Annotated in this window: 51 protein-coding genes and 1 riboswitch (1 of these 52 only partly in view); of the genes, 25 read left to right on the top strand and 26 right to left on the bottom strand. The window is 67.0% G+C overall.

Features of this window, described 5'->3' with window-relative positions; translation table 11 throughout:
* Nucleotides 1-58 carry the start of a gluconokinase gene (locus tag BW39_RS12200; protein ID WP_012205587.1) on the bottom strand. It extends 530 nt beyond the left edge of the window, so the window shows 58 of its 588 coding nt (coding positions 1-58); it begins with the start codon at nucleotides 56-58; its stop codon lies beyond the left edge, outside the window.
* A gap of 156 nt (nucleotides 59-214) precedes the next feature.
* Between BW39_RS12200 and BW39_RS12195 the strand changes: the two genes are divergently transcribed.
* Nucleotides 215-1,309, top strand: coding sequence for a LacI family DNA-binding transcriptional regulator (locus tag BW39_RS12195; RefSeq protein ID WP_052155325.1), 1,095 nt, complete (start codon nucleotides 215-217; stop codon nucleotides 1,307-1,309).
* Between the two features lie 36 nt (nucleotides 1,310-1,345).
* Here the strand turns inward: BW39_RS12195 and BW39_RS12190 are convergent, their stop codons facing one another.
* The 5 genes from BW39_RS12190 to scpA all read right to left on the bottom strand — a co-directional run bounded on the left by BW39_RS12190 (nucleotide 1,346) and on the right by scpA (nucleotide 9,583).
* The gene (locus tag BW39_RS12190) at nucleotides 1,346-2,317 is read right to left on the bottom strand and encodes a chemotaxis protein (protein WP_012205585.1); all 972 of its coding nucleotides are present in this window, start codon (nucleotides 2,315-2,317) and stop codon (nucleotides 1,346-1,348) included.
* Nucleotides 2,318-2,469: 152 nt separating this feature from the next.
* Entirely contained in the window at nucleotides 2,470-4,518 is a 2,049-nt protein-coding gene (gene accC, locus BW39_RS12185; protein WP_043821971.1) for an acetyl-CoA carboxylase biotin carboxylase subunit, read from the bottom strand.
* A gap of 226 nt (nucleotides 4,519-4,744) precedes the next feature.
* A complete protein-coding gene (locus BW39_RS12180; RefSeq protein WP_043821969.1) occupies nucleotides 4,745-6,277 on the bottom strand; it encodes an acyl-CoA carboxylase subunit beta in 1,533 nt (510 codons plus the stop codon).
* A gap of 56 nt (nucleotides 6,278-6,333) precedes the next feature.
* On the bottom strand, nucleotides 6,334-7,380 hold the full coding sequence (meaB, locus tag BW39_RS12175) for a methylmalonyl Co-A mutase-associated GTPase MeaB (RefSeq protein WP_043821967.1): 1,047 nt from the start codon (nucleotides 7,378-7,380) through the stop codon (nucleotides 6,334-6,336).
* 25 nt (nucleotides 7,381-7,405) lie between these two features.
* Nucleotides 7,406-9,583, bottom strand: coding sequence for a methylmalonyl-CoA mutase (gene scpA / locus BW39_RS12170; RefSeq protein WP_043821965.1), 2,178 nt, complete (start codon nucleotides 9,581-9,583; stop codon nucleotides 7,406-7,408).
* Between the two features lie 114 nt (nucleotides 9,584-9,697).
* On the opposite strand from scpA, the gene BW39_RS12165 reads away from it, so the two are divergent.
* Nucleotides 9,698-10,333, top strand: a complete 636-nt coding sequence (locus BW39_RS12165) for a GntR family transcriptional regulator (RefSeq protein WP_012205578.1) — start codon at nucleotides 9,698-9,700, stop codon at nucleotides 10,331-10,333.
* Between the two features lie 275 nt (nucleotides 10,334-10,608).
* Entirely contained in the window at nucleotides 10,609-12,552 is a 1,944-nt protein-coding gene (locus BW39_RS12160; protein WP_043821963.1) for an AMP-dependent synthetase/ligase, read from the top strand.
* A 138-nt stretch (nucleotides 12,553-12,690) separates the two neighbouring features.
* On the opposite strand, the gene BW39_RS12155 is transcribed toward BW39_RS12160, so the two are convergent.
* From BW39_RS12155 to BW39_RS12140, 4 genes are all read right to left on the bottom strand, one after another.
* Nucleotides 12,691-14,292: a methyl-accepting chemotaxis protein gene (locus BW39_RS12155; protein ID WP_043821962.1), complete on the bottom strand. Its 1,602-nt coding sequence runs from the start codon at nucleotides 14,290-14,292 to the stop codon at nucleotides 12,691-12,693.
* Between the two features lie 281 nt (nucleotides 14,293-14,573).
* Entirely contained in the window at nucleotides 14,574-14,918 is a 345-nt protein-coding gene (locus BW39_RS12150) for a FlxA-like family protein (protein WP_043821960.1), read from the bottom strand.
* A gap of 63 nt (nucleotides 14,919-14,981) precedes the next feature.
* Nucleotides 14,982-15,278 (bottom strand): AzlD family protein, encoded by a 297-nt coding sequence (locus BW39_RS12145; RefSeq protein WP_043821959.1) that lies wholly within the window; start codon nucleotides 15,276-15,278, stop codon nucleotides 14,982-14,984.
* A 3-nt stretch (nucleotides 15,279-15,281) separates the two neighbouring features.
* Complete coding sequence (locus tag BW39_RS12140; RefSeq protein WP_016446045.1) at nucleotides 15,282-16,019, bottom strand: AzlC family ABC transporter permease; 738 nt, start codon at nucleotides 16,017-16,019, stop codon at nucleotides 15,282-15,284.
* 320 nt (nucleotides 16,020-16,339) lie between these two features.
* On the opposite strand from BW39_RS12140, the gene BW39_RS12135 reads away from it, so the two are divergent.
* The 9 genes from BW39_RS12135 to BW39_RS12090 all read left to right on the top strand — a co-directional run bounded on the left by BW39_RS12135 (nucleotide 16,340) and on the right by BW39_RS12090 (nucleotide 27,873).
* Nucleotides 16,340-16,654: a DUF4148 domain-containing protein gene (locus BW39_RS12135; protein WP_043821957.1), complete on the top strand. Its 315-nt coding sequence runs from the start codon at nucleotides 16,340-16,342 to the stop codon at nucleotides 16,652-16,654.
* Nucleotides 16,655-16,818: 164 nt separating this feature from the next.
* A complete protein-coding gene (locus BW39_RS12130; protein ID WP_043821956.1) occupies nucleotides 16,819-17,355 on the top strand; it encodes a MarR family winged helix-turn-helix transcriptional regulator in 537 nt (178 codons plus the stop codon).
* 70 nt (nucleotides 17,356-17,425) lie between these two features.
* The gene (locus tag BW39_RS12125; RefSeq protein ID WP_043821987.1) at nucleotides 17,426-18,901 is read left to right on the top strand and encodes an efflux transporter outer membrane subunit; all 1,476 of its coding nucleotides are present in this window, start codon (nucleotides 17,426-17,428) and stop codon (nucleotides 18,899-18,901) included.
* 132 nt (nucleotides 18,902-19,033) lie between these two features.
* Nucleotides 19,034-20,395, top strand: a complete 1,362-nt coding sequence (locus BW39_RS12120) for an HlyD family secretion protein (RefSeq protein ID WP_043821954.1) — start codon at nucleotides 19,034-19,036, stop codon at nucleotides 20,393-20,395.
* 45 nt (nucleotides 20,396-20,440) lie between these two features.
* A complete protein-coding gene (locus BW39_RS12115) occupies nucleotides 20,441-22,075 on the top strand; it encodes a DHA2 family efflux MFS transporter permease subunit (RefSeq protein ID WP_043821952.1) in 1,635 nt (544 codons plus the stop codon).
* Nucleotides 22,076-22,243: 168 nt separating this feature from the next.
* Nucleotides 22,244-23,335, top strand: a complete 1,092-nt coding sequence (locus tag BW39_RS12105; protein ID WP_043821950.1) for an MBL fold metallo-hydrolase — start codon at nucleotides 22,244-22,246, stop codon at nucleotides 23,333-23,335.
* An 82-nt stretch (nucleotides 23,336-23,417) separates the two neighbouring features.
* On the top strand, nucleotides 23,418-23,828 hold the full coding sequence (locus BW39_RS12100; protein WP_012205566.1) for a polyhydroxyalkanoate granule-associated phasin: 411 nt from the start codon (nucleotides 23,418-23,420) through the stop codon (nucleotides 23,826-23,828).
* Between the two features lie 265 nt (nucleotides 23,829-24,093).
* The gene (gene cycA / locus BW39_RS12095; RefSeq protein WP_043821949.1) at nucleotides 24,094-25,542 is read left to right on the top strand and encodes a D-serine/D-alanine/glycine transporter; all 1,449 of its coding nucleotides are present in this window, start codon (nucleotides 24,094-24,096) and stop codon (nucleotides 25,540-25,542) included.
* Between the two features lie 333 nt (nucleotides 25,543-25,875).
* Nucleotides 25,876-27,873 (top strand): TonB-dependent receptor domain-containing protein, encoded by a 1,998-nt coding sequence (locus tag BW39_RS12090; protein WP_043821947.1) that lies wholly within the window; start codon nucleotides 25,876-25,878, stop codon nucleotides 27,871-27,873.
* A 95-nt stretch (nucleotides 27,874-27,968) separates the two neighbouring features.
* Here the strand turns inward: BW39_RS12090 and BW39_RS12085 are convergent, their stop codons facing one another.
* Both BW39_RS12085 and BW39_RS12080 read right to left on the bottom strand, forming a co-directional pair.
* Nucleotides 27,969-28,454, bottom strand: a complete 486-nt coding sequence (locus BW39_RS12085; protein ID WP_034398539.1) for a rod shape-determining protein — start codon at nucleotides 28,452-28,454, stop codon at nucleotides 27,969-27,971.
* Nucleotides 28,455-28,463: 9 nt separating this feature from the next.
* Nucleotides 28,464-28,913 carry a winged helix-turn-helix transcriptional regulator gene (locus BW39_RS12080; RefSeq protein WP_043821945.1) on the bottom strand — a complete coding sequence of 150 codons (450 nt, stop codon included), beginning with the start codon at nucleotides 28,911-28,913 and terminating at the stop codon, nucleotides 28,464-28,466.
* 76 nt (nucleotides 28,914-28,989) lie between these two features.
* Between BW39_RS12080 and BW39_RS12075 the strand changes: the two genes are divergently transcribed.
* On the top strand, nucleotides 28,990-30,201 hold the full coding sequence (locus tag BW39_RS12075; RefSeq protein WP_043821944.1) for an MFS transporter: 1,212 nt from the start codon (nucleotides 28,990-28,992) through the stop codon (nucleotides 30,199-30,201).
* Here BW39_RS12075 and BW39_RS12070 read toward each other — a convergent pair.
* Complete coding sequence (locus BW39_RS12070; RefSeq protein ID WP_043821942.1) at nucleotides 30,198-30,965, bottom strand: AraC family transcriptional regulator; 768 nt, start codon at nucleotides 30,963-30,965, stop codon at nucleotides 30,198-30,200. The genes BW39_RS12075 and BW39_RS12070 overlap by 4 nt on opposite strands.
* A 128-nt stretch (nucleotides 30,966-31,093) precedes the next feature.
* On the opposite strand from BW39_RS12070, the gene BW39_RS12065 reads away from it, so the two are divergent.
* On the top strand, nucleotides 31,094-31,900 hold the full coding sequence (locus BW39_RS12065) for a sulfite exporter TauE/SafE family protein (protein WP_043821940.1): 807 nt from the start codon (nucleotides 31,094-31,096) through the stop codon (nucleotides 31,898-31,900).
* Nucleotides 31,901-31,909: 9 nt separating this feature from the next.
* Here the strand turns inward: BW39_RS12065 and BW39_RS12060 are convergent, their stop codons facing one another.
* A complete protein-coding gene (locus BW39_RS12060; protein WP_013802457.1) occupies nucleotides 31,910-32,101 on the bottom strand; it encodes a helix-turn-helix transcriptional regulator in 192 nt (63 codons plus the stop codon).
* A gap of 25 nt (nucleotides 32,102-32,126) precedes the next feature.
* The gene (locus BW39_RS12055; protein WP_012205557.1) at nucleotides 32,127-32,516 is read right to left on the bottom strand and encodes a hypothetical protein; all 390 of its coding nucleotides are present in this window, start codon (nucleotides 32,514-32,516) and stop codon (nucleotides 32,127-32,129) included.
* Between the two features lie 96 nt (nucleotides 32,517-32,612).
* Nucleotides 32,613-32,838, top strand: a riboswitch (cobalamin riboswitch).
* Nucleotides 32,839-32,908: 70 nt separating this feature from the next.
* Between BW39_RS12055 and BW39_RS12045 the strand changes: the two genes are divergently transcribed.
* Both BW39_RS12045 and BW39_RS12040 read left to right on the top strand, forming a co-directional pair.
* Nucleotides 32,909-34,822 (top strand): TonB-dependent receptor domain-containing protein, encoded by a 1,914-nt coding sequence (locus tag BW39_RS12045; RefSeq protein ID WP_043821939.1) that lies wholly within the window; start codon nucleotides 32,909-32,911, stop codon nucleotides 34,820-34,822.
* A gap of 5 nt (nucleotides 34,823-34,827) precedes the next feature.
* Nucleotides 34,828-35,772 carry an ABC transporter substrate-binding protein gene (locus tag BW39_RS12040; protein ID WP_043821937.1) on the top strand — a complete coding sequence of 315 codons (945 nt, stop codon included), beginning with the start codon at nucleotides 34,828-34,830 and terminating at the stop codon, nucleotides 35,770-35,772.
* A gap of 49 nt (nucleotides 35,773-35,821) precedes the next feature.
* Here BW39_RS12040 and BW39_RS12035 read toward each other — a convergent pair whose 3' ends face one another.
* On the bottom strand, nucleotides 35,822-36,142 hold the full coding sequence (locus BW39_RS12035; protein WP_012205554.1) for a heavy metal-binding domain-containing protein: 321 nt from the start codon (nucleotides 36,140-36,142) through the stop codon (nucleotides 35,822-35,824).
* A 480-nt stretch (nucleotides 36,143-36,622) separates the two neighbouring features.
* Between BW39_RS12035 and BW39_RS31970 the strand changes: the two genes are divergently transcribed.
* Nucleotides 36,623-37,093, top strand: a complete 471-nt coding sequence (locus BW39_RS31970) for a hypothetical protein (protein ID WP_235264201.1) — start codon at nucleotides 36,623-36,625, stop codon at nucleotides 37,091-37,093.
* A 241-nt stretch (nucleotides 37,094-37,334) separates the two neighbouring features.
* Nucleotides 37,335-37,676, top strand: a complete 342-nt coding sequence (locus BW39_RS12020) for an H-NS histone family protein (RefSeq protein WP_034393459.1) — start codon at nucleotides 37,335-37,337, stop codon at nucleotides 37,674-37,676.
* A gap of 215 nt (nucleotides 37,677-37,891) precedes the next feature.
* On the opposite strand, the gene BW39_RS12015 is transcribed toward BW39_RS12020, so the two are convergent.
* From BW39_RS12015 to BW39_RS12000, 4 genes are all read right to left on the bottom strand, one after another.
* On the bottom strand, nucleotides 37,892-38,260 hold the full coding sequence (locus BW39_RS12015; RefSeq protein WP_012205544.1) for an antibiotic biosynthesis monooxygenase family protein: 369 nt from the start codon (nucleotides 38,258-38,260) through the stop codon (nucleotides 37,892-37,894).
* A 96-nt stretch (nucleotides 38,261-38,356) separates the two neighbouring features.
* Nucleotides 38,357-39,061 carry a glutamine amidotransferase gene (locus tag BW39_RS12010; RefSeq protein ID WP_043821935.1) on the bottom strand — a complete coding sequence of 235 codons (705 nt, stop codon included), beginning with the start codon at nucleotides 39,059-39,061 and terminating at the stop codon, nucleotides 38,357-38,359.
* A 51-nt stretch (nucleotides 39,062-39,112) separates the two neighbouring features.
* On the bottom strand, nucleotides 39,113-40,192 hold the full coding sequence (locus BW39_RS12005) for a 2Fe-2S iron-sulfur cluster-binding protein (RefSeq protein ID WP_043821933.1): 1,080 nt from the start codon (nucleotides 40,190-40,192) through the stop codon (nucleotides 39,113-39,115).
* A complete protein-coding gene (locus BW39_RS12000) occupies nucleotides 40,189-41,151 on the bottom strand; it encodes an AurF N-oxygenase family protein (RefSeq protein WP_012205541.1) in 963 nt (320 codons plus the stop codon). The genes BW39_RS12005 and BW39_RS12000 overlap by 4 nt, the downstream gene beginning before the upstream one ends.
* Nucleotides 41,152-41,633: 482 nt before the next feature.
* Between BW39_RS12000 and BW39_RS11995 the strand changes: the two genes are divergently transcribed.
* The gene (locus BW39_RS11995) at nucleotides 41,634-42,914 is read left to right on the top strand and encodes a serine hydroxymethyltransferase (RefSeq protein ID WP_170962038.1); all 1,281 of its coding nucleotides are present in this window, start codon (nucleotides 41,634-41,636) and stop codon (nucleotides 42,912-42,914) included.
* Nucleotides 42,915-42,944: 30 nt separating this feature from the next.
* Here the strand turns inward: BW39_RS11995 and pdxR are convergent, their stop codons facing one another.
* Entirely contained in the window at nucleotides 42,945-44,459 is a 1,515-nt protein-coding gene (gene pdxR, locus BW39_RS11990) for a MocR-like pyridoxine biosynthesis transcription factor PdxR (RefSeq protein WP_043821931.1), read from the bottom strand.
* 191 nt (nucleotides 44,460-44,650) lie between these two features.
* On the opposite strand from pdxR, the gene BW39_RS11985 reads away from it, so the two are divergent.
* Genes BW39_RS11985 through glyA form a run of 4 tightly spaced genes read left to right on the top strand, consistent with a single transcriptional unit; the run spans nucleotide 44,651 to nucleotide 49,379 of the window.
* Complete coding sequence (locus tag BW39_RS11985) at nucleotides 44,651-45,907, top strand: benzoate/H(+) symporter BenE family transporter (RefSeq protein ID WP_043821930.1); 1,257 nt, start codon at nucleotides 44,651-44,653, stop codon at nucleotides 45,905-45,907.
* Nucleotides 45,908-45,911: 4 nt separating this feature from the next.
* Nucleotides 45,912-46,763 carry a YggS family pyridoxal phosphate-dependent enzyme gene (locus tag BW39_RS11980; RefSeq protein WP_043821929.1) on the top strand — a complete coding sequence of 284 codons (852 nt, stop codon included), beginning with the start codon at nucleotides 45,912-45,914 and terminating at the stop codon, nucleotides 46,761-46,763.
* A gap of 56 nt (nucleotides 46,764-46,819) precedes the next feature.
* Nucleotides 46,820-48,058 carry an aspartate aminotransferase family protein gene (locus BW39_RS11975; protein ID WP_081816191.1) on the top strand — a complete coding sequence of 413 codons (1,239 nt, stop codon included), beginning with the start codon at nucleotides 46,820-46,822 and terminating at the stop codon, nucleotides 48,056-48,058.
* 46 nt (nucleotides 48,059-48,104) lie between these two features.
* On the top strand, nucleotides 48,105-49,379 hold the full coding sequence (gene glyA / locus BW39_RS11970) for a serine hydroxymethyltransferase (RefSeq protein WP_043821928.1): 1,275 nt from the start codon (nucleotides 48,105-48,107) through the stop codon (nucleotides 49,377-49,379).
* Nucleotides 49,380-49,400: 21 nt separating this feature from the next.
* On the opposite strand, the gene BW39_RS11965 is transcribed toward glyA, so the two are convergent.
* The 5 genes from BW39_RS11965 to BW39_RS11945 all read right to left on the bottom strand — a co-directional run bounded on the left by BW39_RS11965 (nucleotide 49,401) and on the right by BW39_RS11945 (nucleotide 52,687).
* Nucleotides 49,401-50,459 carry a patatin-like phospholipase family protein gene (locus BW39_RS11965; RefSeq protein WP_043821927.1) on the bottom strand — a complete coding sequence of 353 codons (1,059 nt, stop codon included), beginning with the start codon at nucleotides 50,457-50,459 and terminating at the stop codon, nucleotides 49,401-49,403.
* A gap of 114 nt (nucleotides 50,460-50,573) precedes the next feature.
* Nucleotides 50,574-50,876, bottom strand: coding sequence for a HigA family addiction module antitoxin (locus BW39_RS11960; protein ID WP_013802474.1), 303 nt, complete (start codon nucleotides 50,874-50,876; stop codon nucleotides 50,574-50,576).
* Between the two features lie 12 nt (nucleotides 50,877-50,888).
* Nucleotides 50,889-51,167, bottom strand: coding sequence for a type II toxin-antitoxin system RelE/ParE family toxin (locus tag BW39_RS11955; protein ID WP_013802475.1), 279 nt, complete (start codon nucleotides 51,165-51,167; stop codon nucleotides 50,889-50,891).
* A gap of 66 nt (nucleotides 51,168-51,233) precedes the next feature.
* Complete coding sequence (locus tag BW39_RS11950; protein ID WP_013802476.1) at nucleotides 51,234-52,136, bottom strand: LysR family transcriptional regulator; 903 nt, start codon at nucleotides 52,134-52,136, stop codon at nucleotides 51,234-51,236.
* Between the two features lie 14 nt (nucleotides 52,137-52,150).
* Nucleotides 52,151-52,687, bottom strand: coding sequence for a MarR family winged helix-turn-helix transcriptional regulator (locus BW39_RS11945; RefSeq protein ID WP_013802477.1), 537 nt, complete (start codon nucleotides 52,685-52,687; stop codon nucleotides 52,151-52,153).
* A gap of 204 nt (nucleotides 52,688-52,891) precedes the next feature.
* On the opposite strand from BW39_RS11945, the gene BW39_RS11940 reads away from it, so the two are divergent.
* A complete protein-coding gene (locus BW39_RS11940; protein WP_043821926.1) occupies nucleotides 52,892-54,100 on the top strand; it encodes a 3-hydroxybenzoate 6-monooxygenase in 1,209 nt (402 codons plus the stop codon).
* Between the two features lie 16 nt (nucleotides 54,101-54,116).
* Complete coding sequence (locus BW39_RS11935) at nucleotides 54,117-55,154, top strand: cupin domain-containing protein (protein ID WP_043821925.1); 1,038 nt, start codon at nucleotides 54,117-54,119, stop codon at nucleotides 55,152-55,154.
* Nucleotides 55,155-55,218: the final 64 nt, after the last annotated feature.

The following is a 55,218-nucleotide window of genomic DNA, read 5'->3' as shown; positions in this document are numbered from 1 at the left end:
CCCGTGGGCGGGTGTCTGCGGGGGCGGCCTCGGTGGTTGTTGGGATAGCGCTATCCATGTTCTTGCAAAAATTGGCAGACCAGGGTCTGCCTTGGATTTCGTTGTGCTTCAGAGGCCTTCGTCCGGGTTTACACGCAGGAGCAAGGGCCTTCGAATGATTGGGATAGCGCTATCATAATCTTCAACCCTCCCGCCTCCGACCTAGGACATTCCCTTGGCCCGTCAGATTCCGCCTGCCTCCCCAGAATCGCCCTCCGCCGATGTTTCCGGCCCGCCCCTGCCCGCCACAGGCCGCGTCCGCTCCTCGCGGGCCAGCGGGCGCATCACGCTCAGCGATGTGGCACAGGCCGCTGGCGTCAGCCCCATGACGGTCTCGCGCGCCCTGCGCGGCGAGCGCCGCGTGGACCCGGCCCTGGTCGAGAAAATTCGCACGGCCGCCGCGCAGATGGGCTACGTGCCCGACCCCGCCGCTCGCGCCCTGGCCTCTCAGAAAAGCGCCCAGGTGCTGGTGCTGGTGCCCATGCTGTCCAACACCCTGTTCGTGGACCTGATCGAGGCGGTTCACAAGGTGCTGTTCTCTGCGGGCTACCACGCGCTGATCGGCGTGACCCACTACGACCGGGCCGAAGAAGAACAGCTGCTGCGCACCTACCTGCCCATGCGCCCGGCCGGCCTGCTGCTCACGGGTTTTGACCGCAGCCCCGCTGCGCGTGAACTGGTGCAGGCCAGCAAGGTCCCCTGCGTGCACCTGATGGAACTGGGCGGCGAGCCTGGTGCGCCCAGCGTGGGCTTTTCGCAGGCCGAGGCCGGAGCCGCCATCACGCGGCACTTGATGGAGCGCGGACACAGGCGCATTGCCTTTTGCGCAGGCCAGCTTGATGCCCGCGTGATGCAGCGCGCCGCGGGCTACCGCCATGCCCTGCAGGCGGCGGGCCTGCATGACCCCGCCCTGGAACTGCTCTGGCCCCGCCCCACGTCGATGGCGCTGGGCGCCGAGCTGCTGGACGCGGCCCTGCGCCTGGACCCTGCCGTCGATGCCCTGTTCTTCTGCAACGACGACATCGCCCAGGGGGCACTGCTGGAGGCTCTGCGCCGGGGGATACGCGTGCCCGAGCAGATCGCCATCGCAGGCTTCAACGACCTGCCCGGCAGCGACCAGATGGTGCCGCCGCTGACCACCATCCGCACGCCGCGCGGCCATATCGGCACCGAAGGTGCGCGCATGCTGCTGCAGCTGATGCGGGGCGAGGCCGTGGAGCCGCCCAGCGTGGATCTGGGCTACGAACTGGTGGTGCGGCAGAGCAGTTGAAGCGAAGAGGGCTTTGGGCGCCCTCCTCCGTGGCCATCAGCCCGGCAGCAGGCGGCGCAGGGTCTCGGCCAGATCCTCTGCCGCGAACTTGGCCACGTAGCCATCCGCGCCAACGCTGCGCACATGGTCTTCGTTGGCCGATCCGGACAGCGAGGAATGGATGAGCACGGGAATGGAATGGAAGCGCGCGTCCTGCTTGATGTGGCGGGTGAGCGTGAAGCCGTCCATCTCGGGCATCTCCAGGTCGGTCAGCACCAGGGCGACCTTGTCGGCCACCGTCAGACCCTCTGCCTGGGCGCTGTCGGCGATGGCGTTGAGGCGGTCCCAGGCCTCCTTGCCGGACTTGAGCATTTCATACGGTGCCTGCAGGACCTTGAGCTCCTTCTCGATCAGCGAGCGCGCCACGAAGGAATCATCGGCGGCCAGCACGATGGCGCCGGGCTTGAGCTTGAGCCTGGCGCCCACTTTTTCCGGCGTGATTTCCTGGGCGTCGGTGGGAGACACCAATTGCAGGATGGCCTCCACATCCAGCACCTGGGCCAGGCGTGAGTTGTCGGTGTCGCCATCCAGGCGGGCGATGCTGGTGACCAGCTTGCCGCCGGTGCCGCTGGCCTCGGCCGACAGCACCTGCTTCCAATCCAGGCGCACGATGTCCTCGACGGACTCCACCGCGAATGCCTGGGTGGTGCGCGCATATTCGGTGACCAGCATGATGTTCAGGCCGGTCTGGGGCTTGCAGCCCATGATGGCGGGAAGATTCAGCACCGGGATCACCTGCCCGCGCAGGTTTGCCACACCCAGCGAATGGGCCGTGCCCCCCGCGATGGGCGTGATGTGCGGCATGGCCACGATTTCGCGGACCTTGAACACATTGATCCCGAACAGCTCGGACTGGCCCAGGCCGGAGTCGCTGCCCAGCCGGAACAGCAGCAGCTCGAACTTGTTGTTGCTGGTGAGGTTGGTGCGCTCGTCGATCTCTCTTTGAGCTGCCTTGGAATTGAGGTTCATGCCGGTCCTGGAGAGTGACACATCTTTTTACAAATTCTAAAGCGAGCGCCTCGGATTTAGCAAAAATTTATTGCACCTGAGTCGGAACAGCAACGCCGGGCGGCCGGCGACATGCTTCATGCATGCCACCGCCCCGCCCCGCGGCGCAGGAATCACTCGAATTCCAGGATCACATCGTCCACGGCCAGCGAATCGCCCTTGGCTGCACTGATCTTGCCGACCACGCCGTCCTGCGAGGCGAACAGGATGTTCTCCATCTTCATGGCCTCGATCACCGCCAGCTTCTCGCCGGCCTGCACCTTCTGGCCCGGCTGCACGGCCACGTCCACCAGCAGGCCCGGCATGGGCGACAGCAGGAACCTGGACAGGTCCGGCGGCGCCTTGTAAGGCATGAGGCGGTGCAGTTCGCCGCCGCGTGGCGAGAGCACCAGGGCGTCGATCTGCGTGCCGTTGTGGATGACGCGCAGGGCCAGCGGGTTTCGGGCCGTGCCGCGCTCGACCTGGGCCGTGAAAGGCTTGCCGTTGCAGCTGCCCTGCACGCACATGGCACGCATGGGGGTTTCGCTGCGGAAGGTGTAGGGCTTGCCATCCACCGTGACGGTGCTGGCGCGGCTTTCGGCGTCGAAGTCCGAGACCTGCACGGCGCGGTACTGGTGCTGGCCTTCGGCGCCCAGCACGACCACGCAGTAGTCGGCCGAGACCTTGAGCTCGTGCCCCCGCATCTGGCCGCTGATGGTGGCGGCGCGCGCGCGGTAGCGGCGGTTCATGTGGCCGGCCAGGGCGACCAGGAAGTCCGGGTCGCTGTGGGGCACGTCCTCGGCGTGGAAGCCGTGGGAGTAGTGCTCGGCGATGAAGCCGGTGTTGAAGTCGCCGCTCTTGAACTTGGGATGGGCCAGCAGCGCAGCCTGGAACGGGATGTTGGAGCTGATGCCCCGGATCACGAAGGCATTGAGCGCCTCGCGCATCTTGGCGATGGCGTCGTTGCGGTCGCTGCCGTGCACGATGAGCTTGGCGATCATCGAGTCGTAGAACATGGGGATCTCGCCGCCCTCATAGACGCCCGTATCCACGCGCACGCCATGCAGGTGGCCGGTGTCGGCCTGCCACATGGTCTGCTCGGGCGGCGCAAAGCGCACCAGGCGGCCCGTGGAGGGCAGGAAGTTGCGGAACGGGTCCTCGGCGTTGATGCGGCACTCGATGGCCCAGCCATTGCGCTTGACGTCTTCCTGCGCGATGGCCAGCTTCTCGCCAGCGGCCACGCGGATCATCTGCTCGACCAGGTCCAGGCCGGTGATGCACTCGGTCACCGGGTGCTCCACCTGCAGGCGGGTGTTCATTTCCAGGAAGTAGAAATCCTGGTCCTTGCCGACCACGAATTCCACCGTGCCCGCGCTCTGGTAGCCCACGGCCTTGGCCAGGGCCACGGCCTGCTCTCCCATGGCGCGGCGCGTGGCGTCGCTGATGAAGGGGGACGGCGCCTCTTCGATCACCTTCTGGTGCCGGCGCTGGATGGAGCATTCGCGCTCGTTCAGGTAGATCACGTTGCCGTGGCCGTCGCCCAGCACCTGGATCTCGATGTGGCGCGGCTCCTGCACGAATTTCTCGATGAAGATGCGGTCGTCGCCGAAGCTGTTGCGTGCCTCGTTCTGGCAGCTGGCAAAGCCCTCGAAGGCTTCCTTGTCGTTGTAGGCCACGCGCAGGCCCTTGCCGCCGCCGCCGGCGCTGGCCTTGATCATCACGGGGTAGCCAATGCCCTTGGCGATTTCCACGGCGGCCTCGGGGCCGGCGATGGGATCGTTGTAGCCGGGGATGGTGCTCACGCCCGCCTTGTCGGCCAGCTTCTTGGAGGCGATCTTGTCGCCCATGGCCGCAATGGCCGCGTGCTTGGGGCCGATGAAGGTGATGCCCTCTTCTTCCACGCGCCGGGCGAAGGCCTCGTTCTCGGACAGGAAGCCGTAGCCCGGGTGCACGGCCTGGGCGCCGGTCTGCTTGCACGCGGCAATGATGCGGTCGGCCTGCAGGTAGGACTCGCGGCTGGGCGCGGCGCCGATGTGCACGGCCTCGTCGGCCAGCTTGACGTGGCGTGCCTCGCGGTCCGCATCGGAGTACACCGCCACGGTCTGTATGCCCATCTTGCGGGCGGTGGCGATGACGCGGCAGGCAATCTCGCCGCGGTTGGCAATCAGGATCTTCTTGAACATCTTCTTAGCCCATTCTTGGAACTAAATCATGGAAACCGGAGCTGTCGTCAGCTTCGCTGTCCCTGTTTTGCGCTTCGCCAGCACTGTCAGTAACCGGCGCGACCAAAGCGAGGGACACCGAGGAAGGGCCTAGGCCGGCCGCGCCGCCCCGCACCGAGGGTGTCGTCCCCCTCCCTCGCGAAGCGAGTTAGAGAGGGGGAAGCGGCGGAGCCGCTCAGGGGGTGCTTCACAAGGGAATGTTTCCATGCTTGCGCCACGGATTTTCCAGCTGCTTGTTCTTGAGCATCTGCAGCGAGCGGCAGATGCGCTTGCGCGTCTCATGCGGCTGGATCACATCGTCGATGAAGCCGCGCGCGCCTGCCACGAAGGGGTTGGCGAAGCGGGCCTTGTACTCGGCCTCGCGCGCTGCCAGCTTGACGGGGTCGTTCTTGTCCTCGCGGAAGATGATCTCCACGGCGCCCTTGGCGCCCATCACGGCGATCTCGGCATGGGGCCAGGCCAGGTTGACGTCGCCGCGCAGGTGCTTGGAGGCCATCACGTCATAGGCGCCGCCGTAGGCCTTGCGGGTGATGACGGTGATTTTCGGCACCGTGGCCTCGGCATAGGCGTACAGCAGCTTGGCGCCGTGCTTGATGATGCCGCCGTATTCCTGGCTGGTGCCGGGCATGAAGCCGGGCACGTCCACGAAGGTGACCACGGGGATGTTGAAGGCATCGCAGAAACGCACGAAACGCGCGGCCTTGATGGAGCTCTTGATGTCCAGGCAGCCGGCCAGCACCAGGGGCTGGTTGGCGACGATGCCCACGGTCTGCCCGTCCATGCGCGCGAAGCCGGTGATGATGTTCCTGGCGTAGTCGGGCTGCAGCTCGAAGAAGTCGCCGTCGTCCACGGTCTTGAGGATCAGCTCCTTCATGTCGTAGGGCTTGTTGGCGTTGTCGGGCACCAGGGTGTCCAGCGACCTGTCGGCGCGGTCCACGGGGTCCGAGGTGTAGCGCACGGGCGCCTTCTCGCGGTTGTTCAGCGGCAGGTAGTTGTAGAGGCGGCGCAGCATCATCAGCGCCTCCACGTCGTTGTCGAAGGCCATGTCGGCCACGCCGCTGCGCGTGGTGTGGGTGATGGCGCCGCCCAGCTCCTCGGCCGTGACTTCCTCGTGCGTCACGGTCTTCACGACCTCGGGGCCGGTGACGAACATGTAGCTGCTGTCCTTGACCATGAAGATGAAGTCCGTCATGGCAGGCGAATACACAGCGCCACCGGCACAAGGGCCCATGATCATGGAGATCTGCGGCACCACGCCGCTGGCCAGCACGTTCTTCTGGAACACGTCGGCATAGCCGCCCAGGGAGGCCACGCCTTCCTGGATGCGGGCGCCGCCCGAGTCGTTGAGGCCGATCACGGGGGCGCCGACCTTCATGGCCTGGTCCATGATCTTGCAGATTTTCTCGGCATGGGTCTCGGACAGCGCGCCGCCGAAGACGGTGAAGTCCTGGCTGAAGACGAAGACCAGGCGGCCGTTGATCATGCCGTAGCCGGTGACCACGCCGTCGCCGGGGATCTTGCTGTTTTCCATGCCGAAGTCGGTGCAGCGGTGCTCGACGAACATGTCCCATTCCTCGAAGGTGCCGTCGTCCAGCAGCAGCTCGATGCGCTCTCGCGCCGTGAGCTTGCCCTTCTTGTGCTGTGCGTCTATGCGCTTTTGGCCGCCACCCAGGCGGGCCTGTTCGCGCTTTGTCTCCAGTTGATCCAGGATGTCTTGCATGCTGCGATTCCTCTAACGTCTAACGGTACGGGTTGCTGGTGTTGTCTTTTCTGCGGTCACTGCGGCGCTGCGGCGGGTGCTGCCGCCGGCGCTGGAGACGGCGCCATTGCGGGCCCGGCCTGCGCCTGCAGCAGATTTCTGGCGGCCGTGCTGGCCGCGATCCGCCCTGCTGCCACGTCGGCCTGCAGTTGGGGCAGCAGCGCCCGCACCTGCGGATGCTGCCGGAAGGCCTGCTTGAGGCCGGAGTCGATGCGCTCCCACATCCAGGACAGGGCCTGGCGTTCGCGGCGCAGCGCCAGGCGGCCGTTGGCCTGCTGCAGGCGGCGGAATTCCTCCACCGCGCTCCAGAAGCCGTCAACGCCCTCTTGCTTGAGCGCGCTGATGGTGATGACCCTGGGCTGCCACAGGCGCTCGTCGTGGTGGGCGTGTTCGGGATTGCCGTGCATGCCCAGCAGGCGCAGGCTGGAGGTGATCTGGGCCTGCGCGCGCGTGGCGGCATGGGGATCGATGTCGGCCTTGTTGATGACGACCAGGTCGGCCAGCTCCATCACGCCCTTCTTGATGGCCTGCAGGTCATCGCCCGCATTGGGCAGTTGCAGCAGGCAGAACATGTCGCACATGCCCTGAACGGCGATCTCGCTCTGGCCCACGCCCACGGTCTCGACGATGACCACATCGTAGCCAGCCGCCTCGCAGACCAGCATGGCCTCGCGGGTTTTCTCGGCCACGCCGCCCAGGGTGCCGCTGCTGGGGCTGGGGCGGATGTAGGCATCCAGGTGGACGGACAACTGCTCCATGCGCGTCTTGTCGCCGAGGATGGAGCCGCCCGACACGGTGGATGAGGGGTCGATGGCCAGCACCGCCACCCGCAGGCCGCGTGCGATGAGGAACAGGCCCAGCGTTTCGATGAAGGTGCTCTTGCCCACGCCCGGCACGCCGCTGATGCCCAGGCGGAAAGACCCGCCCGTATGCGGCAGCAGGGCCGTGAGCAGCACATCGGCCGCCGCACGGTGGTCGGCGCGCGTGGATTCCAGCAGGGTGATGGCCTTGGCCATGGCCCGGCGCTGAACGGCTGGGTTGCCGTTCAGGATGCCGTCTTGCATTTGCTCGGGAGTCACTGCGGCGGGCTCAGAGGCTGTTGGCCTGGCGGATCTGTTCGAGCACATCCTTGGCGCTGGCCGGTATGGGGGTGCCCGGACCGTAGACGCCCTTGACGCCGGCGTTGTAGAGGAAGTCGTAGTCCTGCGCGGGAATCACGCCGCCCACGAAGACGATGATGTCGTCCGCGCCCTGGCGGCGCAGCTCCTCGATGATGGCCGGCACCAGGGTCTTGTGGCCGGCCGCCAGCGTGGACACGCCCACGGCGTGCACGTCGTTCTCGATGGCCTGGCGCGCGCATTCCTCGGGCGTCTGGAACAGCGGGCCCATGTCCACGTCGAAGCCCAGGTCGGCAAAGGCCGTGGCCACCACCTTGGCGCCGCGGTCATGGCCGTCCTGGCCGAGCTTGGCGATCATCACGCGCGGGCGTCGGCCCAGCTGCTCGGACGATGCATCGATCTCGCCCTTGAGCTTTTCCCAGCCCTCGGCCGAGTCGTAGGCTGCTGCATACACGCCGGTCACCTTTTGCGTATCGGCGCGGTGGCGCCCGAAAACCTTCTCCAGAGCGTCCGAGACCTCGCCCACCGTGGCGCGCAGGCGCACGGCCTGGATGGCCAGGTCCAGCAGGTTGCCCTCGCCGCTTTCGGCGGCCTGGGTCAGCGCCTGCAGGGCGGCCTCGACCTTGGCTGCATCGCGGCTGGCCTTGATCTGGTTCAGGCGTGCGATCTGGCTGTCGCGCACCTTGACGTTGTCCACCTCGAGGATGTCGATGGCGTCTTCCTTGGCCAGCTTGTACTTGTTGACGCCGACGATGACATCCTTGCCCGAGTCGATGCGCGCCTGCTTCTCGGCGGCGGCGGCCTCGATCTTGAGCTTGGCCCAGCCCGAATCCACGGCGGCCGTCATGCCACCCATGGCCTCGACCTCTTCAATGATCTTCCAGGCGGCGTCGGCCATGTCCTGGGTCAGCTTCTCCATCATGTAGCTGCCGGCCCAGGGGTCGATCACATTGGTGATGTGGGTCTCTTCCTGGATGATCAGCTGCGTGTTGCGCGCAATGCGGGCCGAGAACTCGGTGGGCAGCGCAATGGCTTCGTCAAAGCTGTTGGTGTGCAGGCTCTGCGTGCCGCCGAACACCGCGGCCATGGCCTCGATGGTCGTGCGCACCACGTTGTTGTAGGGGTCCTGCTCGGTCAGCGACCAGCCCGAAGTCTGGCAGTGCGTGCGCAGCATCAGGCTCTTGGCCTTCTTGGCGCCGAAGCCCTTCATGATGCGGCACCACAGCAGGCGGGCCGCGCGCATCTTGGCGATTTCCAGGTAGAAATTCATGCCGATGGCCCAGAAGAAGGACAGCCGGCCCGCGAAATCGTCCACATCCATGCCCTTGGCCGTGGCGGTCTTGACGTACTCCTTGCCGTCGGCCAGCGTGAAGGCCAGTTCCAGCGCCTGGTTGGCGCCCGCCTCCTGCATGTGGTAGCCCGAGATCGAGATCGAGTTGAACTTGGGCATGTTCTTGCTCGTGTACTCGATGATGTCGCCGATGATGCGCATCGACGGCTGGGGCGGGTAGATATAGGTGTTGCGGACCATGAACTCCTTGAGGATGTCGTTCTGTATGGTCCCCGACAGCTGGTCCTGGGCCACGCCCTGCTCCTCGGCCGCCACCACGTAGCCGGCCAGCACGGGCAGCACGGCGCCGTTCATGGTCATGGACACGCTGATCTTGTCCAGCGGGATCTGGTCGAACAGCACCTTCATGTCCTCGACCGAATCGATGGCCACGCCGGCTTTGCCCACATCGCCCGTCACACGCGGATGGTCGCTGTCGTAGCCGCGGTGCGTGGCCAGGTCGAAGGCCACCGACACGCCCTGCCCGCCGGCGGCCAGCGCCTTGCGGTAGAAGGCGTTGGACTCCTCGGCCGTGGAAAAGCCCGCGTACTGGCGAATGGTCCAGGGCCGGCCCGCGTACATGGTGGCCTGCGGGCCGCGGATGTAGGGCTCGAAGCCTGGCAGGCTATCCGTATGGGGCAGGTGGGCCGTGTCTGCCGCCGTGTACAGCGGCTTGAGGTCGATGCCGTCGGGCGTGGTCCAGTGCAGTGCCTGGATGTCGCCCCCGGGAGCGGCCTTGGCGGCCGCCTGGGCCCATTTCTGCAGGTCGGCAGTTGCGAATTCCTGGCCGTTCTGCGCTGTCGGATGGTCTTGTCTCATGTTCTCAGGCTCGTGAATGACAGGTGCCCTTGAGGGCATGCCCCAGAGCTGCCGCAGTTTACATCATTCATAATTATTCATTCAAAATATCTTTGCCGATACAATCCGGGCCACATGTCGACAAACACCCTCACTCCCCGCGCTCTCTACGAACAGGTTGCAGAGAAGCTGCGCCTGCGCATCTTCGAGCACGAGCTGGCGCCCGGTGACTGGATCGACGAACTGAAGATTGCCGAGGAATACGGCATCAGCCGCACCCCGCTGCGCGAGGCCCTGAAGGTGCTGGCCGCCGAGGGCCTGGTCACCATGAAGGTGCGCCGTGGCGCCTATGTGACCGAGGTGTCGTCCAAGGACATTGCCGATGTCTATCACCTGCTGAGCCTGCTGGAATCCGATGCCGTTCAGGTGGTGGCCGAATCGGGCAGCGACGAAGAGCTTGCCGCCCTGCAGCAGACCCACGAGGAACTCAAGGCGCAGACGCGCGATGCAGACCGCTTCTTCGAACTCAACGAGAGCTTTCACATGCAGCTGCTGCAGATTGCCGACAACCGCTGGCGCAACCAGCTGGTGGCCGATCTGCGCAAGGTAATGAAGCTCAACCGCCACAAGTCGCTGTTCAAGCAGGGCCGCATCGAGGATTCGCTGGCCGAGCACGAGACCGTCATGCAGGCCCTGCTGCGCCGCGATGGCGCTGCAGCGGCCCAGGCCATGCGTCAGCATTTCCAGAACGGCCTGGCTGCGGCTTCCTGAAGCCTGCCGCTCGGCGCTCTTGCACAGCCGGCACCCTCTGGCGCGGCCATGACGCGCAGGCGGCCGCCCCGTCTGGAATCGGGCCCGGTGTGCAACGGTGGCGACGTAGGCAGACATGCGGCTCCTGGTTGGTTTCAGAGTGGACACACGAAACGCTGCAGTGCAGCATAAACGCGTGCGCCGCATCCGCTCATGTCCGAAGCTGACGCCAGGGCCTGCGGAAAGCCCCGGCTATCATCAGCGGCTACATCCACTTCGGCCCGCACCCTCCTCGCATGAGCATCCAAGACCCAGCCCGCGCCCCTTCCCTGGCCATGAGCCTGCCAGCCGATGCCAGCATGGCCACGGCCTCCACCCTGGTGGAAATGCTGGCCCTGCGCGTGCAGCAGACGCCCGCAGGCGAGGCCTACCGGGCCTATGACGAGGATGCGCGCAGCTGGAAGACTCTGAACTGGGCACAGGCCGGCGAGCGTGTGGCCCTCTGGGCGCAGGCGCTGGCCGCGCAGGAGCTGCCGACAGGATCGCGCATCGCCATCCTGCTGCCCAACGGTCTGGACGCCATGTCCATCGACCTGGCCAGCCTGCGCTGCGGCCATGTGCCCGTGCCGCTGCACGCCATAGATAACGCGGGCAGCATTGCCTACATCCTGGCCAACGCCCAGGTGTCCATGCTGTTCGTGGCACAGCAATCCACCTGGGACAAGATCTGCGCCACGGGCCAGGCCCTGCCTGCGCTGCGCAAGGTGGTCGTGGCATCGGCCAAGCAGGCTTCCCGGGCCGCAGAGCCTGAAACCGAAGGCGATGCCGCCGTCCTGGAGGCCCTGCGCCAGATCCCGGTGCAGCCGCTGGCCCAATGGCTCGCTGAAGGCGGCGCAGTCCCCCTGCCCCCGCCTCCCTCTGCCGAGGACCTGGCCGCCGTGGTCTACACCTCGGGCACCACGGGCAAGCCCAAGGGCGTGATGCTGACGCACCGCAACGTGGTCTCCAACGTGCAGGCCGTGATGCAGCGGTTGCAGCCGCGCAGCGACGATGTTTTCCTCTCCTTCCTGCCGCTGTCGCACACCTTCGAGCGCACGGCTGGCTACTACCTGGCGCTGGCAGTGGGCGCCTGCGTGGCCTATGCGCGCTCCGTGGCTCAGCTGGCCGAGGATCTCAAGACCCAGCGCCCCACGGTGCTGGTGTCCGTGCCACGCATTTACGAGCGCGTGCACGCCAAGGTCATGGAGACGCTGGCCCGTGCACCGCTCAAGGCCCAGCTGTTCGAACTGGCCCAGGCCAGGGGCTGGCAGCGATTTTGTGAAACACAAGGCATTGCCGATGCGCAAGCGCCCCAGCCCGAAGTGCCGGGCTGGATGCAATGGCTGCCCTGGCCGGTGCTCAACCACTTGGTGGCCAAGCCGCTGCTGGCCCAGTTCGGTGGCCGCGTGCGCGTGGCCGTCAGTGGCGGCGCGCCGCTGTCGCCGACGATTGCGCGCTGTTTTCTGGGCCTGGGCCTGCCGCTGATCCAGGGCTATGGAATGACGGAAACCTCACCCGTGGTCTGCGCCAACACGCTGGAGGACAACCACCCCGCCACCGTGGGCCGCGCCTTGCCCGGCGTGGAGGTGCGGATTGGCGAGAACCGGGAGCTGCAGGTGCGTGGCCCCTGCGTGATGCGCGGCTATTGGGAGCGCCCCGAAGACACCGCCAAGACCTTCACCGACGACGGCTGGCTGCGCACGGGCGACCAGGCGGTGATCGAGGACGGGCGCGTGCGCATACAGGGACGCATCAAGGAAATCATCGTCACCTCCACCGGCGAAAAGATTCCGCCGGCCGACCTGGAGCTGGCCATTACCGGCGACCCGTTCTTCACCCAGGTCTTTGTCGTGGGCGAAGACCGCCCCTTCATCGCCGCCGTGGCCGTGATCGAACGCGGCGAATGGCAGGCCATGGCCCGGCGCCTGGGCCTGGATCCCGAAGACCCCCAGAGCCTGAACCACTCCGCCGCCGAACGCGAGGCACTGGCACGCATCGAAAAGCAGGTGGCCAGCTTTGCCCGCTATGCCGTGCCACGCGCCGTGCATCTGGAGCTGGAGCCCTGGACCATAGGAAACGGGCTGATGACGCCTACCCTCAAGCTCAAGCGCAACAACCTCATGACGCGGTTCGAGTCGCAGATCGCCGCCATGTACAGCAAGCCTGCCGAGCGCTGGCAAGGTCGCAACAGCGCAGGTTGACCCCCTGTTCCTGACAAGCAGCCGCCGCTCAAAACGGCGGCTTTTTTTATTTTTGATATCGATTCAATTCATGTAAGTTACATTGAATTGATCAAAAGAAAGGAAGAGCGCACTGCGCACGCTCTTCCTGGGTCTGCGTCAAGCAGCTGCCAGTGTCAGGCCGGGGCTCGCCATGCCGATCTCCTTCGCCGAGCTGATCTGGAACGTGGCCACCGCCTGTGCAAGCACCCGCGCCTGCCGTTCCAGACTGGCTGCAGCGGCTGCCGACTCTTCCACCAAGGCGGCATTCTGTTGCGTGACCTGGTCCATCTGGGAGACGGCCTGGGTGATCTGCCCCAGGCCACCGCTCTGCTCCACGCTGGAGGCAGAGATGGCCTCGATCAGCGACGCCACCTCGCTCACCTGGGCTTCAATGGCATCCATGGCCTTGCCTGCCTCCCGGACCTGGTTGCCGCCTGTTCGCACCTTGTCGGTGGATGCCGTGATCAGTGCCTTGATCTCCCGCGCCGCTGCGGCGCTGCGCTGGGCCAGGGAGCGCACTTCCCCGGCCACCACGGCAAAGCCCCTGCCCTGCTCGCCAGCCCGCGCGGCCTCCACCGCTGCATTGAGCGCCAGGATATTGGTCTGGAAGGCAATGGAGTCGATCACGCCCGTGATCTCGGCAATCTTTCCACTGCTGGCCGAGATTTCGTCCATGGTGCCGATGACCCTGGCGACCGCGCCGCCGCCCACGCCGGCCACCTCCTTGGCACGCACGGCCAGGGCGCTGGCCTGCCGCGCGTTCTCGGAACTCTGGCCCACGTTGCCGGCCAGCTGCTCCATGGACGCCGCCGTTTCCTGCAGGCTGGAGGCCTGGTGCTCGGTGCGGCTGCTCAAATCCTGGTTGCCGGCAGCGATCTGGCTGGAGGCCGTGGTCACCGACTCCACGCCGCGCCGCACATCGCCCACGATGTTTGCCAGCGACTCGCGCATGGCGCTCATGGAGCGCAGCAGGTCGCCGACCTCGTCACGCCCAGTGGCCTGGATTTCCGAAGCCAGGTCGCCCTGCTCGATGTGCCGGGCCACTTCCACGGCCGACTTCAAGGGCACCGTGATGGAGCGCGTGACCATGTAGCCCAGGGCCACGGCCAGGATGACGGCCGCCGCCACAAAACCGTAGATCAGCATCTGCGACCGTGCAAAAACCTCCCTGGAGTCCCCATAGACATCCTCCGACGTCTTGAGCTGCAGCTCGACCAGCTCGCCGATCTTGGCGCTGATGGGGTCGATGCTGGCATACAGCGCGCCGTCGAACTCATCCAGGCTGCCGGCCTTCTTGCCGTCCAGCTGCTTGAGGCGCTGCAGCAGTTTGTCGATGCTCTGGTTGGCCGGCGCGAACAGTGCCTGGGCCTGCTTGGCCAGCATCGCCTCCTGCGTGGTGAGCTGGGTGGATGAGTAGCTGCGCCAGGCGGCCTCGATCGCGGGCAGCGTGCCCGAGATGCTGGCCGATGCCTCCTGCGCCGTGATCAGGCCCGCATTGGCTTTATTGACCGTGTCTATGACGTTGACGGCATAGGCATCCGCAATCTGCTTGAGCTGCTTGAGTGGAACCACACGGTCCTGGTACAGGGTCTCCGTGCCCGAAAACACATGGCCCAGCGCCCTTGCGCCGACGCCCCCTACGGCCATCAGGCAGACCAGCAGGACAAGAAAGACGGCTGTAAGCCGGGTACCGATACGCACATCGCTGAGTTTTTTCATCGCAGAACCTCTGGCCCAGTGCTGCCGTCGGTATAGGCCATCGCTATCGCATCCAGGCAGTCACATTAGCTGCCTTATCGGTAGCGGTGGCCGATTTCTTGAGAGACAAAACTCAATAAGTTCCGCGAGATGTGTAAAGACGCCCGCCACAGTGCGGATGCCCCGCCCCTGCCCTCAACCCCGTTGCCAGGCCAACCCATCCAAGGCACGGCCAATCCATTCATGTAAGTTACATTGATATCATCAAAAAAATGGCCCGTGAAAGCACGAGCCATTTCCATTCAGACGTAGACGTCGACCAGGCCACCCAGTCCGGGCGCCTTGTTGCTCTTCGGCTGGGACGGCGACTTGGCTTCGGCCGCCTGCTGCTGCTCGCGCTGCTTGTCGATCTGGGCCTGCTGCCTGGCGCGCATGAGCGCCTCGATCTGGCTTTGCACCATCATGATCTGCGACTGCAGCAGCTTGGCCTTCGTCTGCTTGGCCTTGGCGTCGATGTTCTCGGAAGACACTTCCTTGAGCGCCTGCTGCAGCTCCTTGAGCTTGCGCTGCAACGCAGCGATGTCATTGCCGCCGGAGGATGAAGCGGCTCCCGAGGCGGAAGCCGATGTGGAGGATGAGACTTGCATGCCCCGTACATCGACCACCGGCGCACGAACTGAAGGCCAAAAACACCGCTGCCCCGCACGCAATCACCCCAGCACATGCCGCAGCGCTGCCGCCGATGCAATGCCGATCAGCACCGTCGGCAGAATGGGCAGCCGGCTCGCGGCCACCAGCGTCACCACCAGGGCCAGCAGATCGGCCGGCCGCTCGGACACAAACGCCGGAGCAATCACCGAGATCAGCACGCAGCCCGGCAGGCTTTCCATCACGTACTGCATGCGCGGGCTCAGCGTGCGCCCGCGCAGCAGCAGGTAGCCGATCACCCGCGTGAAATACGTGCTGCACGCCATGAGCACCAGCGTCAGCAAGGTTGTGGCTTCCATCGCTCAGCTCCTGGGCGCCAGCAAGGCCGCGCAGATCAGGCCCGAAACGGCGCCGGCCGCCACATACCAGGCGCCAGGCACCAGCTTGTAGACCAGGGCCGCCGTCAGCAGGCTCACCAGCCAGGGCCGGCAAGGCCTGACGCCCTTCCACATGCCGCGCAGCAGCACCAGAAACACGGCGGTGAACGCCATGTCGAAGCCGTACTGCTCCAGGTCGCCAATGCGCGGCCCCAGAAACGCACCGGCCGCCGTGCACGACACCCAGGCCATGTACAAGCCCGCCGACACGCCCATGTAGTAAGGCAGGCTCACGCGCCGGGCGGCACTGCGCTGCGCGTCTGCCAGGGCCAGCGCCCAGCTTTCATCGCACATGAAGAACAGTGCCGGCAGCGCACGGCGCCTGGGCAGATGGCGCAGATACGGCGCCAGCGCCGCACCCATCAGGATGTGCCGGCAATTGACCAGGAAGGACATGGCGACGATCAGCAGCACATGCGGCGGCGACGTCCACAGCCGTATGGCCGTGAACTCCGAGCCGCCGCCGAAGTTCATCCCGGTCATGAGAGGAACTTCCAGCGGTGCCAGCCCCTTTTGCACGGCCTGCGCGCCCAGCACCAGGGCAAAGGGCACGAAGCCCAGCATCACGGGAATCGCATCCCTGAAGCCGCGAAAGGCCTCGGAACTGCGGGAGACGGAATCTGCCGAAACGGCAGCGGGGGAAAGTGGAATGGATGAAGACATGGAGAGCGGCGATTGTCGGCCTGCGCAGCTGGAATTTGCTGCCGATTCATGCTTCCATCAGCCATTTCACAGCTGTTTATGCCGATTTATTCGATTAACTTGAAATTATCTGCTGTACAAGTGCCGCACAAGCGCCGCTCAACCCATTTCCATGGCTGGCGGCGCTCCTCGGCTGGCCGCGCCTGCCCTCCTGACATTTCACGAAACCCAACGGCCATTGGCTCCCGCCATGCTGCAGTGCGTCGCAAACGGCTGTGCCGGCCAGGGCGGCGGCGGGACCATGAAGCCCTCATCACTTCGCTTCACCTGAAAGGTTCCCCATGCGCACTTCCGACTTCACCCGCTTCATCGCCCTGGCCGCCCTCAGCCTGGGCCTGGCCGGCACCGCCCTCGCCCAGGACGCCGCGCCCTCCTCCACCGCTGCCCCCACCGACCTCAGCCGCGCCCAGGTGCTGGCCGACCTGGAAATGTGGCACCGCGCCGGACTCACCTATCTCTCGGACCGCGAGATCGATGTCCGCTCCACCGAATACCAGCGCGGCCTGGAGCGCTACCAGCAGCTGCGCGCCAGCCCCGCCTACCGGGAGGCGGTAGCAAGGCTGGAGAAGGGACATGCGGTGGCCCAGGACAAGTGAGCTTGAAGGCGGCCGGTGGCGGATCTGAGGAGCTGAAAGCCACCGGCGGGTCTGGATAACCCTGATCCCGTCCCCGGCACCCTCGCGTCACACGGTCAACCGGTGTTTCTGCAATAATTGCCGCAACAATCATTGCGCAGTCAATTATTTCACCCGCAGACACCATGACCCAGCCTCCCCTGCCCAACGGCCTGCAGCCCTCGGACTTCTACAGCCCAGGCAGCTACACGCCCTTCGAGAGCGTGGGGTTCCTCATGCGCAAGGTGCTCAGTTCCATCCTCCAGCAGGCCGATGCGCAGTTGGCCGAGCATGAGCTGACCTATGTGCAGTGGCTGCCGCTGTACAAGCTGCTGCTGTGCAGCGATGCCACGAATGCCGGCATGGCGCGTGACCTGGGGCTGGATCCGGCCTCCATCACGCGGGCGCTGGACCGGCTCGAATCCAAGGGCATGCTGCGGCGCGAGCGCTCCACGGTGGACCGGCGCGTGGTCAAGCTGGTGCTGACCGATGAAGGCCGCGCCATGGCGGCCAAGGTGCCGCAGGTGCTGTCCAGCGTGATGAATGCCCATATGGCCGGCTTCAGCCATGACGAGTCGCGCCAGCTGCTGGACATGCTGCGCCGCCTGCTGGCCAACGGCGATGCGATGCGCGCGCCGGAAGCTGCTCCGCCGGCCCCTGCGCCTGCCACGCCTGTCGACTGACAGCGCCAGCCCCCTTTTTCCGCCCCTGTTTCCGATTTCCTGATTCTTGACCCCCAACAGGCAGACCACCATGCCCAAATCCTTTGTTTCCGTGTCCGCTGCGCCCCGCCGCGTGGCCGCCGCAGCGGCCACCCTGTGCGCCGCGCTGGCCCTGGCCGGTTGTGCTTCCCAGGGCCCGGCCCATGAGCCGCTGGCCCGGCTGGGCGCCGCCGAACTGGGTCTGACGGCCCAGTCCGAGACAGGCGCCAATACCAGCCTGCCCGCCGCCGATTGGTGGAAGTCCCTGGGCGATGCCCAGCTGGATGCGCTGATCGCCCAGGCGCTGCAGGGCAGCCCCAGCCTGGCCATGAGCCGCGCCCGCTTCGACAAGGCTGCCGCCCTGGCCACGGCCACCAGCACGGCCACCGATGTGCGCGGCACGCTCGGCGTCGACGCCACGCGCCAGCACTACAGCGCCAACGGCCTGGTGCCCGCACCCATTGCCGGCCATACCTACAACACCGGCAACCTGCAGGCCGGCCTGAGCTGGACACCGGATTTCTTTGGCCGCCATGCCGCCGACCTGCAGGCCGCCCTGGGCCAGGCCCGTGCCGCCCAGGCCGACAGTGCCGCCGCCGCCAACCAGCTCGCCGCCCAGGTGGCGCGCAGCTATGTGGCGCTGGCTCGCCTGATTGCCCAAAAGGATGTGGCTGGCCGCACGCTGACCCAGCGCCAGTCGCTGCTGGACCTGAGCCAGCAGCGCACGCGCGCCGGGCTGGACAGCCAGGTGGAGCTGACCCAGGCCCAGGCCGGCCTGCCCGATGCCGGTACCCAGATCGAAATGCTGGACGAGCAGATCACGCTGGCGCGCCGCACCATCGCCGTGCTCTGCGGGCAGGCGCCCGAGGCGCAGCTGCAGCTGTCGCCCCGTCTGGCCGCGCTGCAGATCCAGGCCGTGCCTGGCCAATTGGGTGCCGACCTGCTGGGCCGCCGCCCCGATGTGGTGGCCGCGCGCTGGCGCGTGGAGTCCGCAACGCAGGGCATAGAGAGCGCGCGGGCGGATTTCTATCCCGATATCAATCTCACGGCCTTCATCGGCCTCAATGCCATCGGCCTGGACAACCTGTTCAAGGGCAGCTCGCGCCAGATGGGCATCACGCCCGCGCTGCGCCTGCCCCTGTTCGACGGCAAGCGCCTGCGCGCCCAGTTGCGCGGCACGCAGGCCGATCTGGACACCGCCATTGCCCAGTACAACGGCGTGGTGCTCGATGCGGTCAAGGAAGCGGGCGACGCCATCACTTCCGTGCAATCGCTGGTGCGCCAACAGCAGCTGCAGGCCGAGTCGCTGGAGAAGGCCGAACGCGCCTACGACTTTGCCGTGCAGCGCTACAAGGCAGGCCTGGCCAGCCAGGTGACGGTGCTGAACACCGAAACCCAGGTGATCACCCAGCGCCGCCTGGACGTGGACCTGCGCGCCCGCGCGCTGGACACGCGCGTGTCGCTGATGAAGGCGCTGGGCGGCGGCTGGACCGATGGCACGGCTGCCGTGCAGGTCAGCCAGCACTGAGATCGCAACCCGCACAGGAATCCACCGCACTCTTGACCCTCCACCGGGCAGACCGCCAGCCAGCGTGACAGACCGCCAGCTCCCTGCCCCGGCCGCACAACCACATTCACAGATAACAAAGCGCCGTACACCATGACCGACTCCAACAAGCAAGCACCCAGCCCTGCCGCCGCACCGGCCGCAGCCTCGCCCGTGGCCAATCCGCAGGGTCGCCGCAAGGGCCTGACCCTCATCGCCGCCGCAGTCGCGGTGGCCGCCGTCGCCTGGGGCGGCTGGCACTGGATGGTGGCCCGCAACTACCAGACCACGGACAACGCCTATGTGGCGGGCAACGTGGTGCAGATCACGCCGCAGATCGGCGGCACGGTGATCAGCATCGGCGCCGACGACACCGACTACGTCAAGCCCGGCCAGCTGCTGGTGCAGCTGGACTCGGCCGATGCCCTGGTTGCCCTGTCCCAGGCCGAGTCGCAACTGGCCCAGACCGTGCGCCAGGTGCGCACGCTGTACGCCAACAATGCCCCCCTGGTCGCCCAGGTGGCCCAGCGCGAGGCCGACCTGGCCCGCCTGCAGGCCGATGCCGCCCGCGCCCGCGAGGACGTGGACCGCCGCCGCCCGCTGCTGGCCACGGGCGCCGTGGGCAAGGAAGAGTTCGACCACGCCCAGTCCCTGGCCCGCACGGCAGGCAATGCCGCCTCTGCAGCAGAAGCCGCCGTGCGCGCCGCCAAGGCGCAGCTGACCGCTGCCGAAGCCCAGACCAAGGGCAGCAGCGCCGAAGAGCACCCCAGCGTGATCGCCGCTTCCGCCAAGGTGCGCGAGGCCTATCTGGCGCTGCAGCGCACGCGCCTGGTCTCGCCCGTGGAAGGCTATGTGGCCAAGCGCGGCGTGCAACTGGGCCAGCGCGTGGCCTCGGGCGCGCCGCTGATGACCGTGGTGGGCCTGCACAACCTCTGGGTGGATGCCAACTTCAAGGAAAGCCAGCTGGCCCAGCTGCGCATAGGCCAGAAGACCGAACTGACGGCCGATGTCTACGGCGACAAGATCAGCTATCACGGCACCGTGGTGGGCATGGGTGCAGGCACGGGCGCGGCCTTCTCGCTGCTGCCCGCGCAAAACGCCACCGGCAACTGGATCAAGGTGGTGCAGCGCGTGCCCGTGCGCATTGCACTGTCGCAGGAAGACCTGGCCCAGCACCCGCTGCGCGTGGGCCTGTCGATGGAGGCCAAGGTGGACGTGCGCGACCAGCAGGGTGAAGTCCTGGCAACCGCCACGCGCAATGCCCCCGTGGCCCAGACCTCCATCTACGACATGGCATTGCCGCAGGCCGAGGAACGCATCGCCCACATCGTGGCAGGCCAGAACGTGGCACCGCTCAAGCAGCTGCCCGAGCTGCCGCCCGTCGCCATGGCCGATGCGCAAGACAGGGCACAGGGCAAGGCGCCAGCCGCAGTGGCCTCCGCGCCGGTTGACGCGCAGGCCACGCAGTCCAAGTAAGCAGGCATCGCTTCCCCGCCTTCCCAGAACCTACGCGGACTGCCTATGACTTCCTCTACCACCGCCGTGCCGGAGCCGGCGCAGCCGGGTGGGCCGACCGTGCCGCCTGCCGCGCCACCCTCGGCATCGCCTGCCATGCCCGCACGGCCCGCACCGCTCAAGGGCGCCCAGCTGGCCCTGGGCACGCTGGCCCTGTCGCTGGCCACCTTCATGAACGTGCTGGACTCGTCCATTGCCAACGTCGCCATTCCGGCGATATCGGGCGACGTGGGCGTCAGCCCCAGCCAGGGCACATGGGTGATCACCAGCTTTGGCGTGGCCAATGCCATCTCGGTGCCGCTCACGGGCTGGCTCACGCAGCGCTTCGGCGCCGTGCGCTTGTTCACCATGAGCGTGCTGCTGTTCGTGCTGACCTCCTGGCTGTGCGGCTTTGCCTCGTCGCTGGAGATGCTGGTGCTGTTCCGCGTGCTCCAGGGGCTGGTCGCCGGGCCCATGATCCCGCTGTCGCAGACACTGCTGCTGTCCAGCTACCCGCCGGCCAAGGCCGGGGTGGCGCTGGCGCTGTGGGGGATGACCACCCTGGTGGCGCCCGTGGTCGGGCCGCTGCTGGGGGGCTGGATCACGGACAACATCTCCTGGCCCTGGATCTTCTACATCAACGTGCCCGTGGGCCTGCTGTCGGCCCTGATGACCTGGAGCATCTACCGCAGCCGCGAGACCCCTACGCGCAAGCTGCCCATCGACTCCGTGGGCCTGGCCCTGCTGGTGCTGTGGGTGGGCGCGCTGCAGCTGATGCTGGACAAGGGCAAGGAGCTGGACTGGTTCGCCTCGGGCGAGATCGTCACGCTGTGCGTGCTGGCCATCGTGAGCTTCGTGGTCTTCCTGGTCTGGGAGCTGACGGATGCGCACCCGGTGGTGGACCTGCGCCTGTTCATGCGCCGCAATTTCGCGGCGGGCTCGGTGGCACTGTCGATTGCCTACGGCCTGTTCTTCGGCAACGTGGTGCTGCTGCCGCTGTGGCTGCAGCAGTGGATGGGCTATACCTCCACCACGGCCGGCATGGCGCTGGCGCCGGTGGGCATCTTCGCCATCATCCTGACGCCGCTGGTGGGCCGCAAGGTCACGCAGTGGGACCCGCGCAAGATGGCCACGGGCGCCTTCGTGGTGTTCGCCCTGGTGCTGTGGATGCGCTCGCGCTTCACGGTGGAGACGGACTTCATGCACATCCTGGTGCCCACGCTGATCCAGGGCGGGGCCATGGCGTTCTTCTTCATCCCGCTGACGACGATCACGCTGTCGGGCATCTCGCCGGACCGTATCCCGGCCGCCGCCGGCCTGAGCAACTTCGTGCGCATCACGGCGGGTGCCATGGGCACCTCCATCGCCACTACGCTGTGGGAAAACCGCGCCGCGCTGCACCACGCCCATCTGACCGAAGGGCTGATCCAGGGCCAGGGCGTGTTCGGCGTCACCCTGCAGGGGCTACAGGCCGCAGGCCTGAGCCAGGCGCAGGCGCTGGCCCAGATCAACCGGCTTATCGACCAGCAGGCCTACACGCGGGCGGCGGACGACATCTTCCTGGCGTCGTCCGTGCTGTTCCTGGTGCTGATCGTGCTGATCTGGATGACCAGGCGCCCTGCGGGCCATGCCGGCGGTGCCGAGGCGGCCGGCGCCCATTGAGGCCCAGCTTGCGGCCATCACGACAAGGAGCTGCCTGCAGGGGCAGCTCCTTTTTTGTTTACATGACGACACGCAAGGCGCCTTGAATCGGGCCGCCAAGACCACCATCTCGACAGGGCTGCGCCACCGGTTCCATGATGGCGGCGGCCTGAACACCGACGGAGCACCGTGAAAACACCTCGCATCTTCCGCGCCCCGATTGCCGACTACGCCCAATCACCCCAGTCGGCGGGCGGGCGCTTTCGCAACGTCCATCCCCGCCCCGCCAACGCGCCCCAGCCCGACGCCAAGGTGATGTGGGACTTTTTCTTCAACAAGCCCAAGGACACCGAGCCTGCCGCGCCCCTGCCCGTGCAGCGGCTCACCCCGGCCGACCTGGCCGCCGCGCCCGAGCGCAGCCTGTACCGCCTGGGCCACTCCACGCTGCTGATGAAACTGCGCGGCGGCTGGTGGATCACCGACCCGGTGTTTGCCGAGCGCGCCTCGCCCTTTTCCTTCATCGGCCCCAAGCGCTTTCATGCGCCGCCCATCGCCCTGCATGAACTGCCCGCGCTGCGCGGCGTGGTGCTCTCGCACGACCACTACGACCATCTGGACCGTGCCACCATCCGCGCCCTGGCGCCCCGGGTCGACTTTTTCCTGTGCACGCTGGGCGTGGGCGACCGGCTCATGGACTGGGGCGTGGCCCCCGAGAAGGTGCGCCAGTTCGACTGGTGGCAGGACGTGCAGGTGGACGGCCTGCGCTTCACGGCCACGCCGGCCCAGCATTTCTCGGGCCGGGGCCTGCGCGACGGCAACCGCACGCTGTGGGCGTCCTGGGTCATCGAGGACCTGGCAAGCGCCGACACGCTGCGTGTCTTCTTCAGCGGCGACGGCGGCTATTTCGACGGCTTTGCGGAAATCGGCCGGCGCTTCGGCCCCTTCGACCTCACGCTGATGGAAACCGGCGCCTACGACCCGCACTGGCCCTATGTGCACATGCACCCGGCCCAGACCGTGCAGGCCCACCGCGACCTGGGCGGACGCTGGCTGCTGCCCATTCACAACGGCACCTTCAGCCTGGCCATGCATGCCTGGTGGGACCCCTTCGAGCGCGTGCTGGCCCTGGGTGCCGAGCACGGCATTGCTGTGGCCACCCCCATGATGGGCGAGCGCGTGGACCTGGATGCACCCCATGCAGGCGAACGCTGGTGGCGTGCCCTGGTATCCCCTGCCGTGCAGGACGCAGCCGCATCAGCGCCACAGGCCCAGCCGCGATAAATCCGTTTTTGCTGCATTGCGTCATCGGCCTACGCGGGCCGGCATCCATCTGGATAAAGTGAACCCAGCTTCAGGAGTGCACATGGCAAATCGCAAAAATCCCCGGGCCGCCCTGGTCGCCCGCCAGGCCACCGACCTGGCCGTCGCAGCGCCCCAGGTCGTGGCCCATCGCCTCACCCGCATGGCCATGGCAGGCGCCAATCCCTCCGCGCGGGACCGGCGTGAATTCACACGCATGGTGTCCGAGAAACAGACGGCCTTTCAGCAATCGTGGGCGGCGATGGGCATGCAGTCCATGGTTGCCAGCCAGGCCCTGATGCAGGCCTGGATGCGCATGTGGTGGACCCCCTGGAGCACCTCCACCTGGAACGGCGGAGCCCTGGCATCGCAGGCCTCGCAATGGCAAAACGCCATGTGGGGCGTGGTGGGCAAGGGCCTGGCCCCCGTGCACCGCACGGCGGTGGCCAATGCCAAGCGCCTGGCGCGCGGCTGAGCACGGCCAAGCACGGTTAAGTGCGACTGATCGCTGCTCAACGCGGCTGATCCACCCATATCAAGCCCGCTCCATTCACCGGAGCGCGGCCGCGCGGCAGGGCCGATGCGAGGGCGAGGTTCGGGTATCCTCGCGGCCTTCGTTCCGTTTTGCTGCGCTGCCGCATTTCCAGGCATGGACTCCATGCAGAGACTGAAAACACGGCCGCGGCAGGCGGATTCCCCCTTTCTGCCATCGCTTTGCCAGTCTTCCCCGGAGTTCTCTGATGACACACAAGGCCCCGCCAGCCGGCCAGGGCCTGCACGGTCAAGACGACCTGCAGCGCAATCTCACCAACCGCCATATCCAGCTCATCGCCATCGGCGGGGCCATCGGCACGGGCCTGTTCATGGGCTCGGGCAAGACCATCAGCCTGGCCGGCCCGTCCATCATCTTTGTCTACACCATCATCGGCGTGATGCTGTTCTTCGTGATGCGGGCCATGGGCGAGCTGCTGCTGTCCAACCTGCAGTACCGCTCCTTCATCGACTTCTCGTCCGACCTGCTCGGCCCCTGGGCCGGCTTCTTCACGGGCTGGACGTACTGGTTCTGCTGGATCGTCACGGGCATTGCCGATGTGATTGCCATATCGGCCTACTCCCAATTCTGGTTCCCCGACCTGCCGCAGTGGGCACCGGCCATCGCCTGCGTGGGCCTGCTGCTGGGCCTGAACCTGCTGACGGTGAAGCTGTTCGGCGAGATCGAGTTCTGGTTCGCCATGATCAAGATCGTGGCCATCGTGGCCCTGGTGGGCACGGGGCTTTACATGGTGGGTGCCGCCTTCGTCTCGCCTGCTGGCCGCACGGCCAGCCTGTCCAACCTCTGGAATGACGGCGGCATGTTCCCCAACGGGATGATGGGCTTCTTCGCAGGCTTCCAGATCGCGGTGTTCGCCTTCGTGGGCATCGAGCTGGTGGGCACCACGGCGGCCGAGGCCAAGGACCCCGAGCGCACGCTGCCGCGGGCCATCAACTCCATTCCCGTGCGCATCATCGTGTTCTACGTGCTGGCCCTGATCGCCATCATGGCCGTCACCCCCTGGCGCGACGTGGTGCCCGGCAAGAGCCCGTTCGTGGAGCTGTTCGTGCTCGCAGGCCTGCCGGCCGCCGCAGGCGTGATCAATTTCGTGGTGCTGACCTCGGCCGCCTCGTCGGCCAACAGCGGCGTGTTCTCCACCAGCCGCATGCTCTACGGCCTGGCGCTCAAGGGCGATGCGCCCCGGGCCTTCCACCGGCTGTCGCGCAGCAGCGTGCCCTCGCGCGGGCTGCTGTTTTCCTGCACCTGCCTGCTGGCCGGCGCGTTTCTGATGTGGGTGGTGCCCGATCTGGTGGAAGCCTTCACGCTGGTGACCACGGTATCGGCCATTCTGTTCATGTTCGTGTGGTCGCTGATCCTGCTGTCGTACATGGCCTACCGGCGCCAGCGCGCGGCCCTGCATGAGGCCTCGCGCTACAAGATGCCCGGCGGCGTGGCCATGTGCTGGGCCTGCCTGATGTTCTTTGCCGCCATCCTGGGCCTGCTCACCCTGCAGGCCGACACGCGCCAGGCGCTGGTGGTGACGCCGGCCTGGTTTGCCCTGCTGGCCATCGCCTACCAGTTCGTGCGCCGCCAGGCATCGCGCCAGTCGGCGGAGCGTTCCACCGCCCTTGCAGGCACGGCAGCCGAACCGCGCTGACCACCTCCCGGCCGCCCCCCTGCGCATGGGGGCGGCCATTGCAGGGGGCCTTTGGCGCCCGCGCTCCCTCTGCGCACCCCCTTCAGCGCCTCCCTCAGCGCCTCCGCTGCCCCTCTTGCTGCGCACCAAACTTGTGCACAGCATCTTTGGCCTGTCCAGCAGTTAGATAACGAGTGAACAAAAAAACAACTGTCTTTACGCCAACAAAAAGATGTGGATACAAATCGTTATCATTCGCACCTTGATTTTTAACCAAACCGGAACTTTACAAAGATGGTCAGAATCTCGGTGCTCCGCCCGCTTCCTCTTTGCGCCGCCCTGGCATGCACAGCCATGGCCCATGCCCAGTCAGCAGACAACAAGGCCGACACGTCCCTGTCCACCGTGGTGGTGACCGCCTCGGGCACGGCCGTGGACATCAAGGAAGCGCCGGCCAGCATCAGCGTGATCACCCGCGAGGACATCGAGCGCAAGCCCGTCACCAGCATCGGCGAGCTGCTGTCCACCATTCCCGGCGTCACCGGCGGCCTGTCCGGCACGGGCGCCCAGTCCAAGATCAAGCTGCGCGGCCTGCCCGAGAAGTACACGCTGATCCTGGTGGACGGCAAGCGCCAGGGCAACTCGGCCGGCATCAACTACCGCGACGACCTGGGCTCGCAGGATCTGGACTGGATCTCGCCCGAGATGATCGAGCGCATCGAGGTGGTGCGCGGTCCCATGTCCTCGCTGTACGGCTCGGACGCCATGGGCGGCGTGATCAACATCATCACGCGCAAGATCGGCAAGCGCTGGAGCGGCTCGACCACGCTGAACTACAGCAAGCCCTCCGACGGCGACCGCGGCGACACGCGCCAGCTGGGCTTCAACATCAGCGGCCCGCTGTCCGACAAGTTCGGCCTGCGCCTGGGCGGCAACTACACGGACCGCGCTGCCGACGAGAGCACGGGCGGCTTCCCGGGCACCTACCAGTCCACGGCCGGCTCGCGCAAGCAAAACCTCAACGCCCTGCTCAACTGGCAGCTCACGCCCGACCAGGTGATCGGCATCGAGGCCGCGCAAGGCATCCAGCGCGCCACGGGCTCCGACGCGCGCACGGCGTCGGGCGACCAGGTGGTCTATCCCTGGGGCCTGAGCAAGCTGGAGCAGACCAAGTTCGGCCTCAGCCATGACGGCCGCTGGGGCGACCTGACCTCCAAGCTCAACCTCGTGCACAACAAGTACGAGGACAAGGGCGACACCATCGGCAACAACTCCAAGGAAACCACGCTGGACGGCCGCATCGACAAGCCGTTGAAGCTGTGGGGCCTGGACCAGGCCATGACGCTGGGCATGCAGTGGCGCCGCGAGTCGCTGGACAACCGCGACACCATCGGCCTGGCTCCCATCGACTACGCGGGGCGCCCGGTCTCGGGCTCGGGCCTGAGCGCCACCACCTGGGCGCTGTTCGGCGAGGACCAGATCTTCCTGCGCGACAACCTGGCGCTGACGCTGGGCCTGCGCATGGACCACCACCAGAAATACGGCAACAACTGGAGTCCGCGCGCCTACCTGGTCTACCACCCGGCCTCGGAGTGGACGGTTCGCGGCGGCGTCTCGCGCGGCTTCCGTGCGCCCAACCTGAAGGAAAACTCGGCCAGCGCCGCCACGCAATCCGGGGGCAACGGCTGCCGCAGCCTGGCCGGCATGGGCTGGACCAACACCAGCGTGAATGCCGACGGCACGCGCGGCTGCTACATGGCCGGCAACCCCGACCTGCAGCCCGAGACCAGCACCAACTTCGAGCTGGGTACCAGCTGGGACCGCAATGGCTGGGCGCTGGGTGCCACCTACTTCCACACCAACTTCAAGAACAAGATCGACTACCAGCCGCTGGGTTTCTACAACGGCTTCTGGTGGACACGCATGGCCAACGCCCAGCGTGCGCGTACGCGCGGCCTGGAAGGCTTCGTGAACGTTCCCCTGGCCAAGGGCCTGACCTGGAACACCAACATCACCAAGATGTTCGAGTCCAAGAACCTGAGCACGGGCGCCTCGCTGCTGGCCGTGCCCGAGCTGTCCATCTACTCGTCGCTGCAGTGGCAGATCCGCCAGGGCTGGTCCGCCATGTTCAGCGCCCGCCACGTGGGCAAGGAAGTCGTGACCACGGGCACGGCCACCACCTTCGCCAAGGCCTATACGACCTTTGACGTGTCCATGAACTACAACGTGACCGACACCCTGACCCTGCGCGCCGGCATCATCAACCTGGCCGACAAGGAAACCCGCACCATCGGCGCCAACTATGACAACGGCGGCCGTACCTACTTCGTGGGGATGACGGCGCGGTTCTGATGGCGCGGTTCTGATGGCCCGTTGCCGGCCCTTGCGCTGACCCAGACAAAGCGCCCGTTGTGACGGGCGCTTTTTTCATGGCGAGGAGCAAAGCCTCACTCCCAGACACCGCCCTGCGCAGGGGGCTTGCGCGTCAGCAATTCCTCGTCTGTCAAGGGCCGGCCTGTCCAGACATTCACCTTCGAGGCGCCGGCCGCGTTGGCCAGCTCGCGCAAGGCCCTCAGTTCCACCTGGGTGAATCCGCCCTCGGGGTCGCCCAGCGGATGGATGACGATGTGCGGGGAGGCCGCCAGCCAGGCACGCCGATGCATGCGCCTGAGCTGGTACTTCAGAAGCTGCTCGGCCAGGATGAAGTCCGATATCAGCGAACGCGGGTGGGCGAAGGGATTGACGACTTCGGCAGGCTCCGATGCAGCCGCGAGCCTGGCCTGCGGGCCGGCCGCGAGAATCCGGCGCCGGGGCGGCGGACTCAGGGCCAGCTCGGGAACCTCCGACAAGGTCTGCCCGGTCTTCGGATCCTTCAGCGTCAGGCGCTCGGGAGAAATCTGTACGTAGATGAGTGATACGAAGGCAGAGAGCATGGATATCCATCAATCGATTTTCTGAACCACGGTCTGGCCCGGCAGCAAGGCCCGGCCATCACCACCGCGCGGCAGCATGGGCGCGACAGGCAGGCCTGTCTGGCGGTCCAGCAGCAACGAATGCGCCTCGCCCGGCGCGAACAGATGGCCTTCGCCCCATTGCCGCAACGCCACGATCACCGGGAACAGCTCCAGTCCCTGAGCCGTGAGCACGTATTCCAGGTAGGCCGAGCCTTCGGCGGCCGGTCGGGTTTCCAGGATGCCGGCCTCCACCAGCCGGCGCAGCCGGTCGGCCAGGATATTGCGGGCCGCGCCCAGGCTTCGCTGGAAATCGCCAAAGCGGCTGATGCCGTCAAAGGCATCGCGCACGATGAGCAGCGACCAGCGGTCGCCGATCACATCCAGGGAGCGGGCCACCGGACAGGGCTGCGGTGTGTCAGGGCGGATGTCTTCTTTCATGGCGTCATTTTGGTTGCATTTCAAAACTGGTTCAACTAGCATCCAACTAGTTTTGTTTTGCAACTGGACTCAACCCATGAACGCCCTCCCTGCCCCGGACACGGTCCGCATGCCGCGCAGCCTGGTGCTGTTGTTCGCCGCTGCCAGCGGCCTGAGCGTGGCCAATGTTTACTACGCCCAGCCGCTGCTGGAGGCGCTGGCGGCCGACTTCGGCATCAGCCATGCGGCCGTGGGCGGCGTGGTCACCGCCACGCAGGCCGGCTGCGCGCTGGCACTGCTGCTGCTGGTGCCGCTGGGCGACCGGCTGGAGCGGCGGCGGCTCATGCTTTTGCAGTTGCTGGGCCTGGTACTGGCCCTGGCGGCCGTCAGCACCGCGCGTTCGGCCGTTCTGCTGCTGGGGGGCATGCTGGCCGTGGGCCTGCTGGGCACGGCCATGACGCAGGGGCTGATCGCCTATGCGGCCAGCGCCAGCCAGGCGCATGAGCGCGGGCGCGTGGTGGGCGCGGCCCAGGGCGGTGTTTTCATCGGCCTGCTTTTGGCGCGCGTGTTTGCCGGCGCCGTGGGTGACCTGGCTGGCTGGCGTGGCGTCTATGCCTGCTCGGCCCTGTTGATGCTGGCCCTGGCCTGGCTCCTGTGGCGGCAACTGCCCCGGCTGGCGGTGCCCTTGCATGCACCCAGCTACACGCAGCTGCTCGCCTCCATGCTCCAGCTGCTGCGCCAGGACCGCATGCTGCGCACACGCGGCATGCTGGCCCTGCTGATGTTTGCCACCTTCAATATCTTCTGGAGCGCCCTGGTCCTGCCGCTGAGCGCACCGCCCTACAGCCTGTCGCTCACGGCCATCGGCGCCTTTGGCCTGGCCGGCGTGGTGGGCGCACTGGCAGCAGCCCGTGCCGGGCACTGGGCCGACCAGGGTTTCGCGCAGCGCACCAGCCTGGGCGCGCTGGTGATCCTGCTGCTGGCCTGGGCGCCGATTGCGCTGCTGGAGCAGTCCCTGTGGGCGCTGGTTGCCGGCATCGTGCTGCTGGACCTGGGCGGCCAGGCCCTGCATGTGACCAACCAGAGCCTGATCTTTCGCAGCAATCCGCAGGCCCACAGCCGGCTGGTGGGCCTGTACATGCTGTTCTATGCCGTGGGCAGCGGGCTGGGCGCGCTGATTGCCACCAATGCCTACGCGCGGTTTGGCTGGCACGGCGTCTGCGTGGCGGGGGCGGCGTTCAGCCTGGCGGCCCTGGTGTTCTGGGCCATGACACGGGAAACGGCTGCCCAGGCCAGCGTTCCCGCCTAGACCCGGCTCACCAGCTCCGAAGGCACCCGGCCCAGCGCCTTGCGGAACATGGTGGAAAACGCGCTGGGGCTGTCATAGCCGAGGTCCAGCGCCACCTGCGTGACCGATGCGCCCGCAGACAGCCGGGACACCGCCGCCAGCAGGCAGGCCTGCTGGCGCCAGGCGCCAAAGGCCATGCCTGTGTGCTGCTGGAAAAACCGGCTGAAGGTGCGCAGGCTCTTGTTCAGCGTCTGCGCCCAGTCCTGCGGCGTGGCGCGGATGCTGGGCTGGGCCAGGAACTGCTTGCACAGGGCGGCCAGCTTTTCATCGCGGGGAATGGGCGCGAACAGCGGCAGGCTGCGGGCCGAGGCCAGCTCATGCAGCACCAGCGTGACCAGGGCGCCGTCGCGGCCTGCTTCGTCGTACAGCGCCGGCAGGTCGGCGCAGGACAGCAGCAGCTGGTGCAGTAGCGGGGTGACGACCAGGGCCTCGCAGTGCACACCCGGGCGGGGCGCAGCAGCCGGTTCGATGTACAGGCTGCGCGTGCTCACGCCCTGCATGCGCACGCTGTGCGGCTTGCTGGCCGGAATCCACACGCCGCTGTAGGGCGGGATGGTCCAGGCGCCGTCGTCGGTTTCCACTTCCATCAGCCCGCTCATCCCGTAGAGAAACTGGGCACGCCGGTGGCTGTGCGTGGGCAGCAGCGTGCCAGGCGTGTAGTCGGTGCCGATGGCCAGCACATCGCGCGCCACGGCGTCCACGGAATGCAGCGGGATGTTGAGCATGGGAATGTCCGGAAAACAGCCAACAGGCTTTGGCAGGAATTCGAGGATTATTGACCCATCCGCGAAAGCAGGCCAAACCGCAGCATCCTAAGGTTCAGTCCTTGCTCGTTTTTTCCAAAGGACTGTCTGTGTTTCCTCTCCTGCTGCTGGCTTTCGGTGTGCTTGCCGGCGTGACCACCGTGCTCTTCGGCTTTGGCGGCGGCTTCGTGGCCGTTCCGCTGCTTTATGCGCTGCTGACCTCCATCCACGGCGCGGACTCCGCCATTGGCCAGGCTGCCATGCACATTGCCGTGGCCACCTCCACCTGCGTGATGATTTTTGGCGCCTCCATGGCCACGCTGCGCCAGCACCGCGCGGGCGCCCTGCCGTGGGAGCAGGTGCGGCCGCTGGCTGGCTTCATCGCGGCCGGCGCCGTGGCGGGCGCGGCGGCCGCCACCTGGCTCAACGGCGACTGGGTGCGCTGGGCTTTCATTGCCTACCTTGCGCTGACCATTGCCGACGCGCTGCTGCGCCCGGGCTTCGTGCACGGCACCACCGCCCAATTGCAGCCCATGGGCCGCAGGCCCGCCGCCATCGCAGGCCTGGCGATTGGCGCGATTGCAGCCTTCCTGGGCGTGGGCGGCAGCGTGATGACCGTGCCGCTGATGCGCCGGCGCGGCGCCAGCATGGCGGCCGCCACGGCCATGGCCAGCCCCCTGTCTCTGCCCATGGCCGTGGCGGGCACCGCTGCCTACATGCTGGCATCGCAGGGCGCGGGGCTGGGCCTCTGGCATGTGGGCTATGTGGACCTGCAGGCCTTTGCGCTGCTGACGGCCGGATCGTGGACGGGCATCAGGCTGGCGGCACCGCTGATCGGCCGCATTCCCGATGCCCTGCATGCCAAGGCCTACCTGGCCCTGCTGGGCCTGGTGCTGCTGGTCATGATCGTGGCCTGAGCGCTGCGCTCAACCCTCCTGGAAGATCGCTTCGATCCGGGTCTCGAACACCCGGGCAATGGCGAATGCCAGCGGCAGGCTGGGGTCGTAGCGGCCCGTCTCGATCGCATTCACGGTCTGGCGCGACACGCCCAGCAGGTCCGCCAGCGCGGCCTGGCTCCAGCCGCGCTCGGCGCGCAGTTCACGGATGGTGTTTTTCATGGGAGGGGCACTTTGGCGGAACAGCTCATCGGCTGCGCAGCCAGTGGGCCACCGAGGCAGCCACCCAGAGCGCACCCATCAAGGGCCATACCATGAACATGCTGAGCTTGGGAAAACCTGCCATTTCCAGGAATCCGTAGGTGAAGGTGATGCCGGCCGTGCCCGCCGCCGCAATCGCCAGCTGCTCCAGCATGGACTTGCGCAGGAACTCGTCGGTATCGCGCACCAGGCGCACGATGGCCCGCACGGCCAGCGCAAACGCCAGCATGGGGCTCAGCAGCAGCGCTGTGCGCAGGGCCCCGGCCTGCATGTCGGCGCTGAGCAAAAGCGCCCCCACAAGCAGCGCCATGTAGAGCAGCAGCGCAAATCCAAGTTCCTTCTGGTAGCGGCGGTTGGTGACCGTTGTTTGATTCATGGAAGTCTCTCGCAATGTGTAAAGGATGCTTGACATTGTGCGATGCCACCGGCGGGTATGTCAAGCAAGCTTTACATCGGTACTGAACGCCCCGCCGTACAATCGCCGCCGTTGGTGCCAGCAGCCCCAGGGGCTGCGGTTAAACGGGAAACATGGGGCGGCCAGATAAAGCCGCCCGCATGTACTGCCCCCGCAACAGTGAGTGAAACGCCGCGTGCATTGCACCGGCCCCCGCCAAACCCGTGCCACTGGGCGTACAGCCCGGGAAGGCCTTGGCGAGTGCGTCACCAGTCTGGATACCGGCCAACAGGCGGCCGGCCGCGCATGCAGCGCAGCCGGTCTTTGTGGTTTCCGTGCCGGCGGGGTCGCTGGCGCGCAACTGGCTCGCATCCATGCACACCCTCGCCCTCGCGCGCGCCCCTGGCGCCGCTCTTCGCTCGCCCTCGGCGTTCCCCGTACTGCGCACGTTGTCCGCCCTGGCTGCGGCCTCGCTGCTGGCCTGCCAGGCCCAAGCACAGGTACAACAGGCACAACAGGCGCAGCGCGCACAGACCTCCCAGCTCGATACGGTGGTCGTCACCGCCTCGCGCAGCGAACAGTCCCTGCGCACCGTCACGGCCGACATGACCGTGATCGACGCCGAGACCATTGCCCGCAGCGGCGCCACGGGCGTGGCCGACCTGCTGGTGCAGGTGCCGGGCGTGCAGATCAACCGCAATGGCGGGCCGGGCCAGGTCACCTCGGTCTACCTGCGCGGCACCAGCAACCAGCACACTGCCGTGTTCATCGACGGCGTGCGCTACAGCTCGCAGGAGCTGCAGGGCGGCGCGGTCTGGTCCACCCTGCCGCTGGCGCAGATCGAGCGCATCGAGGTGCTGCGCGGCCCGGCCGCCGCCATCTATGGCTCAGACGCCATGGGCGGCGTAATCCAGATCTTCACCAAGCGGGCGGACGGCCAGACCCGCGCCTATGCCGAGGCGGGCATAGGCAACCAGGGCACCAGCAAGCTGGCCACGGGATTTCAGGGCGGAGCCAACGGCTTCACCTACGGGCTGAACCTGGCGGACGAGCGCAGCGACGGCTTCGACGTCTACCCCGGCAACACCTTCTCGCCCAACCCGGACAAGGATGGCTACAGCAACACCTCGCTGGGCCTGAACGCGGGCTACAAAACGGGCATCCACCAGATCGACGCCAGCCTGCTGCACAGCCGCCTGCGCACCCACTACGACCAGAGCCCGCCGCCTTTCGACGACTACGACGTGGTCAAGAACACCACCGGCAGCCTGCGCTGGCAGGCAGGCTGGAACGCCATGTACAAAAGCGTGGTCCAGGTCTCCCATACCGACAGCCAAAGCGACCGCCACACCCAGTCGTCGGAAAGCGCCAAGGGCCGCTCCACCAACTACCTGCTGCAGAACCTGTTCACGCTGGGCCAGCACCGTTTCAACATCGACCTGGAACGCCGCGAGGACAGGCTGGACACGCAATACGCCTGGACGCAGAACACCGACAGCCGGCGCGTGCAGAACTCCCTGTCGGCCGGCTGGCGCCTGACGGAGGGGCGCCACCAGTTCGACGCCAACCTGCGCCACGACCAGGTGCGCGACCAGCAGAACAAGACCACGGGCGGCCTGGGCTACGGCCTGCAGATCGACGAGCGCTGGCGCTGGGTGGCATCGGCCGGCACGGCCTTCCGCACGCCCACGCTGTACGAACGCTTCACGGGCCAGGCGGCGGCCGACCTCAAGCCCGAAAGCAGCACCAACGTGGAAACGGGCCTGCACTATGCGGCCGGTGCCAACCGCCTCTCGACCGTGGTCTACCGCAACAAGTTCAAGAACCTCATCACCTACGACTGGAACAGCGCCCTTCCCTGCAACTGCTACCGCAACTGGCAGAGCGCGGAGATCACCGGCCTGACGCTGTCGGGCAGCACGCGCCTGGGCAGCGCCAACCTGGGCGCCTCGCTGGACTTCATGAACCCCGAGAACCTGGAGACCGGCAAGCTGCTGCCCTACCGCTCCAAGCGCATGCTCAAGCTCAACGCCGACACCCAGGCGGCCGGCTGGACGCTGGGCGGCGAAGCGCAGCTGTACAGCGGCCGCTACGCAGACGAGGCGAACACCCTGCAACTGGGCGGTTACGGCGTGGTCAACCTCTACGCCCAGCGCCAGCTGACCAGGCAATGGACGCTGCTGGCCCGCGTCAACAACATCGCCGACCGCGACTACGCCCCCACGCGCGGCTACGCCAACGCAGGCCGCACCGTGTTCGTCAGCGTGCGCTGGACTCCCCTGCCCTGACCGCCATGCACCTGCTTGTGCGCCTGCCCCGCCTTCTGCTGCTGATCGCCGCGCTGGCCTGCGCGGGCGGCGCCAGCAACGCCCATGCGCAAAAGACGGGAGACGCGAGCCAAGGCAGCACAAGCACAGCCACTCCCTACACCATTACCGACATGCGCGGGCGCCAGGTGCGCCTGGAGCGCGTGCCGCAGCGCATCGTCTCGCTGCTGCCCTCGCTGACCGAATCGCTGTGCGCGCTGGACGCCTGCGAGCGCATCGTGGGCGTGGACGAGTTCTCCAACCACCCGGCCCGCGTGGCCGCCCTGCCCAAGCTGGGCCACACCTTTGCCCCGCTGGTCGAGGCCACCGTGCGGCTCAGGCCCGACGTGGTGCTGATGGCGTATTCCGCACCCGTCATCGCACAGCTGGAGCGCTTCGGCATTCCCGTGCTGGCGCTGGACGCCAACGACATGGCGCAGCTGGAGCAGGTACTGCACAAGCTCGACCAGCTGCTGCAGGTGCAGCGCGCCAACGCCCTGCTGGCGCGCATGCAGGCCGAGGTGGACCAGCAGGCCAAGGCGCTGGCTGCGCAAGCGCCCGCCGGGCAGAAGGTGTATTTCGAGGTGGACGCCACGCCTTATGCGGCGGGGCCGGACTCCTTCATAGGCCAGCTGCTGCAGCGCCTGGGCGCGCGCAATGTGCTGCCGCAGAACCTGGGTCCCTTCCCCCGCATCACGCCCGAATACGTGCTGCGCCAGCAGCCCGAACTCATCATCCACACGCCGCAGACGCCATCAGCCAGCTTTGCCGCCCGCCCCGGCTGGAGCCGCATGCCAGCCGTGCGCTCCGGCCGCATCTGCGCGCTGGACCTGGTCGAGACGGACGTGGTCTCCCGCCCCGGCCCGCGCCTGGGCGAGGCGGCGCGGGCGCTGGCCCGCTGCCTGCAGATGCCGGGCACAGCGCCGCGTTGACTTCTCTGGTCTGATTGACCCGCTTGGTCTGCTTGGCCGATGGCCTCGCCTACTCCAGCACCACGGCCGTGCCGCTGGCAGACACCATCAACATGCCATTGCCCTGGCCCAGCACTTCGTAATCCAGGTCCACCCCCACCACGGCATTCGCGCCCAGTTCCTGGGCGCGTTCCTCCAGCTCCTTGAGCGCAATCTCGCGCGCCCGCTGCAACTCGCGCTCATAGGTGGCCGACCGCCCGCCCACGATGTCGCGCAGCCCGGCAAACAAATCCTTGAACACATTGGCGCCCAAAATTGCCTCGCCCGCGACCACGCCGCAGTAGCGGGTGATGCGGCGGCCTTCGATCTGGGGGGTGGTGGTGATGATCATGAGAAATCCTCGGTGGTGAGTGACGGAGATGCACCTTGAGCGCCAAGCCGGCAAGGGGCAGACGCAAGGCAGGACTGAACGGGGCAGTCTGCCATAGGCGTGGGGTATCATCGCCTCCAGGTGCTGAACACACCTTTTGTTAGCCGGTCCGCCACTCTCGAAAGCAGTGGCGTTTTCTCGTCCATAGGATTCGTGCGCCTGCGCGCGCCTGTTTTATGGCCGGGTAGCGCGCAGTCATAAAAGACCTTTCGAGGGAAAGCTGCGGGCGGAGCTAGCACCGTGTTCAAGTACCCGGCCACCTCTCTGAACAGGAGGTGAAGTTGAACGAAACGCTAGGAGGCCTCTATGGCTGCTTTCTTTGTGGGCGGGTCAACGCTCTCTTCCCTACCAATCAACACTGCGCCACAGTTCTCTGATCTGTACGCAGCGTCCTACTCATTCTCCGCGCCCGGCTCCAAGCCATTTCGCTAAGGAGTCGCCATGTTGTATTTTCAGATGTCGGAAGATGAGTTCAACCAACTGAACCGCGTGCGAGAACAATGGGGACTCATCTCCAGCTTGCTGATTGGCGCTTACCCCAGCAATCCCATGGAGGTTGTCGATTCCAATGAGCTGCTTGCCTTTATCAATGCGCAGATTGAGGCGATGGAGGCAGTTGTGGGGGCGATAAGGCAAAGGGGCGTGATGAAACAGCTGACTGAGGAGAAAATCCTGGCGAAAGCCGTGTGCGAGATCCGTCTTCTCCTGAGTGGGTATCTGGGAAGCAACGTGGACGCAGATCAAAGCGTACGGATCGCAGCGCACCTGGCCTATGCCCTGCACAACGACGCATTGGCCGTGCTGGCGGGAAATGGCTTCAGCGCCGACGAAGCGCTGAAGCGGGTGGCGGCCGTGGACTCTCTTCTAGGAGTCGAGGTGGGGAGCGAATTCGTTCGCAGCTTGGAAGCTTAGGGCTGCCTTGCCAGGCCGGTGTAACGCGGGATATTCCATCTGGCGTGATCGCTGCGGCCGTGCGGGGTAGTACGCGCGACCACAGATGAGGGCAAGACCGGCTTTCCTGCCCGGGCCTGCGGTCACCCGGCTCGGCAGCAGGCTCAGGCGGGCTGCCTTCCTTTCATCGGCCAGCATGATCCGGACACCACGCGGCTGCCCGAACAGCCCCATAATCTGGCTTCAAAAATTTCGCACCCCTATGACACAGTCCCTCAAAGAACTCCTTGCGGCCAAGGCCGCGCTGGACATGGAAATTGCCAAGGCCCGCACCTCGGCGGCCGACGCTGCCCTGTCCAAGGTCCAGAAGCTGGTGACCGATTTCGGGTTCACCCAACAGCAAGTGTTCCCCTACATCCCTGAAAAAACCAGTGCGCCGGCGAAGTATCGCGATCCGGCCACGGGAGCGACGTGGACAGGTCGAGGCAAGCCTCCGAACTGGATCAAGGACCAGGATCGCGACGACTTCCTCATCGAAAGCAAACCCGAAGCGGCCCAAGGCCCGTTCCTCGCCGAAATGGCGGCAGCGGCAGCTCGCAACTGAAAACGCTGCACACGGCGGCACGCAGGATGCCGTGCGGTGCGGTGGAGTTCCGATGCGAAGGAATCTGTGCCTGCCGAAAAAAAAAGCCCTCTGAGCATTCAGCGGGCTTTTTTTCCGGCCTGGCGCCGGCAGCGTAGTCACTGCCGGCATCCTTCGAGGGCGTGCATCGCGCTCCGGCAGGGCGATCAGCCGGGCCTTTGCGGCACCGCCAGCGCTCAGGCGTGGCTGACCGGGCAGCTGCCCGCCTTGCCCATGATGCTGTCCGCAGGCGCCTGCGCGCGGTCGTTCAGGCCATAGTCGCGCAGCACCTGGGTGACGCGCACGCGGTAGTCCTTGAAGATCTTGTCGCGGCCGGCGCGCTGGGCGCTGAGGTGGGCTTCCACGTTGCGCCACTGGACCACGGCTTCCTCGTCGCGCCAGGTGGTGACGGACATGACTTTCTCGGGGTTGAGCGTGCTCTGGAAGCATTCCACGGAGATAAACCCCTCCATGGGCTTGAGCATGGGGGTGAGCTTGTTGACCAGGTCCACATAGGTCTGGTTCTGGCCGGGCAAGGCCTGCAGTTCGAACAGTACGACAACCATCTTCAACTCTCCTTTTTTTCGGGAACAGAGATTCCGGCGCCGCGCAGCGGCGGCTCCGGCGTGGGGGGAAATGGGTGAATGGGCGGCGCCGCAGGTTCAGCGGCTGCGCTCCAGGTTGGTCAGCCAGGCGGCCAGCACATCGCGCGCGGCCAGGGTCAGCAGGCCGCCGTATTTCTGGGCATCGGCGCGCAGGGTGCGCGGGTCCACCTTGGCCATGCCGAGCTCACAGGCATGGCCGACCAGCCAGCGCTCCAGCCGGGCCGCATCGGCCTCCAGATGGAATTGCAGGCCCAGCACCTGCGAGCCCACGGCGAAGGCCTGGTTGGCGCCGATGGCGGTGCCAGCCAGGTGCACGGCGCCTTCGGGAATGTCGAACTGGTCGCCATGCCAATGGAGCACGGGCACGCCGTCCAGTTTGGCGAGGGGCGAGGCCAGGCCCGCATCGGTAAGCGTGAGCGGCGAAAAGCCGATTTCCTTGACGCCCAGCGGGTAGACCCTGGCGCCCAGCGCGCGCGCGATGAGCTGCGCGCCCAGGCAGATGCCCAGCAGCGGCTTGCCGCTGTCCAGCCAGCGGCGCACGGCCGCCAGCTCCTGGGCGACGAAGGGATAAAGCTCCTCGTCATAGGCACCTATGGGGCCGCCCAGCACGACCAGCAGGTCGGCACGGCCCAGGTCCAGGGTGTCAAGCTCGCCGATGCTGGGATCGACGTACTGCACTTCGTAGCCGCGGCTGGCGAACTCGGCATGCAGGGTGCCCAGGTCTTCGAAGTGGATGTGGCGCAGCGCGATGGCTTTTTTCATGGGAGGAACTCAGGTGGATACAGGAGGGTGGCTTGGAACGTGCGGAGCCCGTCAGGCGCCGGGTTTGAGATCAACGTGGATATGGCCTGCCGAGGGGAAGGTGCAGCAGGCCAAGGCATAGCCGGCTTCCTTTTCCCTGTCGCTGAGGCAAAAGTCCGCCTCCAGCCGTGAACTGCCTCCCGTGATGCGGATGCGGCAGCTGCCGCAGATGCCGGCCCGGCACTGGCTGCGGATGGCAATGCCCACGCCTTCCAGGATTTCGAGCAGGCTTTTGCCGGATGCGGCTTGGACAATCTGCCCGCTGTGCGCGATCTGCAGCTGGCATGCCTGCGCGGTCTCGCCTGGCTGGGCGGTGGATGCGGCAGGCGGCGTGAAGGCCTCGATGTGCTGTATGGCACCGGGAAAGCAGGCCCGCGCGTGCTCGCGAAAGGTCTGCGCAAAGGCATGTCCACCACAGATGACGACGGCCTGGGGCTGGCCCAGCGCCAGCAGGGACTGCGGCGAGGGGCGGCCCGGCACGAAGGGGCCGTGGGCGGCAATGTCTTCACGCGTGATGTGGATACGCAGGTCGAACCAGGGGGCCGTTTCGCACAGCTGCTGCAGCTCCTGCAGGAACGGAATGTCGGCCATGCGCGCAAAGCACAGCAGCAGCGTGGTGCGTGGCACGCGCTGGCCCTGCTGCTGCAGCCGATCCAGTTCGCGCAGCAGCGCCAGCGGCAGGGTCAGGCCGATGCCGCCGGCCAGCATGACCAGGCAGTCCAGGCCCAGCACCAGGTCGGCCGTGATGTCACCGGCCACGTGGCCGAGCGGCAGCGTGGAGCCTGCGCGCAGCACTGCATGCATGTGGTCGGAGACGCTGCCCCGGCCCGAGCTTTTGACGGCAATGTCGAACTGGCCGGCGCCGTCGTGCTCGCTGCAGGGCTCGTATCGGGTGATGGAGTACAGCCGCTGCTGCACGGCGCCATTGGCGTCGGCATGCTCGATGGCCACATGCCGGCCGGGCCGCAAGCCGCCGAGGAACTGCGCCGAGGTGCCCTGCACGCGCAGGGTGTAGACCATGACGCCGCCCGCCTCTGCCCGTGCCGCCGCGCAGCGCGCCAGCGCGCTGCCTGCCTGGAGGGCGGCGCTCATGCCTGCATCTCCTCGAGGACCGAGGACACCAGCGCCACGCTGCCGCCCAGGTTGCGGCCCGCCAGGCCGATGCGGTCGATCAGGCTTTGCACCGAGTCGGTGTAGACACCGATCTCGTTGCTGTCGCCCACGTCGTGCAGGATGTCGCGCGCATGCGGCATGCCGACCATGGTGAAGACGGTGGACCAGGCGCCCAGTTCGTTGTTGGCGAACATCTGCACGGTCTTGAGGATGATGGAGCGCAGGTAGCTGCGCTCGCGGTTGCTCAGGCCCTGGACGATGTCGGTGGCCACCGAGCTGAAGACGCTGGAGTGGCTCCATTCGTCCACGGCGTGGGTGCGCGTGACCTCGTGGCAGATGGGCTGGATGGAGCGGTCCTCGGCCATGGTCTTGAGGTAGTCGGTGATCAGGGTCTCGCTGGCGCAGGCAATGGCGAAGCGCGCCAGGCGGCGCTCCCATTCCGCGCCGCACTGCGCCAGCACGCCGTTGCGCCAGCCGACGAGGTTGAAGTCCGCGTAGTCCAGCGGCGCCAGGCCGCGCATCTCGTAGATGTAGTTGCAGGCCATGATGGACATGCGGGTGTGCAGGGCCTCGTCCAGCAGGGCCTGGGACATGACGTCCTGCAGCAGCGCACGGTTGGCGCTGGGCGGCGGGGTCTTGATGATGTCCTCGCAGGCCGGCGTGACCACGTTGCACTCGATGTAGATGGTCTTGAGGTTGTAGATGCCCCAGGCGTAGGACAGGCATTGGTCGCGCAGGTGCTGTGGCGCCTCCACCCATGCCTGGTGATCGCGAAACGGCAGCAGCGAGGCGGTGAAGTCCTGCCGGGCGGGGTCGAACGCCAAGCCGCAGTAATCAGGCAGGTCCTGATTCACGGCCGCTCTTGACTTCCAGAGCAGGGACAGCTTTTTGAGCGCATCGCGCACGGCGTCATCTGTCCGAGAGATATCGAGATTCATTTTTCAACTCCGTGTAATTGAACTTGATTGATCTGAGTCAAATCGCCTATTCCCTCCCCCCGCTTTCTCCATCCGCCGCAATCACCAATGGCGATTCAAATGACGCTGCAGATGGCAGATACGTTGTCATGGATTTCTTCACTCTGTCATATTCCGCCTTGAATCAATCTGCCCGACTGCAGATTGCGGATGATTCGTGGCGGTATTGGATCTCATGACTTTCAACGTCTGGCGGCGAATTCTATGGAGAGAGCATGGATTCAAACAGACCTATTTTCGACAATGAACCAGACCGCTTTTTCAACGGTTTACATTGGCATGCCACCTTAATTGGTCTGCTCACCCGCTGAAACATGGTCGGAATCAAGGCCGCTGCACTTTGTAGACTGCCCATTACCGATGCGCCCTGGTTTCCAAATCCTTCCATAAACCGGACGCTGCCGATTCCCGTGCTTCAGCGCCTCCAAGACAGCCAATGCGACATGGACGATTTATCGCTCCCCAAAATCAATTCACTGGATCTTCAACAGGCAGACAGCGAGGCCTGGGATGCCATCGCGGCCGAGCGGATTCGCCAGTCGCGCTCGATTGAATTGATTGCCTCTGAAAACTTCGTGAGCCGCGCGGTGATGGAGGCGCAGGGCTCGGTGCTGACCAACAAATACGCCGAGGGCTACCCGGGCGTGCGCTACTACGGCGGCTGCGCCAATGCCGATGCCGTGGAGAACCTGGCCATTGCGCGTGCCAAGGCGCTGTTCGGCTGCGCGCACGCCAACGTGCAGCCGCATTCGGGCAGCCAGGCCAACCAGGGCGTGTACCTGGCGTTCCTGGAGCCCGGCGACAAGATCATGGGGCTGGACCTGCGCTCGGGCGGGCACCTGACGCATGGCTCCCGCGTGAGCGTGTCGGGCAAGTGGTTCCAGTCCATCAGCTACGAGGTGGACGCCCGCTCCCAGCGCATCGACATGGACCAGGTGCGGCGAATTGCGCTGAAGGAGCGGCCCAGGCTCATCATTGCCGGTGGCTCGGCCTATTCACGGCAGATGGACTGGGCCGAGTTCCGGCGCATTGCCGACCGGGTGGGCGCCATCTTCATGGCCGACATCGCACATGTGGCGGGACTGGTGGCCGCGGGCGTGTTCCCCTCCCCCGTGGAGCACGCCCATGTGACCACGACCACCACGCACAAGACGCTGCGCGGGCCGCGCGGCGGCATGATCCTCTCGGCCGACGCCGAGATCGCTAGGCGCATAGACGCCGCCGTGTTTCCGGGCCTGCAGTCCGGCCCGCTGATGCATGTGGTGGCGGCCAAGGCGGTGGCGCTGGGCGAGGCGCTCAAGCCCGCCTTTCGCACCTATGCGCGGGCCGTGGTGGACAACGCCCGCGTGCTGTGCGACCGGCTGTCGCAGGGCGGACTGTCCGTGGTGTCCGCAGGCACGGACTGCCATCTGGGCGTGATCGACCTGCGCCCCTGGGAGCTGACGGGCAAGGCCGCCGAAACGGCGCTGGAGCAGATCGGCATCACGGTCAACAAGAACGCCGTGCCCGGCGATGGCGCGCGGCCATTGGTGACCTCGGGCATCCGCGTGGGCAGCGCGGCCTGCACCACGCGCGGCATGGGCGCCGACGAGTTCCGCGAGATCGGCGACATGATTCTTGCCACGCTGGGCGGCATACGCAGCGGCACCATGAACGCGCGCACGCTCAAGTCCATCCACGAAGGCGTGTCCGACCTGACCGGGCGCTTTCCCCTGCCCTATTGAGGCATGCAGCGTCCGGCTTCTCCCAACCTGTCATGGTTTTCGCAGCGCGTTGGCCAGGCGCAGCACGGCGGCCTCGATCTCGTAGGCCGTGAGCGAGGCATAGCCCAGCAGCCAGCCCGGCTGCCGCTGCTCGCCCGCGTACAGGCGGCTGAGCCCCTGCAGCAGCACGCCGGCCGCGGCGGCGCGGCGGATGGTGTCCTCCTCGGACCAGCCGGGCTCCAGCAGACAGGGCACCTGCATGCCGCCCTGGGGCCTTGGCGCGGTGACGATGCCGGCCAGGTGCCTGCCTATGGATTCGAGGATGACCTCGCGCCGCCCCGCGTACAGCTTGCGCATGGCCCGCACGTGGGAGTTGTAGTGGCCGTCTTCCATGAAGCGCGCCAGCGTCAGCTGCTGGATCTGGGGCGTGTGCCCGTCCATGATGCTGCGCGCCTGGACAAAGGCGCGCACCAGCTCCTGCGGCAAGGCCATGTAGCCCATGCGCAGGCCCGGGTACAGGGTCTTGCCGAAGGTGCCGATGTAGATGGTGCGCGCGTGCTTGTCCAGGCCTTGCACGCAGGCGGTGGGCATGCCGTCGTAGTGGAATTCGCTGTCGTAGTCGTCCTCGATGATCCAGCGCCCGCTCTCGAAGGCCCAGCGGATCAGGTCCAGCCGCCGCTCCAGCTGCATGGTGACGCCCGTGGGGTACTGGTGCGACGGCGTGACATAGACGCAGGTGGCGCCGCTGCGGTCGGCATGCAGCAGGTCCGTGCGAATGCCTTGCGCGTCCACGTCGATGGGCAGGACCTTGGCCTCGGCCGACTCGAAGGCCTTGCGGGCGCCGAAGTAGCCCGGGTTCTCCAGCAGGATGGGCCGGCCCGCATCCACCAGCAGCTGCGCGCACAGGAACAACGCCTGCCGCGTGCTGCTGAGCACCACGATCTGCCCGGCGTCCACCTTGGCGCCGCGCTCCAGGTTGAGGTAGGTGGCAATGGCCTTGCGCAGCGGCTCGGCGCCCTGCGGGTCGCCGTGCAGCAGGACGCTGGCACGGTAGTCCTTGAGGGCCTGGCGCTGCAGCCGCTCCCAGACATCGGTGGGAAAGGTGCGCGTCTCGGGCAGGCCGGTGGCAAAGGCCCGAATGGTCTGCTGGTCGGTGATGCCGCCGCCCTCAACAATGGCCTGGCCGCGCCGGCTCAGGCCGGCACCGGCCCTGCCCGCTGCGGCCACCTGGGCGCTGCGCTCGTGCTCGGGCGACCGGCCGCGCCGCGCCGCCCGGCCCCGCAGCTCGGTACCGATGGTCTCGGAGACATAGCTGCCCGATCCCTGGCGCCGCACGATGAAGCCGTCGCGGTGCAGCTGGGTGTAGGCGTTCTCCACCGTGTCGCGGGCAATGCCCAGCGAGTCGGCCAGGGAGCGCGTGGCCGGCAGCTTCAGGCCGGGCAGCAGCGCCCCATCCAGGATCAGCGCACGCATGGCGCGCTGCACCCGCTGGTGCAGGTCCAGCTGGCGCAGGTCGGCATCTCCCATGCGGATCTTCAGGGTCTCAAGCTCGAAGGTCTTGCTCATGCGGTCTGCTGCCTTTCAACTCATTGCACCTCTTGGGCAGGCCATTGTACTGACGCAAACGCCGCGCGCCCATTGCAAAGTGGTCTGAAACAAGAGAGCGAAGTGTATGGATCATTCAGTCCACTTCGGCGCTCAAATACCCCTTTCCCCAGACAGCCAGGAATCCAACCCTCAAGGAAAACGAGAAGACCATGCCTTCATCAGACACACACTCACCCCTTCGCTTCAGCGACCTCATCCACCCCGTGGTGGCCGGGCTGATCTCGGTCATCGTCAACTACGGCGGCACCTTCATCCTGGTGTTCCAGGCCGCCAAGGTGGCCGGCCTGAGCCCGGAACTCACGGCTTCGTGGGTGTGGTCGATTTCGATTGGCGTGGGCGTCACCGGGCTGGTGCTCAGCTGGCTCTCGCGCGAGCCCATCATCACGGCCTGGTCCACGCCGGCCGCCGCCTTCCTGGTGACGGCCCTGGCCACCACGCCGTATGCCGAGGCCGTGGGCGCCTATGTGGTGTCGGCCGCGGCCTTCGTGGTGCTGGGACTGTCGGGCTGGTTCGAGCGCGTGATCCGGCTGATTCCGCCCGGCGTGGCCTCGGGCCTGCTGGCGGGCATCCTGCTGCAGTTCGGCATCAAGGCCTTTGGCGGCATGAGCGTGGACCCGTTGCTGGCCGGCCTGCTGATCGTGGCCTACGTTCTGCTCAAGCGGCTGACGGCGCGCTATGCGGTGGTCGGCATCCTGGCGCTGGGCCTGGCGTTCCTGCTGGCGCAGGACCGTGTGGACCTGTCCGGGCTGCAGCTGCGCTTTGCCGCGCCCGTGTTCACGCGGCCGGAATTCACGCTCAACGCCCTGCTCAGCGTGGCCCTGCCGCTGTTCCTGATCACGCTGACCGGCCAGTACATGCCCGGCATGCTGGTGCTGCGCAACGACGGCTTCAAGACCAGCGCCAACCCCATCGTCACGCTGACGGGCCTGGGCTCGCTGCTGATGGCGCCGTTCGGCTCGCACGCCTTCAACATCGCCGCCATCACGGCCGCCATCTGCACGGGCAAGGAGGCGCATGAAGAGCCGTCCAGGCGCTGGATCGCAGGCATCGCTGCGGGCGTGTTCTACATCCTGGTGGGCGTGTTCGGCGTCACGCTGGCGGCCGTGTTCATGGCGTTCCCGGCCACCTTCATCACCACGCTGGCGGGCCTGGCGCTGCTGGGCACCATCGGCGGCAGCCTGGCCAATGCGCTGGCCGACGCCAAAACCCGCGAGGCCTCGCTGATCACCTTCCTGGCTGCCGCAGCCAACATTTCCATGCTGGGCATAGGCGGCGCCTTCTGGGGCCTGGTCATCGGCCTGGTGGCCCATGCCGTGCTCAACGGCCAGTGGCCGCGCCGGACCGCCCGCAGCGAGGCGGGCACCGGCAACGTGCCCGCCGCCGATGCCGCCATCAAAAGGAGCTGAAACCATGTTTGCGACACAAGACACCACCGGCGGCACCGCCCAAGCCGCCGCCCCCCTGACCCGCCACGACCAGCACGGCCGCTACCCCCAGGCCGAGACGGTGGACGATTTCCGGCACAACCTGGCCACCGTGCAGGCGCGCATGGCCGCTGCCTGCCGCCGCGCGGGGCGCGACCCGGCCAGCGTGCGCCTGCTGCCCGTGAGCAAGACCAAGCCCGAGTCCAGCCTGCGCCTGGCCCACGCGGCGGGCTGCCGCATGCTGGGCGAGAACAAGGTGCAGGAAGCCTTCGGCAAGTGGGAGGCCATGCAGGACCTGGCCGATCTGCAGTGGTCCGTCATCGGCCACCTGCAGACCAACAAGGCCAGGCTGGTGGCACGCTTTGCCAGCGAGTTCCAGGCGCTGGACAACCTGCGCGTGGCCGAGGCGCTGGACCGCCGCCTGCAGGCCGAAGGCCGGGCGCTGGACGTGTTCGTGCAGGTCAACACCTCGGGCGAGGCCAGCAAGTACGGCCTGCCGCCCGACGAGGTGCAGGGATTTGTCCAGGCCCTGCCCGCCTTCAGTGCGCTGCGCGTGCGCGGCCTGATGACGCTGGCCCTGTTCTCCAGCGAGGCCGAGCGCGTGCGCCAGTGCTTCGTGCTGCTGCGCCGCCTGCGCGACCAGCTGCGCCAGAGTGCGCCGGCGGGTATTTCGCTGGACGAGCTGTCCATGGGCATGTCCGGCGACTTCGAGATCGCCATCGAGGAAGGCGCCACCGTGGTGCGCGTGGGCCAGGCCATCTTCGGCGCCCGCGCCCAGCCGGACAGCTTCTACTGGCCCGCAGGCGGCCCTGATCCTGCCGCCCTGGCACTGCCCTGAGCGCGCCCCCTCGCCACTCTTTCGATTCAACCCTGACCCCGCTTGAGGACCTTGACATGCAAAAAGCCATGCAACCCCTTGATTCCCGCCTGATGAAGGCCTATGCCCGCCAGCCCGTGTCCTTCGTCCGTGGCCGTGGGGCCCGGCTGTGGGACGAGCACGGCACCGAATACCTGGACGCCATTGCCGGCGTGGCCGTGACCGCCCTGGGCCACGCGCATCCGGAGATCGCCGCCGTGATCGCCGAGCAGGCCGGCCTGCTGCTGCACACTTCCAACGTGTTCCGCATCGACTGGCAGGAACGCCTGGGCCAGCGCCTGTGCGCCCTGGCCGGCATGGAGACCGCCTTCTTCTGCAACTCCGGCGCCGAGGCCAACGAGGCCGCGCTCAAGCTGGCGCGCCTGCACGGCCACCGCAAGCAGGTGGCGCGGCCGCAGATCCTGGTGATGGACAACGGCTTTCACGGCCGCACGCTGGCCACGCTGTCGGCAACCGGCAACCCGGCCAAGCAGCGCGGCTTCGAGCCGCTGATGCCGGGCTTCGTGCGCGTGCCCTATGACGACATCGCGGCCGTGCACCACGCCGCCGCCCAGCATGGCGACATCGTGGCCGTGCTGATCGAGCCCGTGCAGGGCGAAGGCGGCATCCGCCTGGCAAGCCCCGACTACCTGCGCCAGCTGCGCAGCCTGTGCGACCGGCACGGCTGGCTGCTGATGCTGGACGAGATCCAGACCGGCCTGGGACGCACCGGCGCCTGGTTCGGCCACCAGCACGCGGGCATCACCCCCGATGTGATGACCCTGGCCAAGGCCCTGGGCAACGGCATTCCGATCGGCGCCTGCCTGGCGCGCGGACCTGCGGCCGACCTGATCTCGCCCGGCCAGCATGGCTCCACCTTCGGCGGCAACCCGCTGGCCTGCCGCGTGGGCTGCACGGTGCTGGACATCATGGAGAGCGAGGACATCCCCGGCCGCGCCAGGCAACTGGGCCGGCGCCTGCTCAACGGCCTGCAGCAGGCGCTGCACGGCCACCCCGACGTGCTGGCCGTGCGCGGCCAGGGCCTGATGGTGGGCATCGAGCTGAACCGCAACTGCCAGGACCTGGTGGGCCGCGCGCTGGCCCAGCAGCGCCTGCTGATCACGGTGACGCGCGAATCCACCATCCGCCTGCTGCCGCCGCTGATCTGCGACGAGCGCCAGATCGACGACATCGTCGCCCGCCTGGCCTGCTTGCTGGAACCTGCCAGCGCCGCGCAGGCAGGCGCGCCCGCGGCAGGCCAGCTGGCGGCTGCATGACCATCGATTCCCCCAGCCCTTGCCACGACACAGGAACTACTCACCCATGTACGACGCATCCCTGACCCTGGCCGACTTCGACCTGCAGCTGGCCAAGGCCATCCAGAGCGAGAAACGCCGCCAGGAAGACCATGTGGAACTCATCGCCTCCGAAAACTACGCCAGCCCGCTGGTGATGGCGGTGCAGAACTCGGTCTTCACCAACAAGTACGCCGAGGGCTACCCCGGCAAGCGCTACTACAGCGGCTGCGAGAACGTGGACGTGGCCGAGCGCCTGGCCGTGGAACGTGCCATGGCGCTGTTCGACTGCGACTACGCCAACGTACAGCCCCATGCCGGCGCCCAGGCCAATGCCGCCGTGTTCCTGGCGCTGGCCCAGCCCGGCGACACCGTCATGGGCATGAACCTGGCCCAGGGCGGCCACCTGACGCATGGCAACCCGTCCAACTTCTCGGGCCGCCACTACCGCATCGTCCCCTACGGCCTGGACCCCGCCACGGGCCTGATCGACTACGACGAGATGGAGCGCATCGCCCTGGAGCACCGGCCCCGCATGCTCATCGGCGGCTTCTCTGCCTACTCGCGCCACAAGGACTGGGCCCGCATGCGCGCCATTGCCGACAAGGTGGGCGCCGTGTTCTGGGTGGACATGGCCCATGTCGCAGGCCTGGTGGCCGCGGGCGAATACCCCAGCCCCCTGCCCCACGCGCATGTGGTCACCAGCACCACGCACAAGACGCTGCGCGGCCCGCGCGGCGGCCTGATCCTGTCCAAGGGACAGGACGAAACCTTCAACCGCCGCCTGAGCTCGGCCGTGTTCCCCGGCGTGCAGGGCGGGCCGCTGATGCATGTGATCGCCGCCAAGGCCGTCGCCTTCAAGGAGGCGCTGCAGCCCGGCTTCAAGGCCTACCAGCGCCAGGTGCTGGCCAACGCCCGGGCCATGGCCGCCGTGATCCAGCAGCGCGGCTACCGCATCGTCTCGGGCGGCACGGACAACCACCTGATGCTGATCGACCTGTCCGACCGCAGCTACACCGGCAAGGATGCCGACGCCGCGCTCAGCGAGGCGCACATCACCACCAACAAGAACACCGTGCCCAACGACCCGCGCTCGCCCTTCGTGACCTCAGGCCTGCGCATAGGCACGCCCGCCGTCACCACGCGCGGCTTCGGCCAGGCGCAGTGCGAACAGCTGGCCGGCTGGCTGTGCGATGTGCTCGATGCGCTGGACGCGCAGGAAGGCGCCCGCTTTGCCAAGGTGGCGGCGCAGGTCAGGGAGCAGGTGACGGGGCTTTGCGCCCGCTATCCGGTGTACGGATAGCCCGAGCGCAGCCGTGGTGGATCAGGGGTTGGCGTTGAGGTTGGGGTTGGCGCAGGCGCCATCCATCCCCGCCATCTCCGCCAGCTTCTGCATGCGCGAGCGCTGGTCCAGGCAGGCCTGGTGCTGGGCTTCGGCCGCCTTTTGCTGGGCCAGCTTCGCGGCCTTGGCGCGCTCGGCCTGCAGCTGGGCGATGCGCTCGCGGATCTGGGGCATGGCGGCCACGGCGGCCTTCTCGCCTTCAAGAATGGCGCTGGCGCGCTGGGTGAAGTCGGCCGGGCCGATGTCCAGCACCTTGGGGCGGATGGTGATGTCGGCGCGGGCCAGCTCGGCCTGGCCCAGCTTCTGGCCCATGATGGCTATGGACTGGCCCAGTGCGCCCAGCATGTTCTCGGGCGCCTTGCCACGGGCCTTGTTGGAGATGTCCACGGCGATCACCAGATCGGCGCCCAGCTGGCGCGCGGCGTCCACGGGCACGGGGCTGGTGATGCCGCCATCGACGAAGTGGAACTTGCCGATGGCCACGGGCTGGAACACACCCGGAATGCTGCTGGAGGCACGCACCGCCTGCCCCGTATTGCCGCGCGCGAACACGGTCCGCTCGCCGTCTTCCAGCCGCGTGGACACCGCCACGAAGGGCTTGGCCAGCTGCTCCAGCGGCTTGCGGCCCACCTGTTCGTTCACATAGTCTTCGAGCTTCTGCCCCACCAGCAGGCCGCCCGACGACAGCTGAAGGTCGCGGATCTTGGTCTCATCCAGCGCAACGGCTTTTTCCTGCAGCTCGAAGGCGTTCATGCCGCTCGCATACAGCGCCCCCACCACGCTGCCCGCGCTGGTGCCGGACACCACCGCAGGCGCAAGGCCATTGGCTTCCAGCATCTTGATGACGCCGATATGGGCAAAGCCCTTCACGGCCCCGCCGCCCAGGGCCAGACCGATCCTGATGGGCGCCACGGGTGTGCCCGGCGCGGTGGGCGTGGACTCGGGCGTGGCCGCCGAGGGGCTGGGCGGGTTGCTGCCGCAAGCGGCCAGCCCCGCCAGGCTCAGGTACACCAGTGGACGCAAAAGGGCTTTCAGGCGCATGCCAAGGATCCTGCTGTCGGATGACGAGATTCGGGGCGGGCAGTATAGCGGCAGGGGCAAACCACCGCCGGAGACGCATCATGCTGCGGACGGCAAAGTGCGCCCTGGGGTCGCTCAGGGATGCGAGGGCTCAAACCGCTGGATTCGCGCCAGCACGTCCGCCATGGCATCGCGTGCTTCGGCAAGGTCGTAGTCGGACTGCAGGTTGAGCCAGCTTTGCGCGTCCGTGCCAAAGAAGACCGCAAGGCGCAGCGCCGTATCCGCCGTGATGCCGCGCATGCCCTTCACGATCTCGTTGATGCGCCGGGGCGGCACATCGATGGCCTTTGCCAACGCGTACTGGCTCAGGCCCATGGGTTCGAGCCACTCCTGCATCAGGATTTCTCCTGGGTGCGGCCATTTGACTTCGCGGGTCATGTTGTAGTCCTTTCAGTGGTAATCCACGATCTCGACCTGGCTGGCATGGCCATCTGCCCAGACGAAGCAAAGGCGCCATTGCTCATTGATCCGAATGCTGTACTGGCCCCTGCGGCTTCCTTGCAGAGCCTCCAGTCTGTTGCCTGGCGGAATGCGCAGGAACTCCAGGGAGGTCGCGGCGTTCAGCTGCACAAGCTTGCGCATGGCAGCGGCCTCCAGGTTGGCGAACCGCGCAACGCGCTTGCCAAGCATCAATGCCTGGGTGTCTGCACATCTGAAATCGAGGATCATGGATCAATAATAACGACTCCCGTTATTAGCGGATGCTTACCCCGCCTGCAGTTAGGCCCTCTTGCATCAACTCCGGGGACTGAGCAACTCCCGCATCCCCTGCACAGCCTCCCGCAAAAACCCCCAGACCGCCTCGATGCGCTGAACCTGCCGGGCATCCGAGGGCATGCTCATCCAGAAGGTGCGGGTGAAGCAGGCCTCGGCGGGCAGCACGCGGCTGAGCACGGGGTCGCGGTCGGCGATGAAGGCGGGCAGCACGGCCAGGCCAGCGCCGGCGCGCACGGCTTCGTACTGGGCGGTGATGCTGGTGCTGCGAAAGGCAAAACGCTCGGGCTGGAACAGGGTGGACAGCAGTTGCAGCTCGCGCGTGAACAGCAGGTCGTCCACGTAGTGGATGAAGCTGTGGTGGCGCAGGTCCTCCGTGCGCGCCACCAGCGGGCGGCGCGCAAGGTATTCGCGCTGGCCGTAGAGGAACAGCCGGTAGTCGGTGAGCTTGGTGACCACGGCCGAGCCGCGCGTGGGGCGCTCCAGCGAGATGACGATGTCGGCCTCGCGCCGCGACAGGTGCAGCAGGCGCGGCAGGGCCAGCAGGTCGATGCTGAGCAGCGGATGGCGCTGCGTCAGCGCGGCCAGCTGCGGGGCCAGCAGCTGGGTGCCGAAGCCCTCGGTGGCGCCCACGCGCACCAGGCCGGACGGGCCCTGGCTGGTGGATTCCGCCGCCAGCGGCATGCGCTCCAGCCCGGCGGCGGCGCGCTGCATGGCGTCTGCCACGCCCAGCAACTGTCGGCCGGCCTCCGTGGGCCGCCATTGGCCCGCTTCGCGCTCGAAGAGCACGGCCCCCAGCTGCTTTTCCAGGGCCTGGATGCGGCGCGACACCGTGGTGTGCTCCACGCCCAGTTGGCGCGCGGCGGCGGCCATGCTGCCGCTGCGTGCCAGCTCGCCAAAGAATCTCAGGTGGTCCCAGTCCATGGGTCAAAGCCGCCTCAGTCGGCAGCGGCGCGGCGCGCGGCCAGCGTGCTGGGCGCACGCGCCAGCTCGTCGTTTTGCCGCACCAGGACGGCCATCATGTCCATGAACAGGCCCCGCTGCTCCTGCGGCAGCGGCTCCAGCATGCGCTGCTGGGCCCGCAGCACCGAGGGCTCGGCAGCGGCCAGCAGCGCAGCGCCTTCCGCGGTGACCGACAGCAGGCGCACTCGCCGGTCGGCCGGGCTGGTGTTGCGCACCATGAGGCCGCGCGCCTCCAGCCGGTCGATGACGCTGCCAATGGTCGAGGTGTCGAAACCGATCATCCGCGCCAGCGTGCGCTGGTCCACGCCGGGCTGGCGCAGCACGGCCGACAGCGCCGCGTACTGCACGGGAGTCACGCCGAACTCCTGGGTCTCCTCCATGAAGACGGCCACCGCGATCTGCTGCAGGCGGCGGATGTGATAGCCGGGGTAGTTTTCTAGTTCTGCGGGTTGGTAGTCCATGGCCATTGCGCTCTTTTCCGTGTCCCTGCGGGCAAGCGCAGATGTTCGCATGAACCGCACCCTCCGTTGGCGTTGGCTGGCAGACAGGTGATTCACCCGGACACGCTGTCCATCACCGTTTTGCCTGCATCCAGGGAAACCCCAGGCTGGCCTGATGCAAATCAACACTACACTTATCGTCAGCATACTGTTTAATTACTCGCGACGCAGCTTCCCCGCAGGTTGGCGACACGCACCACGAAGCACAGGACATCCATGAGCACCAGCATTTCTTCCCGGGCGCTGCCCGTTCTTGTGGCAGGCGGCGGCATTGGCGGCGTGGCGGCCGCGCTGGCCCTGGCGCGCCAGGGATTCGCCGTCAAGGTGCTGGAGCAGGCGCCGCAGCTGGGCGAGATCGGCGCCGGCATACAACTGGGGCCCAATGCATTCGCGGCCTTCGACGCGCTGGGCATTGGCGAGCTGGCCCGTGGCCGCGCGGTCTATACCGACGAGATGGTGATGCACGACGCGCTCGATGAGCGGCTGGTCGGCCGCATTCCCACGGGCGAGGCGTTTCGCGCACGCTTCGACAACCCGTATGCGGTGATCCACCGCGCAGACATTCACACCTCGCTGCTCGAAGGCGCGCGCGCCCACGGTCAAATCGAGACGCTGACAGGCGCCCGCATCGAAGCCGTGCAGCAGGAGGGCGACACCGTCACCGTGCGCGACCAGCACGGCCAGGCCCATGTGGGCCAGGCGCTGATCGGCGCCGACGGCGTGAAGTCCGTGGTACGCCAGCAGTACGTGGGCGATGCGGCGCGTGTCTCCGGCCACGTGGTGTACCGCGCCGTGGTGGAGAAGAACGACTTCCCCGAGGACCTGCGCTGGAACGCGGCCAGCATCTGGGTCGGCCCCAACTACCACCTGGTGCACTACCCGCTGCGCGGCGGCGAGCAATACAACGTGGTCGTCACCTTCCACAGCCGCGAGCAGGAGGAATGGGGCGTGCGCGAAGGCAGCCGCCAAGAGGTGCAAAGCTACTACAGCGACTGCTGCCCGCGCGCCCGCCAGCTCATAGACCTGCCCAAAAGCTGGAAGCGCTGGGCCACGGCCGACCGCGAGCCCATTGGCCAGTGGAGCTTCGGCCGCGCCACGCTGCTGGGCGATGCGGCCCACCCTACCCTGCAGTACATCGCCCAGGGCGCCTGCATGGCGCTGGAAGACGCGGTGACGCTGGGCCAGGCGCTCAAGCACTGCGGCAACGACTGGCCGCAGGCGCTGCGGCTGTACGAGCGCTCGCGCATCGCCCGCACGGCGCGCGTGGTGCTGTCCGCGCGCGAGATGGGCCGCATCTTCCACGCCAGCGGCGTGGAGCGCCTGGTGCGCAACGACCTCTGGAAGGGCCGCACGCCCCAGCGTTTCTACGACGCCATGGAATGGCTGTACGGCTGGAAGGCCGAAACCTGCCTCGCCGAAGACTGAACACAAGGAGACCGCCATGCAAGAACTTGGCCGCCTGGAAGACCTGCCCCAGGACTACCGCGACGAACTCACGCGCAACAACCTGGTGCCGCTGTGGCCCAGCCTGCGCAACGTGATGCCGCCGCACACGCCGCGCCCGCGCACCCAGCCCATTGCCTGGCCCTACCAGGCCATCCGACCGCTGCTGATGCAGGCGGGCGAGCTGACGCCCATCGAAAAGGCCGAGCGCCGCGTGCTGGTGCTGGCCAACCCCGGCCATGGGCTGGAGAAGATGCAGGCCAGTTCCTCCATCTACCTGGGCATGCAGCTGCTGCTGCCCGGCGAGTGGGCGCCCTCGCACCGCCACACGCCCAATGCCGTGCGCATGGTGGTGGAAGGCCAGGGCGCATGGAGCCTGGTCGATGGCGAGAAATGCCCCATGGAGCGCGGCGACCTCATCCTCACGCCCACGGGCCTGTGGCACGAGCATGGCCACGACGGCAACGAGCCCGTGGTCTGGCTCGATGTGCTGGACCTGCCCCTGGCCTACTACCTGGAAGTCACCTACCACGTGGACGGCCCGCGCCAGCCCGCCCTGCCCGGCCGTGGCGACCGGGCGTATGCGCGCGGCGGCCTGGCACCCACGCAGGTGTTCGCCCGCAGCGCCAAGGCCTACCCCATGCTGCGCTACCCCTGGAAGGACGCGCGCGCCGCCCTGCTGGAGCTGGCCGCCGACCGGCCGGACCTGGACTGCGTGCAGCTGGCCTACACCAACCCCGAAACCGGGGCCGACTGCGAAAACATCCTGGGCTTTTACGCGCTGATGCTGCGCCCGGGCCAGACGCTGCAGTTGCCCGCGCGCTCGCCGGCCTGCGTGTTCCATGTCATCGAGGGCGGCGCCAGCGTGGCCGCCGTGGACCGCCATTTCGACCTGGCCCCGGCCGACACCTGCTGCGTGCCCGGCTGGGCGCCCGCCACGCTGGCCAATGCCAGCGCCAGCGAGCCCGCCTTCCTCTTCCTGGCCGACGAGGCTCCTTTGCACCGAAAGCTGGGCCTCTACGAAGTCCGGCCTTGAATCCTCCGATGTCTCTTTACTCCCCCATCGCCAATACCATGACCGCCCCCCAATACCTCTGGAC

It is taken from the genome of Delftia sp. RIT313, from assembly GCF_000632165.1.
In the GTDB taxonomy this organism is placed as follows: domain Bacteria; phylum Pseudomonadota; class Gammaproteobacteria; order Burkholderiales; family Burkholderiaceae_C; genus Comamonas; species Comamonas acidovorans.
Note: the sequence above shows the minus strand (reverse complement) of the source record. Positions and strands in the feature narration are given on the sequence as shown.

Excerpts from the sequence above, each read along its gene's own strand:
- BW39_RS12190 (WP_012205585.1), bottom strand. The coding sequence starts at position 2,317 with ATGAACCTCAATTCCAAGGCAGCTCAAAGAGAGATCGACGAGCGCACC.
- accC (WP_043821971.1), bottom strand. The coding sequence starts at position 4,518 with ATGTTCAAGAAGATCCTGATTGCCAACCGCGGCGAGATTGCCTGCCGC.
- BW39_RS12180 (WP_043821969.1), bottom strand. The coding sequence starts at position 6,277 with ATGCAAGACATCCTGGATCAACTGGAGACAAAGCGCGAACAGGCCCGC.
- meaB (WP_043821967.1), bottom strand. The coding sequence starts at position 7,380 with ATGCAAGACGGCATCCTGAACGGCAACCCAGCCGTTCAGCGCCGGGCC.
- scpA (WP_043821965.1), bottom strand. The coding sequence starts at position 9,583 with ATGAGACAAGACCATCCGACAGCGCAGAACGGCCAGGAATTCGCAACT.
- BW39_RS12165 (WP_012205578.1), top strand. The coding sequence starts at position 9,698 with ATGTCGACAAACACCCTCACTCCCCGCGCTCTCTACGAACAGGTTGCA.
- BW39_RS12160 (WP_043821963.1), top strand. The coding sequence starts at position 10,609 with ATGAGCATCCAAGACCCAGCCCGCGCCCCTTCCCTGGCCATGAGCCTG.
- BW39_RS12155 (WP_043821962.1), bottom strand. The coding sequence starts at position 14,292 with ATGAAAAAACTCAGCGATGTGCGTATCGGTACCCGGCTTACAGCCGTC.
- BW39_RS12150 (WP_043821960.1), bottom strand. The coding sequence starts at position 14,918 with ATGCAAGTCTCATCCTCCACATCGGCTTCCGCCTCGGGAGCCGCTTCA.
- BW39_RS12145 (WP_043821959.1), bottom strand. The coding sequence starts at position 15,278 with ATGGAAGCCACAACCTTGCTGACGCTGGTGCTCATGGCGTGCAGCACG.
- BW39_RS12140 (WP_016446045.1), bottom strand. The coding sequence starts at position 16,019 with ATGTCTTCATCCATTCCACTTTCCCCCGCTGCCGTTTCGGCAGATTCC.
- BW39_RS12135 (WP_043821957.1), top strand. The coding sequence starts at position 16,340 with ATGCGCACTTCCGACTTCACCCGCTTCATCGCCCTGGCCGCCCTCAGC.
- BW39_RS12130 (WP_043821956.1), top strand. The coding sequence starts at position 16,819 with ATGACCCAGCCTCCCCTGCCCAACGGCCTGCAGCCCTCGGACTTCTAC.
- BW39_RS12125 (WP_043821987.1), top strand. The coding sequence starts at position 17,426 with ATGCCCAAATCCTTTGTTTCCGTGTCCGCTGCGCCCCGCCGCGTGGCC.
- BW39_RS12120 (WP_043821954.1), top strand. The coding sequence starts at position 19,034 with ATGACCGACTCCAACAAGCAAGCACCCAGCCCTGCCGCCGCACCGGCC.
- BW39_RS12115 (WP_043821952.1), top strand. The coding sequence starts at position 20,441 with ATGACTTCCTCTACCACCGCCGTGCCGGAGCCGGCGCAGCCGGGTGGG.
- BW39_RS12100 (WP_012205566.1), top strand. The coding sequence starts at position 23,418 with ATGGCAAATCGCAAAAATCCCCGGGCCGCCCTGGTCGCCCGCCAGGCC.
- cycA (WP_043821949.1), top strand. The coding sequence starts at position 24,094 with ATGACACACAAGGCCCCGCCAGCCGGCCAGGGCCTGCACGGTCAAGAC.
- BW39_RS12090 (WP_043821947.1), top strand. The coding sequence starts at position 25,876 with ATGGCCCATGCCCAGTCAGCAGACAACAAGGCCGACACGTCCCTGTCC.
- BW39_RS12085 (WP_034398539.1), bottom strand. The coding sequence starts at position 28,454 with ATGCTCTCTGCCTTCGTATCACTCATCTACGTACAGATTTCTCCCGAG.
- BW39_RS12080 (WP_043821945.1), bottom strand. The coding sequence starts at position 28,913 with ATGAAAGAAGACATCCGCCCTGACACACCGCAGCCCTGTCCGGTGGCC.
- BW39_RS12075 (WP_043821944.1), top strand. The coding sequence starts at position 28,990 with ATGAACGCCCTCCCTGCCCCGGACACGGTCCGCATGCCGCGCAGCCTG.
- BW39_RS12070 (WP_043821942.1), bottom strand. The coding sequence starts at position 30,965 with ATGCTCAACATCCCGCTGCATTCCGTGGACGCCGTGGCGCGCGATGTG.
- BW39_RS12060 (WP_013802457.1), bottom strand. The coding sequence starts at position 32,101 with ATGAAAAACACCATCCGTGAACTGCGCGCCGAGCGCGGCTGGAGCCAG.
- BW39_RS12055 (WP_012205557.1), bottom strand. The coding sequence starts at position 32,516 with ATGAATCAAACAACGGTCACCAACCGCCGCTACCAGAAGGAACTTGGA.
- BW39_RS12045 (WP_043821939.1), top strand. The coding sequence starts at position 32,909 with ATGCACACCCTCGCCCTCGCGCGCGCCCCTGGCGCCGCTCTTCGCTCG.
- BW39_RS12040 (WP_043821937.1), top strand. The coding sequence starts at position 34,828 with ATGCACCTGCTTGTGCGCCTGCCCCGCCTTCTGCTGCTGATCGCCGCG.
- BW39_RS12035 (WP_012205554.1), bottom strand. The coding sequence starts at position 36,142 with ATGATCATCACCACCACCCCCCAGATCGAAGGCCGCCGCATCACCCGC.
- BW39_RS31970 (WP_235264201.1), top strand. The coding sequence starts at position 36,623 with ATGTTGTATTTTCAGATGTCGGAAGATGAGTTCAACCAACTGAACCGC.
- BW39_RS12020 (WP_034393459.1), top strand. The coding sequence starts at position 37,335 with ATGACACAGTCCCTCAAAGAACTCCTTGCGGCCAAGGCCGCGCTGGAC.
- BW39_RS12015 (WP_012205544.1), bottom strand. The coding sequence starts at position 38,260 with ATGGTTGTCGTACTGTTCGAACTGCAGGCCTTGCCCGGCCAGAACCAG.
- BW39_RS12010 (WP_043821935.1), bottom strand. The coding sequence starts at position 39,061 with ATGAAAAAAGCCATCGCGCTGCGCCACATCCACTTCGAAGACCTGGGC.
- BW39_RS12005 (WP_043821933.1), bottom strand. The coding sequence starts at position 40,192 with ATGAGCGCCGCCCTCCAGGCAGGCAGCGCGCTGGCGCGCTGCGCGGCG.
- BW39_RS12000 (WP_012205541.1), bottom strand. The coding sequence starts at position 41,151 with ATGAATCTCGATATCTCTCGGACAGATGACGCCGTGCGCGATGCGCTC.
- BW39_RS11995 (WP_170962038.1), top strand. The coding sequence starts at position 41,634 with ATGGACGATTTATCGCTCCCCAAAATCAATTCACTGGATCTTCAACAG.
- pdxR (WP_043821931.1), bottom strand. The coding sequence starts at position 44,459 with ATGAGCAAGACCTTCGAGCTTGAGACCCTGAAGATCCGCATGGGAGAT.
- BW39_RS11985 (WP_043821930.1), top strand. The coding sequence starts at position 44,651 with ATGCCTTCATCAGACACACACTCACCCCTTCGCTTCAGCGACCTCATC.
- BW39_RS11980 (WP_043821929.1), top strand. The coding sequence starts at position 45,912 with ATGTTTGCGACACAAGACACCACCGGCGGCACCGCCCAAGCCGCCGCC.
- BW39_RS11975 (WP_081816191.1), top strand. The coding sequence starts at position 46,820 with ATGCAAAAAGCCATGCAACCCCTTGATTCCCGCCTGATGAAGGCCTAT.
- glyA (WP_043821928.1), top strand. The coding sequence starts at position 48,105 with ATGTACGACGCATCCCTGACCCTGGCCGACTTCGACCTGCAGCTGGCC.
- BW39_RS11965 (WP_043821927.1), bottom strand. The coding sequence starts at position 50,459 with ATGCGCCTGAAAGCCCTTTTGCGTCCACTGGTGTACCTGAGCCTGGCG.
- BW39_RS11960 (WP_013802474.1), bottom strand. The coding sequence starts at position 50,876 with ATGACCCGCGAAGTCAAATGGCCGCACCCAGGAGAAATCCTGATGCAG.
- BW39_RS11955 (WP_013802475.1), bottom strand. The coding sequence starts at position 51,167 with ATGATCCTCGATTTCAGATGTGCAGACACCCAGGCATTGATGCTTGGC.
- BW39_RS11950 (WP_013802476.1), bottom strand. The coding sequence starts at position 52,136 with ATGGACTGGGACCACCTGAGATTCTTTGGCGAGCTGGCACGCAGCGGC.
- BW39_RS11945 (WP_013802477.1), bottom strand. The coding sequence starts at position 52,687 with ATGCGAACATCTGCGCTTGCCCGCAGGGACACGGAAAAGAGCGCAATG.
- BW39_RS11940 (WP_043821926.1), top strand. The coding sequence starts at position 52,892 with ATGAGCACCAGCATTTCTTCCCGGGCGCTGCCCGTTCTTGTGGCAGGC.
- BW39_RS11935 (WP_043821925.1), top strand. The coding sequence starts at position 54,117 with ATGCAAGAACTTGGCCGCCTGGAAGACCTGCCCCAGGACTACCGCGAC.